Raw genomic sequence first — 57671 nt, forward strand, 5'->3', positions numbered from 1 at the left:
TAAACGTCAACACTTGGCCGTTACATGGTTAGTGGCATTAGGTTCTAACTTCTCTGCGTTGTGGATTCTTGTCGCGAATGGTTGGATGCAAAACCCAGTGGGCGCTGAGTTCAACTTCGAAACCATGCGTATGGAGATGGTGAGCTTTGCCGAAGTGGTGCTTAACCCTGTTGCTCAGGTGAAATTTGTTCACACCGTTGCGTCTGGTTATACAACGGGTGCCATGTTTATCCTCGGCATCAGCTCATACTACCTACTAAAAGGCCGTGACGTCGCATTTGCACGTCGTTCGTTTGCTATTGCGGCTTCGTTCGGTATGGCATCGATCTTGTCCGTTATCGTTCTTGGTGACGAATCAGGTTACGAGCTTGGCGAAGTACAAAAAGTAAAACTTGCGGCGGTAGAAGCAGAGTGGCACACAGAACCTGCACCAGCAGCGTTTACTCTGTTTGGTTTACCGAACCAAGAAACCATGCACACCGACTACGCGATCAAGATCCCTTACGTTATGGGTATCATTGCGACGCGCTCTTTCGACGAGCAAGTCACCGGTCTTCGTGACCTACGTGATCAGCACGTTGATCGTATCCGTAACGGTATGTATGCCTACGAGTTGCTAGAAAAACTTCGTGCTGGCGATCGCTCTGAAGCGAACAAGGCGGCATTTGATGAAGTGAAAGGTGACCTTGGTTACGGCTTGCTGCTTAAGCGTTATACCGACAAAGTGACCGATGCAACGGAAGAGCAAATTCAAGCCGCCGCGGATGACTCCATTCCAACAGTGTGGCCACTATTCTGGTCGTTCCGCATCATGGTTGGCTGTGGCTTCATCATGCTGTTTGTCTTTGGTGCTGCATTCGTTCAAACATGCCGTCAAAAGATCGAGCAAAAACCTTGGATTCTGAAAGCGGCGCTATTTAGCATCCCACTTCCTTGGATTGCGATCGAAGCAGGTTGGTTCGTCGCTGAGTACGGTCGTCAACCTTGGGCGGTGGGTGAAATTCTCCCAACCCACGTTGCCGCTTCGGCACTGACGATTGGCGAACTATGGACCTCTCTATTCGCTATTTTGGCACTGTATACCGTGTTCCTGATTGCAGAGGTGTACCTCATGTTGAAGTTCGCTCGCAAGGGACCAAGTAGCCTCAAAACAGGTCGTTACCACTTCGAACAAAATGGCGAGTCTATTGAAGACAAAGTTAATCGCCAAGTAGAAGCGTAAGGCAAGGAGACAGAAAATGTTTGATTATGAAATCTTACGACTGATTTGGTGGGTTCTGATCGGTGTTCTACTGGTTGGTTTCGCCGTCACCGATGGTTTCGATATGGGGGTGGGTGCGCTCGTTCCTGTTATCGGTAAAAACGACACTGAGCGTCGCATAATGATTAACACCATCGCACCGCACTGGGATGGTAACCAAGTTTGGCTAATCACCGCTGGTGGTGCACTGTTTGCCGCTTGGCCTTTGGTTTATGCAACGTCGTTCTCCGGCTTCTATCTAGCGATGTATGTCACGTTAGCGGCACTTTGGCTACGTCCACTTGGCTTAGACTACCGTTCTAAAATCGAAAACCCAAAATGGCGTAATGCATGGGATGGCGCGATCTGTTTTAGCGGCGCGGTACCGCCAGTGATCTTCGGTGTTGCTTTTGGTAACTTGCTGCAAGGCGTACCATTTGAGTTGAACAACCTGCTCATGTCAGAGTACAAAGGTTCATTCTTTGCACTATTGAATCCATTTGCATTGCTTTGTGGCGTTCTCAGCTTAATGTTGTTTGTTCTCCAAGGTGCAACTTGGCTACAAATGAAGACAACAGAAGCGCTGCATACCCGCGCGCGTAACGTTGCTCAAATTGCGGGCCTTGTGGTTGTAGCATTGTTCGTGATTGGGGGAGTCTGGGTTCAATCTATCGAAGGCTACGTGATTACGAGCACCATCGATACATTTGCAGATTCCAACCCTCTGAATAAAGAGGTTGTGCAACAAGCGGGCGCTTGGATGGCGAACTTTGAAACTTATCCAGCTATGTGGGCTGCGCCAGTATTGGGCGTGTTCATGCCATTGCTTGCGGTGATTGCTTCTCGTTTTGAGCGTGGTGGTTTCGCTTTCCTATTCTCAAGTTTGGCAAACGCCGGTGTGATTTTGACGGCTGGCTTCGCAATGTTCCCATTCGTGATGCCTTCAAGCCTTGTTCCTGCGCACAGCTTGACTATGTGGGATTCAACAGCGAGTGAACTGACCCTTGGTTTGATGACGGCTGTCGCGGCGGTGATGGTACCAGTGATTCTTGGCTACACAACTTGGACTTACTACAAGATGTTTGGTCGTCTAGATAAGAAACACATCGAAGACAACGACGTTTCAGCTTACTAAGGAGTAATAACTATGTGGTATTTCGCATGGATTCTGGGTGTACTATTGGCGTGTGCATTCGGCATTATTAATGCTCTTTGGTTAGAGCACAGTGAAATGATGGATAAAGACAGTGAGTAACTTGGATGCGCGAATCGCTTCGTTGCATGAGCCGTTAGACAAAACAATCTTAAAAGTGATTGCGTTGTTGCTTGGTTTCTTGCACGTGGGATTAGTGATGTGGGACCCAGAAGCATACGCAACTGCGATTGGCGGATTCAATGCGCTAATCGGTCCCGCACTAATCTGGGCGGTTTGCTCCAGCATGGTTTACGGCGTTGGATTTAAGCCGAGGAAATGGGTGTGGCAACTCTTGTTTAGCCCATACTTCTCGCTGTCTATATTGCTGTTTCTCACCGCTTTATACATTTTGTAACCGAAAAGGTTAATAATTGAGCCAGGCATCTTGCCTGGCTTTTTATTTTCCCCACGCAACTCAAAAAAAGTTTCAACTTCGGTACCAATTTATGCCGCTTACGTTATAGTAATTGCCTTTAAACATGAATCAATTGGTAGAATTTTGAACGGAATACGTCAGCCTTTTACTTGGCCAGTGACAGTGTATTACGAAGACACCGATGCAGGTGGAGTGGTCTATCACTCCAATTATCTGAAGTTTTTTGAGCGAGCAAGAACCGAATTATTACGCTCAGTCGGCATTTCGCAGAATGTCTTGCTGGAACAAAACATCGGCTTTGTTGTCCGACACATGGATATCGATTTTATTCAGGGTGCTCGCCTTGACCAACACCTCACCATATTGACTAAAATTGGCGAAATTAAACGCGCCTCGCTGCTTTTCTGTCAGGAATTAGTCAATGATGACGGCAAGTTATTGTGTAAAGCAACAGTTAAGGTAGCATGTATCAACAATGTAAAAATGAAGCCAATTGCAATACCCACTTCTATTATTTCGGAGCTGACAAATAGTGACTGCTGATATTTCTATTCTTGACCTGTTTTTACAAGCAAGCCTACTGGTAAAACTGGTAATGTTGACTTTGCTTGGTATGTCAGTTGTGTCATGGGCCATGATCATCAAACGCAGTAAAGTGCTTTCAAAAGCGGCAAAAGACGCAGAAGAGTTTGAAGATAAATTTTGGTCAGGTATTGATCTCTCTCAGTTGTACCAACAAATCAAAGCTCGAAAAGATGAGCTTTCTGGCACCGAAGAAATTTTCTACGCGGGCTTCACCGAGTTCGCGCGTCTACGCAAAACCAATCCAACATCGCCGGATTTCGTGATGGAAGGGACAGGCCGTGCGATGCGTGTCGCGGTGTCTCGTGAAGTGGACGAGCTGGAAACCAGTTTGCCATTTCTAGCCACTGTGGGTTCCATTACGCCATACATCGGTCTATTTGGTACTGTGTGGGGTATCATGCATGCTTTCATCGCGCTTGGCGAAGTGAAGCAAGCAACATTATCAATGGTGGCTCCGGGTATCGCAGAAGCGCTTATTGCGACAGCAATGGGTCTTTTTGCCGCGATTCCTGCGGTTATGGCTTACAACCGATTTGCTAGCAAAGTGGGCAAATTAGAGCACAACTACTCAACGTTTTCGGAAGAGTTCCATAGCATTCTGCACCGTCAGGCGATGGCAGGTAGTCAGTAATGGCCGGGTATCAACCAAAAAAACGTAAGATGACCGCAGAGATTAACGTCGTGCCCTATATCGACGTTATGTTAGTACTGTTGATCATCTTTATGGCAACAGCCCCGTTTGTTTCTCAGGGCGTTGACGTTGAGTTGCCAAAAACCAGTAACGCTAAAACCATGTCGGATTTAGCGGGTGAAAGTGACAGCAGCTTTATCATCATTGAGGTCGACAGCGAGGGTAACCTAGGTCTGAGTGTTAACAATGATGAAGTTCAGCGTGGACTCTCTTTAGAAGATGTGATTGTACGTGTGAAAGCCGAACTTTCACTAAAGCCAAATTCTCCCGTGGCAGTGGGTGGTGACGCGGCGACACCTTATGCGGAAGTCGTTTTGTTGCTAGATGAGTTGAGTAAGGCAGGCATCGAGAAAGTCGGCCTATTGACGGATATCAAATAGAACCAGACGCGATCATGAGAGAAAAGAAAAGCAAGCGGAATGATTACGTAGTACCGATAGCAGTATCGTCGGCTCTGCACGTTGTTTTAGTTATCGCACTTTTGTGGGGGGCGGACTTTACCATGTCTAAACCACAGCCGAGTGGGCAGATGGTTCAGGCAGTTGTCATTGACCCTAACTTAGTAAAACAGCAAGCCAATCAAATTCGTCAGCAGCGCGAATCGGCAGCAAAAAAAGAGCAAGAAAGATTAGATAAACTGCGTCGTGAAGCAGAGCAACTGGAGAAGAATCGCAAAGCGGAAGAAGAGCAGCTGCGCAAGTTAAAAGCACAACAAGCGCGTGATGCCAAAGCGGCGCGAGAAGCCGAAGAAGTACGTAAACAAAAAGAACAAGAAAAGAGAATCGCTGAAGAAAAAGCGCGCAAAGAGAAAGAGCGTGTTGCAAAGCTTGAAGCTGAGCGAAAAACAAAAGAAGAAGCGATTAAAAAAGCGGAACAAGAACGTTTAGCGAAAGAAGCGGCTATCGCAAAAGCAGAGCAAGAACGTATTGCGAAGGAGAAAGCGGCAAAAGAAGCAGAAGAAAAAGCTCGCCGTGAAAAAGAAGCCGCCGCTAAGGCAGAGCAAGAGCGCATAGCGAAGGAAAAAGCCGCTAAAGAGGCTGCAGAAAAAGCACGTAAGGAAAAAGAACGTTTAGAGCGTCTTGAGCGTGAACGGAAAGAACAAGAAGCGGCACTGAACGATATTTTTGCTGGGCTTGAAACTGAATCTAACCAAAACAGCGCAGCGAGGAGCCAGCATGTTTTGGATGAAAAAAATCGTTATGGTGCTATTTACACGCAACTTATTCAGCAACGCCTTCTTAAGGATGAATATCTGTTGGGAAAGTCGTGTAAGGTGAACATTAAATTGATACCAACAGGTGTCGATGCAATCGTCAATTCGGTGAGTATTTTGGAAGGGGATACCCGAGTCTGTAATGCGGCTAAGAGCGCTATTTTGCAGGTTGGTTCCTTCCCAATGCCAGCGGATGATGCAGTGAGACAAGAGCTGCGTAATATCAATTTAACCGTTGATTTCGAATAAAAGGACTAAGACGTGAAAAAACGCCTTTTGATGGGATTACTAGTGCTGCTAAGCAGCGTCACGAATGTAGCCAATGCGGCTTTGGAATTGATCATCACCGATGGTATCGATTCAGCAAGACCAATTGCGATTGTTCCTTTTAAATGGCAAGGAACAGAAGCGCTGCCTGTTGATATTTCGTCTGTTGTCGCGTCGGATCTTCAACGCAGTGGCAAATTCAGCCCAGTTCCTACCAGCAAGATGCCCCAAACACCTTACAATGAGTCGGAAATTAACTTCGACGCATGGACTAACTTAGGTGTGGATACCTTGCTAACGGGTTCTGTGACACAAAATGAAAAAGGCGAGTACGTCATCAACTACCAGTTGGTGGATGTGGTGCGAGGCCAACTGACTAGTGGCCAAAGCCGAGCGCTGGAAGATGGCCAGTTAGTGCTGTCGAAAGATCACGTATTGTTCAATAAAGTGGCGACGATTACTGCTCCAAGAATGCGTGAGTATGCTCACCGCATCTCCGATCTGATCTACGAGCAGCTCACTGGTGAACGTGGTGCGTTTTTGACTCGCATTGCTTATGTCGTTGTTAATGATCAAGATAAATTCCCATATCAGTTACGAGTGGCAGATTACGACGGTTTTAACGAGCGTTTAGTGCTGCGTTCAAAGCAGCCTCTCATGTCTCCTGCTTGGTCTCCTGATGGTCGTCAGCTTGCTTATGTGAGTTTCCAAAACGGCCAAGCGGAAATCTTTGTACTGAATATTTATACTGGTGAGCATGAGAAGCTAACGTCATTCCCTCGCCACAATGGTGCGCCAAGATTCTCTCCAGATGGCAAGAAATTAGCCATCGTATTGTCAAAAACGGGTTCGCTTCAGATCTACACTCTTGATCTGCAAACGCGTCAGCTAACACAAATAACGAGGGATAGATCAAATAATACGGAGCCATTTTGGCATCCTGATGGCAAATCACTCATCTTTACATCGGATCGGGGTGGTAAACCCCAGATATATAGAGTAAATTTGAGCGACGGGTCGACTAGCCGTCTTACTTGGCAAGGCAGCCAAAACCTAGGTGGGCAGATAACGCCAGATGGACGATTCTTGATTATGGTCAATCGAAGCGATTCAGGTTTTAATTTGGCTAAGCAAGATCTCGAAACCGGCGCCGTTCAGGTATTAACCAAAACGTTGTTGGACGAGTCTCCGAGTATCGCCCCGAATGGAGGTATGGTGATTTATAGCTCCATTTACGATAAAAAAAATGTGTTGTCGATGGTTTCTATCGATGGCCGCTTTAAAGCTAGATTACCGGCAACAAATGGGCGTGTAAGAGCTCCCGCATGGTCTCCGTTTTTGTAGCAACTAAGTTTGATAAACAAAGGAAAATAAGATGCAACTTAATAAGGTTCTTAAAGGGCTTCTAATCGCACTACCAGTGATGGCTGTTACCGCGTGTAGCTCTAGTGATGACGCTGCGTCTAACGCAGGCACCAGCACTGAAACAAACCAAACGACTTCTGGTTCTGCGAACACAACTGACACAACAGTTGTAACGCCAATCGATCAGAATGGTCAGCTTTCTGAGCAAGAACTGAAAGAGCAAGCTCTTCGTGAAACTCAGACAATCTACTTCGCGTTTGACAATGCAACTATCTCTAGCGATTACGAAGAGATGCTAGCAGCTCACGCAGCTTACCTAAGCAAAAATGTAAACCTAAAAGTGACTATCGAAGGTCACGCTGACGAGCGTGGTACTCCTGAGTACAACATCGCACTAGGTGAGCGTCGTGCGCAAGCTGTTGCTAAATACCTACAAGCGCTAGGTGTTCAGGCAGACCAAATTGCTATCGTAAGCTACGGTGAAGAGAAGCCTCTACTACTAGGCCAGACTGAAGAAGTCTACGCGAAAAACCGTCGCGCAGTTCTAGTATACTAATTGAGGAATTGCCTCATGTTCAGTAACACTAAGCGAGCTGTTACGCTTACGTTACTGGCAAGTGCAGCGAACCTAGCGTTCGCTGCACCAGCTCCAGTATCCGATCTCAACAGCGATTCAACGAACACTTCGGTAGCTTCCGCTACGTCTTCCTCTGCTCCGGAAACGGATGTACAGCGTCTTGAACGTTTATTGCAAAACCGTAATCGCGTGCAATTGCAAATGCAGCAGCAAATTGATCAAATGTCGCAAGAAATTGCCGAACTTCGTGGTCAACTTGAGCGCAACAGTTACGATATGCAGCAAATGCTGGAAAGACAAAGAGAACTCTTTATTGAGCTTGATCGTGTCCGCAATGAAATCAAGACGGTAGGAACGCCAACCCAAGCAACCGTCGTGGAAGAAGGCGGTGAGCAGGGCGTGTTTAGCTCTAATGTCGATGAGCAAACGGCCTATCAAAATGCCGTAGACCTAATTTTGAAGAAGCGGGATTACGCTGGCGCAATTGCCGCGTTTAAGCAGTTCCAGAAAGATTTTCCCGATTCCAATTTCGCCCCTAACTCTCATTATTGGTTAGGGCAGCTTTATTTTGCTCAAAAACAAGATAAAGAAGCGGCGACAAGTTTTGCTGCTGTCGTCTCTTATAAGGATTCAAACAAACGTGCTGATGCCCTAGTGAAACTGGGTGACATCGCTGCACGTAATAACAATCCTGAACAGGCGAAAAAATATTATCAGCAAGCGATAGATGAACACCCAGGCAGCGCCTCTGCCAAAGTGGCAAAATCAAAACTGTAAAATAGGGAGCGAAAGCTCCTTATTTTTTGCTTCTCGCCTGTTGGAAACCATGCGTGCGGCTTTTGCATCTTACATAATCTTAAGGTTACAATACGCGGATTAAAGGAAGTTGCGTAGAGCAAGAGCAATGAGCCACATACTAGATAAAATTGACACCGTTTACCCTTTCCCGCCGAAGCCAATTCCCCTGACTCAGGACGAGAAAGCGGCGTATATCGCCAGCATCAAACAGCTACTTAAAGAGAAAGACGCGGTCTTGATCGCCCACTATTACACCGATCCTGAGATCCAAGCGCTGGCTGAAGAAACCGGTGGTTTTGTTGGTGATTCTCTTGAAATGGCCAAATTTGGCAACCGTCATCCAGCAGGTACCCTGATTATTGCGGGTGTACGCTTTATGGGTGAATCGGCAAAAATTCTAACGCCAGAAAAACGCATTCTTATGCCGACACTGGAAGCCGAATGTTCACTGGATCTTGGCTGTCCTGCAGACAAATTCACTGAATTCTGTGATGCCCATCCTGACCACACTGTGGTGGTTTATGCCAACACATCTGCGGCAGTAAAGGCAAGAGCGGATTGGGTTGTGACCTCAAGTATTGCTCTGGAAATTGTTGAGCATTTGGATGCTGAAGATAAACCTATCATTTGGGGGCCAGATCGCCATCTTGGTTCTTACATCGCGAACAAAACGGGCGCAGACATGTTGCTTTGGCAAGGTGAGTGCGTTGTTCATGATGAGTTTTCTGCTGACGCCTTGCGCAAAATGAAAGCTGTGTATCCGGATGCTGCAATCCTTGTTCATCCAGAATCTCCGGCAAGTGTTGTAGAGCTCGCCGATGCGGTGGGATCCACAAGTCAGTTGATCAAAGCGGCAAAAGAGCTGCCACAGCAGAAAATGATCGTTGCAACCGATAAAGGCATTTTCTTTAAAATGCAGCAGTTGGTACCTGAGAAAGAGCTGATAGAAGCGCCAACAGCAGGTGCCGGTGCCACATGTCGCAGCTGTGCACATTGTCCGTGGATGGCAATGAACGGGTTGAAAGCGATTGAAACCGCTTTGCGCGAAGGTGGCGAACAGCACGAGATTTTCGTTGATGAAACTCTTCGTGTTAAGTCATTGATTCCATTAAACCGTATGTTGGACTTTGCGGAAAAGTTAAACATGCAAGTGAAAGGCAATGCTTAAATTTGGGTGTTTGCTCACAAAATTTTGAACCAGCCACCATGGCTGGTTTTTTTGTATCAAATAATTGCTTTATATTCAGCCTCTTGATGAATAAGGACGTCGATTATGTCGGTTTGGTTTCTACTCAAAAAGTGGTTTCAAGCGCATGTATTTAGCTTGAGTAATCGCAATCTGTTCATTTTGTTGGTGTGCTATGTCGCGCTGTGCTGGCTCTTGCTTGCGTGGGCAGGGGAGCGAGCACTCACTGAAAATGTCACGACATTTGTCTATTACCTGATGGTGACGGCGTCGACCGTGGGCTACGGTGATTTATCTCCGGCAACGCCACTGGGCCGTTGGGTTGTGATTCTTGTGGTGATCCCTGGCGGGTTAAGTCTGTTTGCGGCTTTGTTGGGGCGTGTGGCGAGTTCAGTGATTGATTACTGGCGAGCGGGTGTATTGGGAAAAAGGAGAGTGCGCGTGAATAACCATATTCTTTTGCTAGGTTGGAATGGACAAAGAACCGTCCACCTGATTCGTATGTTGCAACATGAAGAGGTGGGTAAGCGACCCATTGTGCTCTGTTCCCGCTCGGATATTGAAAATCCTCTTCCCGGAGAGATTGGCTTTGTGAAGGTCACCAGCTATACCGACGCGTTGGAAATGGCGAACGCAAATGTGGCGGATGCAAGCTGTATTATTGTTGATAATCAGCAAGACGATATCACGCTTTCGGCTGCACTTTACTGTGCCAACATCAACCCTAATGCTCATTTGTTAGCGTATTTTAAGGATGATGCACTAGGACAACTCTTGAGTCAGCACTGCCCTAAAGCGGAGTGCATCCCCGCTGTTGGCGCGGAAATGTTGGCTAAGGCGGCCGTTGACCCTGGCTCAAGCGCGCTTCACCAAGAGTTGCTCGCCTCTACTCGCGGCATGACGCAATACTCTGTTGAGTATCCCAAACATTTAGCGCAAACCAATGTCGACGCGCTATTTTCATTTCTAAAAAAGCATCACCAAGCAACGTTGATTGCGGTGGACGTGGGCCAAGGTATTGAGCTCAATCCGCACCTCGATCGCAAAGTGCCAAGTGGGGCAAAACTGTTTTACATTGCAGATGAACGTATCCATTCATTCGAATGGGAAGCTATAAAGGAAAACTAATGTCTGTTTTATCAGGTCTGTTGGCGGGCTTTACTAATTTTTTACTCTATTTTTCACTCTCGATTGCTTTTGTGCTCGCATTCAAGTTCATCTATGTTCGTTTAACGCCGTACGATGAATGGAAGTTAATCAAAGAGCACAATAATACCGCGGCAGCCATTGCACTCAGCGGCGCGTTTTTGGGCTACTGCATTGCCATTTCAGGTGCAGCAAAAAACGCCATCAGTCTCGTGGATTTCGCTGTTTGGGGTGTCGTGGCAATGTGCGCGCAGGTGATCGCTTTTGCCATCGTTCGCTTTGTTTTGGTGCCTCGAATCACCGAACGCATCGAACGTGATGAGATCCCTGCAGGTATTATTTCTGCGACCGTATCGATTTCCGTTGGCGTGCTAAACGCTGCGTGCATGTCTTACTAGGAGTAGAGATGAAACGCAGCTCGAATGTCAAAAAATCTTCCTTTGAGAAGATCATGCCAGCGATCCCTTATGTTCTATTCGGCGGCTTTTTTGCCTATACCGTTTACGAACCCGAGACAGAAGGGTACATATTCAAAGACGCCGATCATTGTAAGCGCAATAACCCAGAGTTTGGCGCACAGTGTGATCTTGCTTATCAAGAAGCACTCGCCAGAGCGGAGTATAGCGCGCCTAAATACAGCTCGTCGCAAGCTTGTCGTAGTGAGTTTAGTGACGATGAGTGCCATTACAGCTCGGTTTATCATTCGTATATCCCACGTATGAACAGTTTTTTCTACACTTCCGACACCAGTGGTTTAAAGAACAGCAGCAAATCCTTCTTTTCTGAGCCTCTTTATCGCTACAAGCATGGCTACTATTCCGGTTCTGGCGTCTCCTATGGCAGTACGTTGGGCAAAGCGGTGAACATCAATACCAGTTCACTCAAATCAAGCGGAGGAACGATTGGTAAAGTGATGTCACGTGGTGGTTTTGGCCAATCTGTATCGGCTAGTCGAGGCGGATAAGTTGTTTCGTCGTGAGATAGAAGAGCGCGCTCACTGGCGCGCCTTGGCAAAACGGTATGGCTTTGGTTTTCATACCATGTATGGGCAACCTTATTGGGATGAATCGGCTTACTACCAGTTTAATCTTCAGCAAATCGAACAAGATCTCGAAGCCCCGACCGAAGAGATCCATCAAATGTGTCTCTCTATCGTAGATAAAGTGGTTCACAATGAGCAACTCTTAGCCCGTTTTGGCATCCCGCAGCCAATGTGGGAGCAAGTGCGCCTTTCGTGGATGATGAATGAGCCTTCACTCTATTCTCGATTGGACTTTGCCTACGCGGGGAATGGGCCAGCTAAGCTCTATGAAAACAACGCCGACACCCCGACATCGCTATTTGAAACCGCGTTTTGGCAATGGCTGTGGCTAGAGGATGTGGTGAATCAAGGCTGTGTGAGTCGCCGTGCGGATCAATTCAATATACTTCAAGATTTTTTGATTGAACGTTTTCGACAAATTGCCAGCTTTCAACCGGGGCAAACACTGCATTTCAGTTGCTGTAAAGAGACAGAAGAAGATCGGGCCACGGTGCAATACCTTGAAGATTGTGCCAAGGAAGCCGGTCTGCAAACGGCGTTTGTCTTTATTGAAGACATTGGTATCGACAGCCGATCTTATTTTGTCGACGCTGAAAACCGCGTTATTCGCTGGATGTTTAAACTGTACCCTTGGGAAGAGATGTTTTCTGATGAATACAGCCGTTTTCTTTCTGAGGCAAAAGTGAACTGGCTGGAGCCAATGTGGAAGTCCGTATTGTCAAACAAAGCGTTACTGCCTTTGCTATGGCAAGAGTTTGAGGGGCATCCCAACTTGCTACCAGCCTATTTTAGCGATGATCCAAAAGCCAACTTGCTAAAAGATTTCGTTATCAAGCCATTGTTTTCTCGCGAAGGCGCGAATATTGAAATTGTCCGCAATGGTAAAACCCATCACAAGACAGAAGGGCCGTATGGTCAAGGACGTTTCATCGTTCAACAATATTGCCCGTTGCCGAAATTTGGCAACAGCCATACATTGATCGGCAGTTGGTTAGTGAATGATAAAGCAGCTGGTATTTCCATTCGCGAGGATTCCAGCATCATTACTCAAGATCTTGCTCGTTACTTGCCACATGTGATCTTATAAGCATTGGAAAGGCGTAATTTTCCAGCCGAAAACAAAGACCCCAGCTTATTGGCTGGAGTCTTGGCTTTATCAGTTATTGATGGTGTTACTGTTCGTCCGCCAGCATCACGCCACGCTGAGTCAGTCCACACAGCATCATTGGCATGGCATTGAAGATCTCAGCAAATTGATCCAACCCGTCAAAACCTTGCTCGCTTAATGTTGCGATGGTGGTCTCTGGATCGTACAGCATAGTCAGAGACAGCAGCACGCCACCGAGCAAGGCATTTTCTTCGCTGTGTTCAGGCATCAGCGTTTCCCAATCATCACGGGCTAATTGCCAGCCTTGCAACAGGCCTTCGCAGAAATCGCGCGTCGCTTCGTTGACAATCTCTGCTTCATCGAGTGCGCACTCTTCTGGCCATTGCCAAGTGCCCTCAATCAACGCTGGGCGAGCTTGATTCCAAAGATTCACGATGGCATCGATATAGCTTTCGAGTTGTTCACCATCAAGGAAAGGGGCCGTTTCTTCACCACCCCAAAGGAACGGAAGCCACTCGTTTGGAGGAAGAATGTTTGGCGCAGCCGCCATCGAGGTCACGAAACCTTGAGTTTTTGCGTGATTGAGCAGTTTGCCTTCAAGTTCAGGGAGAGCGATTATGTTGTGTAAATTCAAAATAGAATACCGTCTGGTCCAATAAATGCGCGTGATGCGCCATCTTACCAAGCAAAACCTGACCAAGCAAAATGTAGAGACAAAAGGACAGGCCAGGAAATCCTTCACGAGAGCGATCACGATGATGGCACTTTCTTGATCCAGTTAGCGCTAAAGAATAACAGTATGCATTTTGCTGAAAATTGGGTATACACTTAATCGAGACAACAGGGAAAGTATTGATAAATTATGAGAATACGCTCGTCACTTCGGAAAAAAAGCATCTATGCACTGAGTCTCTATTTGTGCTTTTTCATCGCCACAATAGGCAGTGTTGCTTATTTGGTGGTGGAACCTCCGGTGCGCAGCAATATCGAGAGAAATCTCGATCTCAGGACAGAACTGCTTGCCTCTCAAATCAAATCTCCGTTTAATCGCGCCGTGGGCGTGCTTAACAGTCTGGTCGGCGTGGCGCAAAGTCAGCAAAAGGGCGCGAACCAACCACATATCCTCGGAAAAATTATTGCCAGTAGCGACCAAGTTGTCGCAAGTGGGGGCGTATGGCCGGAGCCGCAGCAAATAGACGGCTCCCTGCGCTATGTCAGTTTGTTTTTCAATAAAGGAGAGGATGGCCGCATCGAGCAGATCCACTCTTACAACAATCCTGAATCTAGCGGTTATCACACGGAAAGTTGGTATTTATCGGTCGTCAATTTGCCAGAAAATAGCGTCGCTTGGTCAAACGTATACACCGACCCTTACACGCAAGTTCAGATGATCACTGCCTCTCAGCCTTATTTGATCGATGGTGAGTTTGCAGGCGTGGCAACTGTTGATATCTCACTGGAAACGCTTTTCGATTTCGTTAAAGGTCATACTGATAAGTATCAACTTGGCGTATCAATTTCTGACCCTGGCGGTAAGTTGTTGCTTGAGCATGCCTTTCATCTCACACGCGATCGCTATATCAGTGAAATTGAAGTGGCTGATATTGGTTGGCGTGTCCGTGTTATCAACTCGCAATTGACCGTGTCTGACGAAGTGTTTGGCCAAGTGATGAGCGTAGAGGCCGGTATTCTTCCTTTCCTTCTGATTTGCGTTTTGGTGGGCTATTACACGCTGAATCGTTACGTGATTAAGCCCATCATCTCGATTGCGAAGAAAGTGGATGTGTCTAAAACAGGCGGTATTATCGACATTCGTTATGACAGCGAAGACGAAATCAAACACTTAATCGAAACCATCAACGAGAAAACCGTCTATTTAGAAGCAGAGAAAGTCAAAGCCCAAGCCTCAACAAACGCTAAAACGGCCTTTTTGGCTACGCTCTCCCATGAAATTCGTACCCCGATGAACGGTGTGCTTGGTACGGCACAGATCTTATTAAAAACGCCATTAAACGAAGAACAACGTAAGCATCTCAAAACCCTCTATGACTCCGGTGATCACATGATGACGTTGCTCAACGAAATTCTCGATTACTCGAAAATAGAACAGGGGCATATGGAGTTTGATAACAATCCTTTCCCATTTGACTCCATCATTGGCAGTGTTAATAGCGTTTACTACACCTTATGTGCCGAGAAAGGTTTGCAGTTTAAAGTGTACTCAACGGTGCCAACGGGCCGCTGGTACTGCGCAGACAAAGCACGCTTGCGCCAAGTGTTATTCAATCTGCTCAGTAACGCCGTGAAGTTTACCGCAAGAGGCTTGGTGGAAGTGTATTTTGAAGAGCACACAAGGGATCATGTGAACTATCTATCAATCAAAGTAAAAGACACCGGCATCGGGATCCCAGAGTCGGCGCAAAAACGCATCTTCCGACCTTTTGAACAGGCTGAATCGTCAACCACTCGCCGTTTTGGCGGGACAGGGCTTGGCCTCGCCATCGTCAAACAAATTGCTGAACAAATGGGCGGCAGTGTTGCTGTGTCTAGCCAAGTAGGATTAGGTACCTGTTTTACGATTGAGCTTGCTTTGGAATGCACCTCACCAGGAACAGAGAGCACAGAGCCAAGATACAAGCTCAACTATCAGGGGTTACGAGCACTGATTGTTGAAGATAACCGAACCAACGCCATCATTATCGAAACCTTCTTAAGGAATAAAGGCTTCAGCTGTGAGCGTGTGGAGAATGGAGAGCAGGCGATAGAGCGCGTAGCACAGCACGCGTTTGATCTGATACTGATGGACAACCATATGCCCGTCATGGATGGTATTGAAGCGATTACCGCGATTCGTGCCATGGACTCACCTTGTCGACATACCTTGATTTTCGGCTGTACCGCTGACGTGTTTAAAGAAACCCGAGAGCGCATGTTAGGGGTAGGGGCGGATCATATTATCGCCAAGCCAATAGTAGAAGCAGAACTGGATGACGCTTTATTCCAACACGCGAAACTTTTGTACCAGTTTCGAGCAGAAGATGTGCAAGCACAAGTTGAAGAGCAATCAATAGAATCACTTCTCGTCGGTTTCTATATCGCGATAGAAAACGGGGAACTTACTCAAGCGCACAACGCGATCAGCCAAATTAGAAGCCAGCACAAAGACGCGATCGAGCCTGCATTGGCGCAATCACTCGCCAGAATTGAGCAGCAACTGAGCGAGAATAAACAACCAGATCAAGAAGAAATCAACCTGCTGACCGTTTTGCTGGCAGATTGAGTTACCCAATGTAGTTTAATTACAAAATAAAGCCGCTGAAAAAGCGGCTTTATTCATTTTTGGCGAATTAAACTACATCTTGCGTTTAAATTGGTTATTAATTTACATCTTTTGATTGAAAATGGTGCCAAAAACTGCAAATTATCTGCTCTAATAGCGCGATGAACTGCATGTGTGCTTGTTTGCTGGTTCATGATGTCGTTATTTTTCTAATTTTGCAGTTTTTAATTTTATAGAGGAAGAAAATGAAATCTCGTGCGCCATTTTGTATCCGTCATGCGGCAGCTGATACTTTTGCTATGGTGGTTTTTTGCTTTATCTCAGGGATGATTATCGAGATTCTGATTTCTGGAATGACTTTCCAGCAATCTCTGGCATCAAGAACGTTATCTATTCCGGTTAACATCGCGATCGCGTGGCCTTATGGTGTGTTTCGTGATTGGGTTCTTCGCCAAGGTGCGCGCGTATCGACCAGTGGGCTGATGAAAAACGTATCCGATTTAGTCGCTTATGTGCTTTTTCAATCGCCAGTCTACGCTGGTATTTTGCTTGCGGTAGGCGCATCGACAGAGCAGATCATCACGGCAGTGACCAGCAATGCGATCATCTCTTGCGGTATGGGCGTTCTGTATGGCTACTTCCTAGATATGTGTCGCCGTTGGTTTAAGGTCCCAGGCTACTATCAGCAAGCATAATTGATGGTAGATTGCTCGATTTAGCCAATTACTAGCCAACTAAACTCCTCATGGCGCTTTTTTTTAAAACTGGGCTTGACCAATCCCAAGATAATCATTAAATTAGCGCCTCGTTGGCACGAGTTGCCACACAAAATTTGATTCGGTGAGTTGTCCGAGTGGCTGAAGGAGCACGCCTGGAAAGTGTGTGTACGGCAACGTACCGAGAGTTCGAATCTCTCACTCACCGCCACATTCTAAAAGGTCTGATTTATCAGGCCTTTTTTCATATCTGAAGGTTCTATAAGATAGCTGCAGCCCACACTGGAGCTAATACATGCTATTTAATCATCTCATTCTACTACAAAGTAATTCACCACTCCGTTGTTTGAGTTAGCGTTTTATGTATTAAAAACTCAATGTTTCTGTTGTCCATCTATCTACTAGCGAGAGGAAGTTGTGGTTTGATGGTAGCTAGCTAACTTGCTAGAGTAACGTCAAAGGAGCATCGTTGGGTAGGACTATGGATTTTCAGCTTTTTAAATCGCTCGTTGACGAGATTAAGGTAGGTAAACAGTTACCAGATGCTGTTTATTTTCATCGAGATGCAATGGTCGCCATACCTGGGCCGCTGCAAAAATTCATTCCGGCTGTAGCAAACGCAGTTAAACTTCCTGATGAACAATGGAATCTCATCAAGCTATTCAAAAATGAGTTTCGATTGTCATTGCTTAGTTATCCCGAGTTCTACAGTGACTCATATCCAGCATTAGCGCAGAGTCTTAACGTCGACTTAAGCAAACTAAGCCACAAAGTGACTTGCTATCGCTCTTCAGATAATCCGCCTATTTTGCACCGTAAGGAAACCATGGTGTTACCAAGTAGCGAGTACTATGAACATTTTGTTGCTTTAACGAAAGAAGGAGAAAGAGCCGGATTATACGACAATACTAGAACGATTGGTTTTAGGCGCTCTTGGCTAAATTTGATTCAGAAGAAAGGATTTTGCTTAATCGAAGGCCGTTTACTCAAAGCAAATGGTAACGATGATAATGTTAGTGAAGAGTTGGAATTCGGGATAGATCGCCACAAAACTGCAATTGTCCGCCATGAGTTATCCGGTCCAATGAAATCCTTGGCAAAACAAGGTTACTTAGATGGTCGATTTTCTATATTCGATTATGGATGTGGGCGAGGTGATGACCTTCGGGAGCTAGAGGCACATGGTCTTGATGTTTTAGGGTGGGACCCGGTTTTTCTCCCCGATAACGATAAAGTAAATTCGGACATTGTAAACTTAGGGTTTGTGCTAAACGTCATTGAGGATCAGGACGAGCGGTTAGATGCTCTTTTGAGTGCTTGGGATCTGGCTGATAGAATACTCGTGGTTTCTGTAATGTTGGCCAATGAATCTTACATAGCCCAGTTCCAACCTTATAAAGATGGCGTAATAACCTCTCGCAACACCTTCCAGAAATATTACGCGCAATCTGAGATCAAGGGATACTTAGAGCGTTCTTTGCAGGAGGATATTATCGCTGTTGGTCCCGGTACTTTCTACATATTCAAGGATAAGCTGGAAGAACAACGTTATCTCCAAAGCAAATATCAAAGGCATTATGGATGGAGGCAGCTTACCTCACCTCGAGCACTCGATAGTAAAGATAAGGCCAAGATCTTAATAACGCAGAACGCAGAGCTCTTTGATGCATTTTGGAACGCTTGCTTAGAGCTTGGGCGTATACCGTCAAACGACGAGTTTGAGCGTTCGTTAGAAGTGAAAAGGCTAGTCGGCTCTCATAAAAAAGCTTTCGCATTGCTGCAAGAGGTATTTGATACTCATGAGTTTGCTGCTGCAGAAAAATCGCGGAAAGAGGATCTTCTTGTCTACTTTGCTATGGGGCTTTTTGAGAAGAGGAAACCATACACACAGCAGGCGGAGAGTGTAAAGCGAGACATCAAAGCTTTCTTTGATGACTACCGTACAGCGATAAATTTAGCTACCGAGTTGCTGTTTGCTATAGCGAATACAAAGCTTATTGATGAACAGTGTGTAAAAGCACACCAGCATTTGCCAGCCAGTATTCTCAACCACGGCCATTCTCTGATTTTTCACAAAATGTATATCGACGCATTGCCGTTACTGCTGCGTGTTTATGTAGGTGCAGCTATCCAGATGTACGGTGAGTTGGATGATTCTGTTGACCTCATCAAGATACATATCACATCAGGCAAGCTCACGCTGACACACTACGATGACTTTGAACAATCTGTGCCGTTTTTGGTAGAGCGCACAAAAGTAAAAATGGCAGATCAGGACATTGATTTCTTCGACTATGTTGATGAATCACGCAGACCACCACTTCTCAATAAACATCTGTTGCTTGGCGAACAACATGAACAATATGGAAAACAAAAGAGCTTTGATGTTCGACTATCAAAGCTCTTAGGTACAACGGTAACAAATGAAGTCATTTTGCACCGACAATTGTACGAAGAGCGCTTGCTTCAAGCAGGAAAAACTGTCTCCGGCTTTCGGCTCACCTCTCGCTAAGTTGATATGGAGGAAGGCTTATGCGATAAGTACGCCGGGCAATTTCTTCGGACATACCAATCGCAGTCAGGACATGTGAAGCCACATTTGAGAGCGCATTACACGCAGAGCCTTGAGAAATCAACCAAGGGTAATCACTCATAAATCGCTTCACTTCTTCATCAGTACGGAATGTAACACTCCAAGTTGACGGTACAACATCCAAGCCGCCGTTTCTTGTAAAATCAAATTGCGACATGACTTCGAGGAAATACTCCTCTATAGGGTTTGCTGTTGTTGGATAACATTTTACAGCAGTTGCAAGCCCTACGATCAACGGGGTCGGAGATGTGCCACCTCGCAATCCTGCTTCTTGTCCACCGCCGTGAATAAGTGGGACTAGTTCAGAGTCTCTAGCGTCACGAACGTAAAGCGCACCGATCCCTTTCGGGCCGTAGATTTTATGGCCCGATAAAGAGAGCATATCTATATCCATATCGTCTACATCGATATCACACTTGCAAAAGCTCTGAGCAGCGTCAGTATGAAATGGAATATTGTGCTCAAAAGCTACCGCACCAAACTCTTGTATGGGCTGAATGGTCCCGAGTTCATTGTTGACGTGGTGGATGGAAATAAGAATGGTTTCACTTCGTATTTCTGCGGCAAGAGAAGACGGAGAGATGCGACCATTGCAATCTGGTGTGAGATAAGTCACATCAAAGCCGATTGACTCGAGAAAAGCACAAGTACTGAGAATACACTTGTGTTCTATCTCTGAAGTAATGATATGCCCCTTATTCTCAAGGTGTTTAAAAGCCACACCTTTTAGAGCAAGGTTGTTCGCTTCGCTAGCTCCACTCGTAAAAATTATCTCGCTAGGTAGCGCACCTATTTTCTCTGCAATACACTCTCTGGCTTTTTGGATTTCCTGAGCACAGGCTCTTCCAGCTTGATGGGCCGATGAGGCATTCGCAAACTTTTCGTGTTCCCATGGTTTCATAGAGTCTAAAACACTCTGTGAAACCGGTGTTGATGCTGCATAGTCGAAGTAGGTATTCATAAAGCTTAGAGGTGTTCAAGGTTTAAACTGTACGTTGTTATCTTATACCTCTGAAGGAATATCTTGAAGTAAATTATTGCTTTGATATTGGTAAGTGTATGATTGTATGTATAATATCGACAAATCAACATGTGCATATGTACTGCGATAGCGTTTTCTAGTTTTTTTAATATCATAAGAGTATTTCTTGAACCTTCTGCTGAGCTGTGTCTCACTTTAATTAAAATGCTGTTTAAAAATACAGTATTTTGATGTGTCTCGTCAAAAGTACCTAGACCTGAGCATATTAATGTGTAAGATCGCAATTGGATAAAATCTCCAAATCAGCAAGGTAAGAACATTGAGCATCGAAACAACAACCCTGAAATTCTCCGGACATCAAACCTTTCCTATTCGTTATGGATGGATTTATAAAATAATTCAAGAGGTTGCAAGAGGAGAGTCCCTCTCAAGCAGTTCAAATATTGAAAAGCAAATGCAGTCGATGGGTATGGGCAAAAACATGGTGCTTTCTGTGCGTCATTGGATTCGAGCTTTAAACTTGGTCAATTGTGTAGATAGTACGAAGCAGCTGTACGAGCTGACACCTTTGGCGAAGCACTTGTTTACAAGCGACGAAGGACGGCCTGCTTACGATGAATATCTCGACAAAATAGGTACAACCTGGTTGCTGCACTGGTTACTGCAATCAATGCCTGCAAGCAATGGTGAACTAAATTCATCTCGTTTTTTCTTCAATTATTTCAATGGTATAAAAGTAAAGAAAGATGCTCTGTTAATCGATATTAATGACGCACTTGTAAATCATGCAAAAGAGTTAACAGAAGCAACACTAAGTAAAGATATTGATTGCTTCCTTCAAATGTATGCACATAAATCATTGCAATCAAGCAAGATAAATGAAGACAGTTTTGCATCTCCTTTTACTGAGCTTGAACTATTGAAGCAAGAGGATGCAAAAAGTTATGTCGCAGAGCTTAATAGACGTCCGACACTTCCAGTGGAGGTTTTTACCTTCGCACTTATCGATTTTATGCAGAGAAAGCAACAAGACAGCAATACAAACACGTTGTCATTTGAATCATTACTCAAAGATGTGGGCTCTCCAGGACGAGTTTTCCGGCTGTCTTCTAGCGGACTGAGTGACAAATTAGATCAAGTAGAAGCACTAACGGAAGGGAAAATTGCTTGGACAGATACACAAGGCTTGCGACAGGTTCAGCACTCGTTTTCAGATATCAGTAACATCAATCCAGAGCAGTATTTAAAACGCTATTACAAATCAGAGGAAAAATAAGTCGTGATTTTAAGCAACACATATTCTATCGCTGCACGTCATCAACGTTCGACCCGAATTGACAGTGACTTAAGCGAAGATTTCTTTTCTGGTTTGGTTTACCACGGTACTGCACAGTCGTCATTAGAAACGCTCTTTCGTCAGTACTCGCAAGCTGGTCAAAGTGCTTACACATTAACTGGTGCCTATGGTTCTGGTAAGTCGACGGTTGCGCTGCTTTTGGCGGGGTTGCTTCACCCTGATTCGGGTATTCGTATTTCTGCGATCAATGCTATCAACGAACAGTCTAAGTCTCTGGTTGCAGAGAGTGTAAAATATAACGAAGGTTGGCTACAAATACGCTCAGTCGGAGGAGTTTATGGTCCTGTTGAGTCTTTTTGGAAAGCAACTTTAAAGGCTTTGGAAGAGCATCCTAATACTAGAGACACCGAAACACTGAACAAGTATTTTAAGGCGCGCATCGAAAATGAAAGCGATCTTATCAGTACTTGGAAGTCGCTTTTTGAAGATGTGGCATCGCTTGTTGATGGTGTGCTTATCATTGCGGATGAAATGGGGAAAAGCCTAGAGTACATCAATCGCAGTGGTGGAGATCTGCATCTATTCCAAGATATTGCTGAAGAACTCTCTCGAATTGAAACACCCGTTATTTTTTTGGGTCTTTTGCACCAAGCATTTAGCGAGTATGCAAAAGAGCGAGGCTCAAAATTGCAAGAAGAGTGGGGGAAAATCCAAGGGCGTTATAGCGATATTCTGTATAACGTATCAACAGATGAAACCGTTTCGCTCATCAGTAATTCGATAAAAACAACTAAATCCAAGAGCGAGGAAGATACTCTGGTCCGCAGTGTACTCAGTGCGCTTGATGATAAACAGCAGCGAAAAGATCTGCTAGTGAGTCGTTTAGAGCAATGTATGCCGCTGCATCCTCTAACTGCTCTGTTACTGGGACCAATTGCAAAGCGTCGATTTAGCCAAAATGAGCGAAGCACGTTTAGTTTTCTTAACTCACATGAGCAGTTTAGTTTTCAGCTTTTCTTGCAACAAACGAGTGATGAAAACGCCCGTTACGATCTGAGTTATCTTTGGGATTATCTCGAAGCAAACATGGAGCATGCTATTTTAGGCTCTCCTGATGGTCATGGCTGGGCAACAGCCGCGGAGGCTATTCGAAAAGCTTCTAAGCAAGACTTCTCACCTGAAACTATAAAGTTGTTGAAAGCGATTTCTCTCATCACCCTGTTTGGCAAAGCGGCCAACTTGACTGCAACGAACCAATTGCTTCTCACTGCGACAGCAATCAATCAGCCTGAACAGCTAGACAAGGTGCTCGAGCAGCTAAAAAATGCTTCATGCATAGTTTTTAGAAAGCACCAATCATCTTGGGACGTCTTTGAAGGTTCAGATCTCGATATTGCAGCTTTAGTTGAAGAGAAAATAGAGCAGCTGCAAGATAGCAATGAAGCTCTACAACGTATCAACTATAACTCTCAAGTGATCGCAAAAGGTCATTATCATGAGTTTGGAACGCTTCGTTGGGCTTCACAAAGTGTAGCTCTTCAACTTAGCAGTATCGATATGACGAGCTTGGTCAAATCTCGCAATGGAGAATTCGCTAACTTCTTGCTGCTTCTAAAAGAAGAACCTGAAGAGCAGTTGCGAGAACTGACACGCAACAATAAGTCTTTGATGATCGCTTGTGCCTCAAATGCCGCTGATATCATTAGTTTATCAAATGAAAAGTACGCGTTAGAACTGATTAAAAGCGATAAAACTACGGGTGCGGATCTCGCTCACGACAAAGTCGCGAGAGAAGAGCACAGAGCGAGAACATTTAACGCGCAATCAGCTTTGGAAACTGCCCTGACAACAGCATTTACTAGTGCGCGTTGGGTATATAATGGCGTGGTTTATGACAAAGAGACCATGAGTGAGATTGCAACATTTGCTGCGGACAGTATTTTCAACCAAACGCCCAGAATCCTAAATGAGTTGGTAAATCGAAATAAGTTATCAGGTACCGCAGTCGCGGCACTGAAAAAACTACTCCAAGCGATGCTGGAGAAAGAGTCATGTGAAGACTTAGGGATTTCCGGCTTCCCACCTGAAAAGTCCATGTATATCAGCTGTCTAAAAAATACTGATATACACTCTGCCGAGGGCGAGAAAGGACAGCATTGGTTTATCGACAATCTAGATAAGAACCTCAACGCTGTTTTCGCCGCTGCAGAGGCTCGTTTGAAGGAACGCAAAGGAAAAGAAGTCGTACTCACTGAAATCGCTGAACTTTGGTCTAATGCTCCTTTTGGTTTGACTAAAGGTGTAATTCCAATATTTCTTTTAGCTTTCCTGAAGGCTTTAGGAGACCAAATTGCTTTTTATGAGAAAGATATCGCTGGCGAGTTAGCTTTTATTGCTGAACCAGATCTTGACTATGTGCATAAACTGATTAGAAATCCGAGTGATCTTGCGGTTAAGTACATTGTCCTAGCTAAAGACGAGCAGGATTGGCTTCAACACTTAGCAGTATTTACTTCAACGTTTACTAACCGTAATGTGTCAAACAACATTCTAGCGGTTGCCACACCGTTAGTGACAACAATGCATAATCTGCCGCAGTGGGTAAAAAATGCACACAATATTGTTACTGATGATACCGAGCGTAACAAAACGTATCTGAGAATACGAGATCTTTTTTTACAAGCCAACGATCCTCACGCTCTATTAATCAAGAATTTAAGAAGAGAACTAAGTTCATGTAGTGGTGAAGAGTTCTCGAGTCAAATTGACGTATTAGAGGATTGTTTTAAAGTCCTGAGCCAAAAGCACGAACAAATGCTGGCGACGATCAAAGCAAAAGTAAAAAACATCTTCCCTGAAACGGGCGATGAACTTGCGCAGATGTGTCAATACGTAGAGCAAAACTCAGGTGATTTACGTTTAAAAGCTTTTGCTCGGGAGCTGGCTAAGAGCGATACCGGATTGTTACAGTGGTTGGAAAGCATTATTCAAATTGTAACTGGCCGTAGTAAACAAAATTGGAACGAAGGGGTTCTCCAATCTGCATCGAACAAAATCGGTGATTATGCACAAGATTTTTTAAGTGTGGCTAAATCTCAACATAGTGGAGAACAGCATTCAGGTAATTCCAAGACAAAGCTTGTATCGCTAGTGCTTGAGGGGGATGATGGCAAGCTCACCTCCTTCAGAAGAGAAATTCGAGATATTGAATTGGATACTCTAAAAGGCACTATGGATACCGTAGAGAGCCAACTTGCAAAACTGGATGACTTCCAGAGAATTAGTGTACTACAGAAGCTATTGCGAAAATCGCTCGAAGCTCAAGGCTAAAGAACACAGGTATTATCAATGAGTGAGCAACGTAAAGTAAAACATGTTCTGGGGTTATCAGGAGGGAAGGATAGTGCTGCACTAGCCGTTTACATGGCCCGGAACTACCCCGAACTCGACATCGAGTATTTTTTCACAGATACGGGCAAGGAGCTGCCCGAGGTCTATGAATACCTAGAGCAATTGGAGATTGTTCTAGGTAAGCCTATTTTGCATATCAATGACAAAAAAGGGTTCGATTATTGGTTGGAGCAACATAACAACTACTTACCTGCAGGCCAGCAGCGTTGGTGTACGATTCGTATGAAGCTAGAGCCTTTCGAGAAGTGGATAAAACCTTATCTTGAAGACGGTTATGAAGTTATTTCCTATGTTGGTATTCGAGCTGATGAGCCTTGGCGTGATGGTTATAGGCCCAATGAAAATCAGAAATACCTTACGATCAAAATGCCCTTTGCCGAAGATGGTATAAAAAAGCAGGGTGTTTTAGATATTCTCGACAGTGCAGGGTTAGGGTTACCGAAATACTACGAATGGCGTTCTCGATCTGGATGTACATTTTGCTTCTTCCAAAGAAAAATCGAATGGGTGCGTTTGCGTGAGGAGCATCCAGAAGCGTTCGAAGAAGCTAAATCGTATGAAAAACGCGCAGAGACCAGTGCTAACGGAGAGACCTTTTTCTGGATGGGGCCAAATGAGCCATTAGAAACATTGGAGGATCCTGAGCGCATTAAGCAGATTAAGGAAAATCACGAAAAGGTAAAAGCACGTTTTGAGAAGAAAAAGCAACGTGAGCGCAAGCGCCGCTTAGGTATGCATGCCATGGTAGACGAAAGCATGCTTATTGATACTTTAGATATGGATGCCATGTACGACCTTGAAGAAGGTGGTGGAGCTTGTATTACTTGTTATAAGTAAAAAAACAGGTTCATCGCGGATAAGCGGGAAGCCAAAACAAAAACGGTAGTAAGTGATAGAGTTTTATCGCCAAACAAAACCTACACAAACTACCGTTCTCATGTCGAATCATACTTTCCTATCTTCATTCTGGGAAGACTTTCATATTGTAAAGTCTCATCAGACTGCATCATTGATGAAGCTCACTCTCGAACCGAACTCTACCGCTAAGTGCCCGTGTTGACTTAAAGCTCAAGCCGTACATGAGTATCAGTGGCGCAACGTGAAAGAAGCGACACTGCTTGGAATGCCCGTTGAACTGTCCGTCCAAACTCGACGCATTAAGTGTAGTCACTGCGGTATTAAAACGGAACGATTATCTTGGTTAGAGCCTTATGCTCGTATCACCAATCATCTACGAAGCTATATAGAACAGTTGTTGCCGCTGTTGCCTATTAAGCATATTGCCCAATTGACAGGTGTTCATTGGCACACAATCAAAGAGATAGATAAGCGTCGACTTCAACAAGTAGTACCTCAAGTTAAATGGGGTGAATTAAGGCAACTCGTCATGGATGAGTTCGCGATTTTTAAGGGACATCGTTATGCCACCGTCATTGCTGACGCTAAAAGCCATCAGGTTATCTGGATTGGACTGGGCCGAAGCCGTAAGGATATTCGACCGTTCTTCGAGCAGTTAGGTGAGCATGGCAAAAACATCGAAGCGGTAGCAATGGATATGAATACGGCTTTTGACCTTGAAGTCCAAGAGCATTGCCCAAATGCCCGTATCGTTTACGACTTGTTCCACGTTGTTGCTAAATTCGGTCGCGAAGTGATGGATAGAGTCAGAGTCGACCAAGCCAATAAGCTAAAACAAGATAAAAAAGCAAGGCAATGGGTCAAGCGTTCTCGCTGGGTGTTATTGAAAAATAGGGATAATTTAAATACACAACAGGAAAGCTATCTCACTGAAATATTGAATATGAATCAGGATCTAATGACAACCTACTTACTGGGTGCGCAATTAAAGGAACTGTGGCGCTGCGGATCAGAACTTCAGGCTAAAAACCTATGGCAGGTATGGTGGGAGCAAGTGAATGAGAGTGGGATTAAGCCGCTAAAAGAGTTCGCTCGAAAGCTCCGTCCATACCTTCATGGGATTACTGCTTCAGCAAGCTACCCACTGAACACCTGTACGCTTGAAGGGATAAATAACAAGATAAAGTTAATCAAGCGGATGGGATATGGCTATCGAGATACAGATTACTTCTTCTTAAAGATTAAAGCGGCTTTCCCCGGAAAGCCGCGATGAACCAAAAAACAGCCTAAATAACAAGGCTGTTTAATTGGATTAGATTGGACTTAATGACCATTAATTGGAGGTTAAGTCTTTGATTAAATTCCTAACAACCAGAGATGAGATGTTGAAGCTCCTTTGATCAACAAAATCTGGAGACCAAGAATAATTAGTATCTATCGCACCATCTACTGTTGTTGTTAGCCACTTCTCTAAGCGTTCAACAATAGGCTTTAAGTGATGTTGGGTTGGAGTTGACTTTGCATTCTGAGTCACTTTTGGCTGTGCGGCTAATTTTACATCAGTATTAATCAAGTGCGAGTACGCTGCTAGTTTGCTGTCAGTATCTTCTGCAATAGATGCATTGTTATCCGACTTCAATAAAGTTAAATTTCCAATCGAGTGAATTTTTGTCGATGAAATGAATAGTGCTTCCCAATGGCTAATGCTATCGATTTTTTCTGAATTCTGAGGGCATATATGTTCTATACTTTGTGTGTTTTCATTCATCCATATGTTTGGAGTTAAGTACTCGGGCCCTTTAATATCTTCAATCAGTAATCCGGGTACATCGGGGTCTAGGACTTTTTTGTGGGTGTTAAGAATTAAAATGAACCTTAAAACGGATGAACCTTGTTTATTGTATCTACAGTTCGAGGAAAAAGACTCCAGAAAGCTTTTTGCTATTGGCAGCTTTCCGAATTTTTGTTTTGCTTCAGCATATAGCTCTTTCCTAAGGGTAGAAACTACAACTGCTACATTCAACGCTTTGTCATCAGTTTTTCTAAAAGAGAAGTTATGTTTATATAGCTTTTTATAAAAATTATCTGGATGTTTATCTAATCCAACTCTATACAAGGTAAATATAGATGTTACTGCCTTCACTATTTTCTGGAATTCACAAACTCTGTCTTTAAACTCTCCTTCACTTTCTGCTAACCTAGCCTTGTGAAAAAATCTGATTAATAAAGGGTGGTGAAGGTCATGATTCGAGTCGCTTAGATACATTAGAGACGTAATACAATCATCTGATAATGTTATTTTACCAATATCACTAGATGAGTTTTTTAGATAGTATTCTGAATATGTACCATTTACACTGTTAACTTCTTTTAACTTGGATTTATTGATAATAAAAAGTTCTACATACTCTATGGTGCTTTGAATTATAGATACGAACTCATCTGTTTTCTCAGTTTTAGTTTGATCTCTAGTAAACTCATCAAAGCAATTCTTAAGCCAAGTCCGTTGTAGACTTAATGAGCTAGGGTCTAAATCTCCATGCATCAACATGCAGAATTTATGGAAAAACTGTTTTGTTTTTCTTTCTTTTATTTTTAGGTTTTTATTAAACCAATCGTTAATATTTTTATATGTATTGCTAGTGTTGGATTTTATATAGTTTTCATTGCTGTTTTTGTACTGTGATGAAATGCTAGGTTTCAGCATTTGTAGTGCCGTCAGTTGCACCCCCGTCGAGTTTAGGGATTGAAACATATCTAGTGCTGCGTTTTCAGTAGGTGAAGAAATTACAGTGAACGCACAGTAGTTTAACAAGTAATGTAGTATGGCTATATTGTTTATTATTGGTTTTATGACTCGAGCTCGGCATTCATTTTTATCAATATAGTCTTTAATATCGATGCCTTGTTCATTACAATCTTCAATGAAGTCATCATTAAATAGGTCTTCAATATTATGAGTTTCATCAAGACAAAAGTAGTCGTCATCTTCAAATGCTGTTTTAATTGCGTTGTCAATAGCAGTAACAACACTTGAAAGAGAAGTCCCTTTACTACCTGATTCTATATCCACTAATGTGTTAGTGGATTTTTCTGTTTCAATTGCTTTGATAGCATCATACAGATATTTGGATATAGGAGATAAGTAACGAGATCTTTCTGGGCTATCTCCCCATAAATCTGAATCTCGTCTGATTAACACTGGTCTAGTTACGGATGTGGCAGGGATATTTTTAGAGAATCTTTTTAGGAGCCATTTCTTTTGTATTTCTCTCTTAAGGTGTTTTTTAAGTCTATTTTCAGTTGTGTTGTCTTCTAAGTTCAGTATGGCCTTTTCGAAGTAAAAATAGTAACGAACGAATAATATGAGAAGGGTTGATGTTCTTTGTTGGCCATCAATTATCTCCCTCAAGTTAGCAACGTATTGATTGTTTCCAACGCTTGGATAGAAGTCTTCATCTTCCCTTGCCGTTCGATTCCATTGTATAATGCAGCCTAAAAACTTTGATTTTTCCTCTTTCTTTATTTCAGGTAAGTCGGTTTTAAGAAGTGATTTAACACCAGACAAAATATCAGCGAATAGTTGTTGAACATTCTCATTGCTCCATGAGTATTCTCGTTGATAATCAGGGATTACAAAGTCAGGCGCATTCCCATTCTCTTCGCCATAAAAATATTGGCTAATATAATTTGCTTCACCTGTATAAACCGAATTTGACATCTATTTTTTATTCCTTAATTTTAACACTTCACTCTTCCTTCCAGGGGTATACATCTCGACTTCGTCTTTCGCATATAGTCTTAGATAAGAGTATAAATTCACTTGAAGATCTTTAACCTGCTGTCGATATGGTGCGGGATCATCTTCAAGTGCTTCATGAAGCAGACGCGAGATTTGGCCAAAGCCTAAATCCCTATCACTTTTGTTTTCTCTGATTTGCTGTATTAGCCATTTATAGGCTTTACTTTTTTTAAACAGAGTAGCGGCTAACTCGAAATCTTCTCTGACATTCTCTATCTGTGCGAAGGGTAGCGAAGGATTCACTTCATATTCTTTGACAAAATTCCCAGGAGCACTTAAGGGGAAATCTGACACAAAGAGATCATTTGATTGTGAGATTATATTTTCGGGCCAATCCATTTGAATTCCTGGCTCATCGATTTGTTCTATTTCGGAGATGTATTTTTCCATAGCATCAATCGTTTCTGCTGTTAGCTTATAAGCTGAATCCACAATCTTACTGATAAAGGATTTCGAATCCTCACACGCATTTATCTTTGTGCAAGCTTCTAGATTGCTGACATCAACAAGTGCTAGACCTTTTCCTGTAAGGTTGGCACTGCCATTAAAGATGATGTCTTCATCTATCTGATAAATCTTGGCATGAAGATTGGTAAGGGCTCTAACGGTGTAGCCATTGTTTATGCAATCACGTAACGCATTTAAATCGCTAGAGCCTTTAATAAAATCAAGTGGTGAGAAACGACCTACTAACTGTACTATTGGCTTGTTCTCAGAAATTAGATAACTCAACCAGCGAGTTGCTGGTTGAGTCATAAACGCAGAGATAACAGTCAAGGTATTGCAATTAGGAAGAATCGCTTCTAACTCCGATTTAAGTTCAGCATTAGAAATCAAGCTCGACATTAGAAATCATCCATACTGTCATCTGACGGTTCTTCCAAGAACTCGCTAATCACCAGACCCCATTCTCGTCTTATTGTGTTTAAGTATGCTAAGCGGCGGTCATCGGTAGTTTCGTTCATTACCCGAGCGAAACCTGCAATTGTTGTTTGCATGACTTCAAGCTCATCAGGACCAAGTTTGCTTACCAGCTTTTTGTAAAACACATGGTTTGTATTGAACAGCACGAGGGTAAGGCCCTTACTCGTTGATACATCAAAGAACGCTTCTGAATCACGTGCAACATCTTCAATTAAGAAACGGTTGCCTGTCAGGATAAGGCGCTCAGCTTTTTCTTCCGCTTCTTCCTCGGTCATACCACCTGCTGCTTTCAGATGGTCTATAACGTCTTTTTTGTTTAACTCTTTGGGAGGCTCATCTTTTGACTTGTGGCCATGGCTGTCACGATGTGCAGAGCCTTGCGTAGCTTTAGAAGCAGCGCCTTCTGAAGCAGTTTTGGGCTGTTCGCCTTTTACTGCTTTACCTTCAACGTTGATCGTTTCTAATTTTTTAGTCAAGTCTGTTACATGTTTCTTTATAGCACTGACGACCTTGAGAACTTGGAGTAGTGAGTCTGAGTTTTCTTCGAGATCACGCAGGTATTCTTGTTCAGAGTCGAAGCCCGCTTGAATGGATAGATTCTTTATCTCATACGGGATCAGTTTTACTGCATCTTGCTTATTGTTCGTAACACCAAAGACTGCGTCCAATGTTGGTGGAAAAGATATTTCGATACCGATAAAGCGACCTTTGCTCTCTCTCAATGCTGAAGTGAGGAAAGAATCTCTCAACACAAGTTCTCTATTTGCACGAACAATGGATACGCCCACGTTCTTACCACAGTGCTTACCCCAGGGAGTTCCTCCTAGACGCCCTACGGTTTCTTTGAGAATTCTGTTGGCGATGTTCTTTTTGACCATTGAGGTCGTTATCGTGACATCATCTCGCTTTGGTTCACCGTTTTCATCAATGTACTCAACGGATATGACCTCTTCGTCCATTTTTTCAAAAAAAGCTTCGCCTTTATAACTTCCTGGAAGTTCAGGCAAAGAAGTATTCTTTTTGAGATACATTGGGTCATTGGCTTTAAATGTTTCACGTTCGTAAACATCAAGCCGATCTTCACCTGACTTTCTATAGGTAATGCTTTCGATTTTGATATTCTCGTCACTGATGAAGTTGCGGTACATTCTGCCCACTAAGTGTTCACAATGGCGATATATTGACTTGCCCGTTTTCCAGCTGAGTCGATCGAGCTTTGACCAGATAATCAGTGTTCCTGATTCTGGCCTTTTCGTGAAAAATGCTTTTTCATATGTTGAAGGTATTGGACTAGCGACCGGAAGTGGAACCTCTTCTAACTGGCCGCTCTTCATCTCATCTACGTCTAGATAGGTGTAATGGGGCTCGCTACCGTTTTGCCAACTCCAGACTTCGACACGCCGACATTGGGAGATAGAAGAGTTTGGTAAACCCATGCCAAATTTACCCATGCCTTTTGTATCTTTCCGATGAGTTCCTCCTCCAAACTGCATTGCAATTCGGAGTGTTTCGGGGCTCATGCCGATACCATTATCCCAAAGAGAAATTTCGGAAACTGAATAGTTTCTTCTTGTGGAAGATTGCTCTTCTATAAAACCAACTTCAACACGACTCGCTGTCGCCTGCAAACTGTTATCTATTAACTCGGCTAGGGCATAAGCGGTGTTGTTATAACCGTTGTCTCTTAAAGACTCAATGACTGTTTCAGCACTTAAAAATCTGTTACTCATTACTTTGTTTCCTTCTCTGCCCACATATCGTTCCAATAGCCGAATGCGAGGCTGATACTCTGAAATTCGGGGATGTCATCCATAACGGTATAGATATTGCACTCCTTGTTACCGCCGCTTTTGTAACCACGCATTGCGCGTCCTGCCATTTGCAGATACTGCACAAGTGAGTTCATAGGCTTAGCAATAACTGTGACATTTGTTTTAGGGGCATCAAAACCCGCAGTTAATACATTAAAATTAACAAGAACTTGTAACTCCCCATTTTTATATTGAGCAATTTTTGCTCTTCTAGTTTCAGAGGTGTCGTTTTTGCTATCAATAGAAGCCGCTTTGATTCCTTTATAGGAAAGTGCTGTAGCGAGGTTTATGCCGTGCTCGACCGTGCACGCAAATACAATAACTTGAGAGTTTTGATGGCACTCGCTAACGATGGTGTCTATGATTTTGCGATTTCGTTCTGGATTATTGGCTAAGGTAGTCATGGTCTCAATACCACCCGCGTCTCTCAGTTCGTAAGCTGCAATTTTTGAATGGTCGTAATTGAGTGACTTAAAGTTCGCTTTAGCAAGATAGCCCTGTTCTACCAAGTAATCTATAGGGGATAGATAACCTGGAATCTTCATCGATATCTTGTTGTTGTAGAAAAATTTCGCCAGCCTTTCATCTTCCAAAGACAAGCCCTCAGCAGAATAACTCCGCCCTGGAGTGGCTGTTAGACCGATTAAGTCGGCATGAAATGTATTAGCAGTGATAAAGTCTTGTACGACTTCTTGAAACTTCGGTGCTACAGCCTTGTGTGCCTCGTCAAAAATGACCAAGGTAACCTTTTCTGCAAGTTCTCTGTATAGAAGTTGCAACTGTCTTGAATCATTTTTCCGTAAGCTTAAAAACTTGTGTAAGCCAGCAACAACAAACCCTGAGTCGATTCCGCTTAAGCTTTCGTTAGAGCTTGAATAAAAGCCGTACAAGGATGTAGGACGATTGCCAATAGATTTCCAGGCTTTAGAAAATTCCTCATATGCTTGAGAGCATAGTTCCTCACGATCCGCTAACCACAGAACTACATTGGTAGGAGACTCTCTTAAATGCTCGCAAGCAATGTTCATCGCAGTACGTGTCTTGCCAGCCCCTGTGGGGAGATGAATCAAAACGCGCTCTTTCTTGTTGTTGAGACTCTCGAAAACTTGTCGACTGATGTCTTGTTGGTAGGGATAAAGGCCATAAGCAGGTTCGAGATATGAAATACTTTCAAACTCAGTTTTTTGTTCTAATTGGCTTTTGTAGAGTTCAGCTAAACCTATTACGGATGCGAAGTCCTCAAGGTTTTCTTCTGACCAACTCGTTATGGCGTCGTAATGCCGAGGAGTGACCTCTTTTGGTTGAAGACCGAAACTCGGGAAAAGTTTGACAAGTTGTTGTGAACTTAGGCGTTCAATTAGTTTGTTTCGCAGACAACTGTCAAAAACAAAGTCAACTTGCTTAACACTTGCAACAACTCTTGCTAAATGCATTTTGTTAAATGATTTTGTTTCTAAGTTACTGTCCGAATCATCAAGCTCAAGAGCAAAATTTATAGAGCTTCTAGGTAGGAAATCTAATAGCTCATCTTCTGAAAAGTTGGAGAGTATTTCGGTAAGCATTCTTCATTCTATGTAGGCATTAGCGCGGAGTGACAGTTCATTCAGCTGCTTGCTCAATTAGTTGATATTTCGGTAAATATAGTACCGTAATGCATCAATACGTACAATATTTGTAAGGTCACAATTGCATAAGATTTGGCAACATCGTGAAACTGCATGTCTAGAATGAGATTTAGTGCAACAAACTCCTTCTTCCTATAGATTGGCCCATTGGCAGGTGATGAAACGCAATAACTTTACCAAAGCCAGTGAACATATCCAGTCGACAAAAGTAGCAGATTTCCGGTCAATGAATCTCTGGATTTGGTTCGGATGGCCTTAAATAAGAGACCATCCTTTTTGTATACAGCCACTTCACTAAATATCGAGCCGCAAGTTTTCTTGAATTTCATCTATTAGTGTTTTTGGTACATCCCATTCCTCAGCAAGCTGACGCCAAGTTGATACGTGCTCAATCGTTGTATCAATAATATCGTCGATCTTTCTCTTGTTAAAAATAGGGCTTAGTTTCTCTAAGCTATAGAAATCACTTCGTGTAAAGTTATCTCTTTTGCCATTCAAGCTCATCCAATGGCTGTTCACCCATTTACTACCTGGTTTATAGCTATAGGCTAAATCATAAGCGGGAGCGAGAGACCATCTGTCTTTTTTCAGCCTGTCTTTTTTCAACATAAAGGCAAAGTTCTTTGAGTGGTCGTCATGATTTCGAGCAATGATATTGAACGTCATGCGTTTGAATAGCTGCTCAGCGTCAACAGCGGAAAGCTTCAATTGTCTGGCAATGCCAAATAACTCTGCGTAAGAGAATGACCCCGGCTTTTTATAATCAATGTGGGCCAAGCCGTTTAGCGTTTGTACGTGTACCTTGCTATTTTTAATTCGATCAAACCGCTGTGTAATAAAGTGCCGTCGATTGCCTTCATGGAGTAAGCGGCATGGCATCATATCGACACCGCATTTGTTCGCCATTAAATGATAAACAAACTCCATTGCGCCATAACCTAATGGGTCACCGAAGGTTTCTTGATTTTTGTTATGCTCACTAACACCGTCAAACTTCATCAAATAATGAGTAAACCCACTTGGCACGTTGGTCTGGCCGGAGCGGACTTGAGTAAAATCTTCATTAAATGCCAAGACGGCTTTCGGCCTTGCGCCCCCCGCACTCATACCAACAGATAATAAAGACATCATTGCTTCTCTATCGTCTTGGCCATTTTGTTTGAGCTCTACTTCAAAATTACCTCGTGAATCTAAGATTTCTTGTGCAATTGAAACGAGCGATTGGATTTCTACCTGTTGTGAAGCATTTAAACTTCGTAACTTTGTCGCTGGCGCATATTCAAGAGCGCCCATGCCTCGCTTTCCCGTATATTGGAGGCGTTGCAGTGGGGTAATGTCACTTGGTGAACGGCCCTGACTTGCAACCCATGCGTTGAGAACCGCGTTACCAAAATCATCTGGTAAGGAGTCAGCAATTAAACCGGGTAGTCCTTTAAAGGTATTGAAATCCAGTTCGGGAAAGCGATAGATGCGATTCGATAATGGCATTTTGATTGGAGACAGCTCGACCCCCTTTTTTACGAAGCCTGGATCATATTCAAATGATCCAAGTCCCTTTTCAGTGTCAAAACTCACAGCGCCAACGAGATCGCTTTGGTAAGTTATTGTAATGACTTCCATTACCATTCTGGTGTCTCCACATCTTTATTGCTGCGCTGTCCAGAGGCTCTCTGCCTCTTCTTTCCTTGCAGTTTTGCCAGCTGTAAGGGAGAAACTTCTTGTTTAGGGATAAAGAGATCAATTTGTTCTGTAAGGTCTAAGGCCATTAATATCGCAATCATGATATCGAGCTGCACTTTTCCTTTTTCTGCATTCAACACCGTTTTGCGGGCAATGCCAGCAATTTCTGCAACTTCAGATTGTGTTAGGTCTCGATTTAGTCGAGCTTGCTTCAACCTATCGCCGATCTCTTCTGCTAATGCTGCGGATGTTACATGTTTCACTATAAAGTCCTATTTTGGTTTCATTATTGGTGTTTTGTCGCGTAATGTTCTTAATTTAGGACCTTATGTTGATGTTGTCAATGAGTGCTGTTAGTGTTCCATTTTGGTGATATTAAGTGATTTTAAGTTTGTTAAAGTAACCATTTGGGGACTTTGTGATATTTGTAGAGAATCCCTTCTCGAGGGGAGTAATGGAAGCCGTGTTGAAAGGATTGCCAGAAGCTCTACGGCTCCAACAAGAATTGAAAAAGCGGTATGGCTATCATGCGCTATCTATCAGAGGCAGCACTGAACAAGCTTACAGGGTTTGATATGCCTGAAACGAAGTTGAACGCCTAATTATCGCAAGGGTGCCGTTTTGAATTGTGGGTACACGTTAAAAGTGACAAGTGATTGTTAAGGTGGTGCTAGTCAATCTTTCTATCGGCTTTTAAGCCTTCATTACTATTCGATATAAACTTGCGGCAATAAATTTCTCTTGGTTATAAAAAGGATTCATAACACATGGTATAATCTGCGGCTATAACATGCTGTGGTCAAAGAGATTTGTAGAATGTTCCGCTTTGGTGCGTTTCACCTCTTAACCCAGTATCAGAAAAATAGTGAACAAACAAAGAATAGAAGGAACGAAGATGAAATGTCCAAAATGCAGTTCTGATTTTGAACAGCTTCAAACACCGCTAGGTGATGTAGAAAGATGCACGGAGTGTAAAGGGCTGTGGATTGACGCTTATGAAGTTGAAGCGATGAAACCTCTTGCCGATGTTATCGATTCAGGTGATGAAGAGATCGGCAAAGCATTTAACGTGATTGACCGTATCAATTGCCCGGTTTGTCCCAACAACCAGTTACTGCGCTTAGTTGATCCTAAACAGCCTCACATTTGGTTTGAAAGCTGCCCTACGTGTAAAGGCCGTTTCTATGATGCGGGTGAGTTTAAAGATTTAGCCACTCTCGATCTTTCTGACTTTTTCAAAAAGTTTGGCTTAGTTGAACGCTTGTAGACGCCACATCACATAATGAGGCGGGTTCCTATCGCTTGGTATAGTGAGCTAAGGGGTCGGAATTCGCTGATATTGAAGCAATGGCGTTAGAAGAGTTGGCGACTAATGTCAGATCACGTTCTTATTATCCCATCACGGAGCAACCAACATGGAATTAATTGTCCCTTCACCAGAGTTTGAGCTTTCCTTTGCATATTTTTACGACGATTTTGCACAGAATGATCGTGAAAATGCGGACTATTATCTTGAGGGCAAAACGGATTTTTCAACGTATGTTCAGCGGTTGCATGATGAAGCAATGGGGGTCAATCTACGCGAAGGCTATGTACCATGCAGCCACTTTTGGCTGGTGGATGCTCAAAAAACGGTTCTTGGTGCTATTCGAGTTCGTCACAACATCAATAATGAATTTCTTGCGATGGAAGCAGGCCACATTGGCTACGATATCGCGCCTTCACATCGAGGAAAAGGGAATGGTAAATTGATGCTTAAGTTGGCATTACCGAAAGCGGCAGAGCTTGGCATTGAGCGGGCATTAATCACCGCTGATGAAGATAACCTTGCGTCGCGAGGTGTGATAGAAGCCAACGGTGGAAAGTTTGAGAACATTGTTATGGGCAAGGTGTTTCCCAATGCCTTGGCTCGGTATTGGGTTGATTGTAAGTAAATCGCGCACTTTCATTCCAACAAAGAGATGGCCACCAAGGAGGTTCATTTGAATCATCGTGTTGTGTTTACCGGTGGGCCGGGGGCGGGCAAAACCTCCGTGATCGAGTATCTCAATCACTTAGGTTATCCCAGTGCACCCGAAGTGGGGCGAAAAGTCATCCAAGCACAAATGCAATCTCAAGGTAGTGCTTTACCTTGGCTCGACAAAGTGGCCTTTCGCGACCAAATGGTGGCTGAAGAAATCAAAAACTATGACGACTTTGGGCACGCAGTAACGACTTTTTATGATAGAAGCATTATTGACTGCTACGGCTACAGTAAGCTTGAAAACTTACCGATTACGACGCTTTTATCCACGAAATGTTGTGAGTTAAGTTATGAGCGTAAGGTGTTTATTTTCCCGCCATGGGAATCGATCTATAAAAATGATCGAGAGCGAAAGCAAGATTTTAACGAAGCTGTTGCTACATATCGCGAAATGGTGAGTGCCTACACGCAGTTTGGTTACGATTTGCTGGAAGTGCCGATGGTCTCCGTTCGAGAGCGAGCGGAATTTATTTTAAACAACCTCAAACCCTAATCTTTAGTATGGCGCTATGCCTTGGGAGAAAAGATGAAGTTTTATCGCGCAGAGGAGTATCAGGCTTCTTGTGAACAACGCTATGAAAAATACAAAAGTGAGATTGAAGCGCTACTCCCTGATGCCGTTGTCGAGCATGTGGGAGCGTCTTCCATTCCTTTGGCGGTTTCTAAAGGCGACTTGGATATCTATGTGGGTGTGGATAGCGAAGATTTAGAAAACGCGGTAAAAACACTCAAAGGTTTGGGCTTTGAGGAAAAGCAAGATACGTTAAGAACACCTGAGCTATGCATGTTGGAAAGCACCGCCAATGATGATGTGGCATTCCAAGTGGTTGCCAATGGTTCTGAGTTTGAGTGCTTTTTGGCGTTTCGAGATAAGCTGCGTGCAAACCCTGAGTTGGTTCAACAATACAATGCGCTGAAAATGTCTTGTACTGGTTGGTCTCAAGACGAATATCGTCTGAAAAAATCAGCGTTTGTTGAACATGTTTTGGCACAGTAAACAACGTGTGTCCGAAAATGGATGAGCTCATCGCTCTCATCAAAGAAGACCGAATGAGAACAGAGGCGTTAGGCCAGGTCGCCGAGTTGTCATTGCCTCAGTGCTATATTGCTGCAGGTTTTGTGCGAAATTTGGTTTGGGATTCATTACACGGTTTCGTCACTCCCTTGAATGACGTTGATGTGATCTACTTTGATCCCATAGAGTCAAACCCCGATGCTTATTTGCAATATGAAGCGCATTTAAAAGCGCGTATGCCGCAGTTCAATTGGCAGGTTCGCAATCAAGCCAAAATGCATCTTCGTAACGGTGATGAGCCTTATCAAAGCGCGGTAGATGCCATGCGTTATTGGCCAGAGAAAGAAACGGCGGTGGCCGTTCGGCAAGTGGCGGCAGATCACTATGAATGTGTGTCGGCATTTGGGCTTGAATCTCTATTTCGTGGGCATATCACGCACAATCCAAAGCGTTGTTTGGCAACGTTTGAACACCGCGTTATTTCAAAAGGATGGGTGTCCCGCTGGCCTCAATTAGTGGTGGTGTCGTAATAACACTTTGCCATTTGGGCTTGCCCTTTTCGTGATGCGGCTAGCCGCTCTGAATCTGCATCACTCATTTTTATCAATTCATGGAGTGAAGAAAACAATGGAAGCAAAAGAGGTCGTTTTAGCCTATTGGCAGGCGATGAAAAGTAATGATTTTGCCAAAGCCAGTGAATGGTTAAGTTTGGACTTTGAGGGCTTTTGGCCGCAATCTGGTGAGCTAATTGTTGGCAGAGAGAATTTTATCGCGATTAACACCGATTACCCGGCCAATGGTGTTTGGACATTCGACATTCATTCCGTTGTTTGTGAAGGGGCTACGGTTGTGACAGACGTTGTGATTACCGATGGCGTTCAAAAAGCGCGAGCCATCACTTTTCATACGGTTGAAAATGGGCTTATCTGCAAGCAAAAGGAATTTTGGCCTGAGCCAATGCCAGCGCAAGCGTGGCGTTCAAAATGGGTCAAGATCGTTCAAGAGTCGTGTGATTAAGTGATTTTTGGCTATCTAGAACCACAAAAGAATAAACGAAACAAAAGGGAAAAAGTTTTGCAAGAGTTTCAAGTTTACCTGTTTGATATGGATGGCACCTTAGTGAATTCGGAACCATTGAAAGGGCAAGCGTTGGCCCTAGCTTGCCAAGATTACGGCTCAGTGGTGGATTTTAATATCTATAAAGAGGTGATGGGAGAGAGCTGGCCTGTGGTCACTGGCCATTTTTTCAAACACGCGAATATTTCCCCTGAGCTCGCCGAGTTCAATACACACTTTCGGGCTCACTACGAGAGATTGCTGTCGGAAAACCTCGAGTTGAATCGCGGCGCGAAAGCGTACATTGAACATTTGAATGCGAGTGGAAAACAGTGTGCCGTGGTCAGTTCAGCAGCGACGTGGATGGTGGAAAACATACTGAATGCGCTAGAGCTGAAGGAGGCGTTTAAGGTTGTGATCACACAAGAACACGTCACAAAACACAAACCCGATCCAGAAGCCTTTAATCTGGCGTTGTCAAAACTGGGTGTGACGCCAGAACAGGCAATTATATTTGAAGATTCTCATGCTGGCGTCTTGGCTGGCCGAGCGAGCGGTTGTAACGTGGTGGCCATCAGGCATGAATTTAATGGCAAAAATGATTTGAGTGGCGCGGTTGCTTGTATCGAGAGTTTTGAAGCGCTTTTGGTGTAACGCAAAGCGCAAACTCATTCAGGCCATGAGAATAGGTATAGGGAGAGAAGCTGTTGAAGGCTATCGAAGCGTTTTTAGTGAGTTCTTTTACAAAAGATGGAACGGGAGGAAATCCTGCAGGTGTTGTGCTGCATGCAGAGGCTTTGTCAAATGAAGAGAAATTAAAAATTGCGCAAGCGGTTGGGTATTCTGAAACCGCATTCGTTTCTCGAGACGATGAAGTGGATTTTGAAGTCTCATTTTTTACGGTGACCGATGAAGTGGACTTCTGCGGGCATGCCACCTTGGCGGTCTTCTCCGTTTTATATCAAGAAAACATCGTCAATGCAGGGCGATATGTTCAACGAACTAAGGCGGGGCTGCTCGGCGTTACCATAGAAACTAATGGTCAAATTACGATGGAACAAGCATTGCCAGAATACCGCGGAGAGCTCAGCTATGAAGCGATATCCACGTTAATTGGCATTGCACCAGAGGTTATTAGAAGCACTCAACTGCCCGTGGAGGTGGTGTCAACGGGGTTGCCAGACATTATTGTACCACTGCCCAATGGCTACTTAGACAGCATTGAAATCAATGAAGAATTAACCCGCCACTTTTGCAAAGAGCATGAGGTCGTTGGTATTCATGCATTTGAACTGTATGAACAAAACGCAGATATGACCGCAAGTTGTCGCAATTTCGCTCCTTTGTTTGGCATTGCTGAGGAATCTGCAACGGGCAGTGCCAGTGGGGCATTAGCCTGCTATTTAACCAAGCATCTTCGTTCTGCTGATACTCATCATTTTGTCTTTGAACAAGGCCGGGCGATGCACTGCATTTCTAGGATCACCGCTTCCACAGAGTCGGACAAGCAAGGCATCACTAAGGTACGAGTCGGCGGTTTTGCTCGCACCATAGGAAGGCAGAGTATCAATATTTAACAATAAGTGGTTTGGCTGAGGCGCCTTTCTCCTTAAGTGAAACAACGCCTAGTGCTTTAAAAACTCAACCTGGTGACAGATTGAGTTTTTACATTTTATCGGCCAAGTATTCGTTGACCGTTACACTTTAAAGAAGGCAACTTCTTGTTTGAGATGATCAGAAAGCGCGTTCAAATTCTGGCTGGCCACCTGGTTATTCTCCATTGATCGAATAGACTCCTTCGACATGCAGGATATCTGTTCCATGGCCACGACAAGCTCACGGACCACTTCCACTTGTTCATCCGTTGCGATGACAACCTCACGCACTCGATTGAGAGAATCTTGAGACTGCTGCTCAATGCTCACCAGCAGTTGGCTCGCTTGTGCGGTGTTTTTCTGACAACTCTCTACCTTAGGCTGCGTGTTTTCCATTGCAGTCACACTGGCAACGGTTTGAGCTTGCACTTCTTTGAGCATCGCCTCGATCTGCGTTGTTGCTTCACCTGTACGTTTGGCTAGGCTTCGCACTTCATCGGCTACGACGGCAAAGCCGCGTCCAGATTCACCCGCTCGCGCCGCTTCTATCGCAGCATTCAGCGCGAGCAAGTTGGTTTGCTCTGAGATACTGCTGATCATATTGACGATTCCGCCAATATCGCGCGTTTTGGCCTCTAGCTGTTTGACCTGAGCAACCGTTTCATTGACGGCGGCGGTCACAGACAGCATTTGCTCCGCCACTGCCGCCACAAGCACACGGCCATCACGAGCATTATCAGAGGTATTGACTGAGTTTTGCTCAGTAAGGCTCACCACTTTGGCAATGTCGTCAATTCTGGCATGCATGCTTTCTAATTTCGTGGCCATGTTTTGTGTCAGCGACGCTTGTTGCTGAGCGGAGTCAAAGACTGAACTAGAACCGCTTGAAACGGCTTCCACTTGCATAGCCAGTTGCTCTGATGCGTTTCGGATATTGTGCACGATAGAGCTGAGTTTATCGGACATCAACGAAAGTGAGTGCAGAATACTGCCTTTATCACTGCTCTGATGTTGTTGAGTTAACTCGCCATTGGCCATCAACTGAATCGCATGTTGGGCCACATAGGGTTCACTTCCCAAGGAAAGTCGAAAACTGCGCTCAATAATGAAACCAACCATTGCCGAAATCAGCACGGCGATACCACTTAACACCAGCATTAAGCTCTGAAATCCGTTGGCCTCCGCACGAGCGATGGGCGTCAGTTGTTGGTTGAGCGACTCTTGATAATCAATAAACTCATTGATCACTTTTAACCAGTTGGCAAAGCTTGGACGAACTTGTTCAAGTAGCAAAGGGGTAACGTCTTCGCCGCTCTTTTTCTTCGCAATCACTTCTCTCACAAGAGGCAGCGTTTTTGCTTGTATATCATCAATGCGCTGTAAAATAGCTTGCTCTTGCGCTGAAAAGGGAATGCCATCAGCCATCATGCTTTGTATGTTTTGTTCTGATTGTTGATAGAATTTTTCTAATCGACGGATTTCATCTTCAAAACGAGCAAGCTCTTGTGAGGTTCGGGCCATTGAAACATCGCGAATCGCGATCGCTCGATCATGGACACTGCCGCGAAAGTTGATCGCGTATCGTTGTTTTACCGAGTTAATGTCCGTCACCTCAGCAAGGCTTTTGTCGATAAAGTTAACTTTTTGAATACCGACGATGGTCAGTAACGCCATAAGTGCCACTAACGTACCAAAACCGAGCGCCAAACGCGTCCTTACTTTTAACTGTGCAAGGTATTGCATTCCATACTCCTGATAGCAAACGTAACCGTTGAGGCAATATCGCCATCAACGCTTATTTTTTAGTTTTTGTGGAAAGAGTGAGACCGCTTTTTTCGGGCAAAAATGACAAACAAAGAATGAAACGGTGAACGATCACCAACATTGATAAAGTCAGTGCCTGGACATTGTGGCCTCGCGCGACATTTTCGCAGAGGGAGAAGGGGGATTTCCAATTGCTTGTTGTGATTAGGTTAATAGGTGAAAACTATTGTAATAGTAAGTTTGGCGATGCAAGAGCATGTCATAGATACAGTTGCGAAGTTTCACTCATGTTTTGTATTTCTGTCTGTAGATGAGTGATATTAGCGACCGCTGACATGTCTTGCACTTGATATGTCAATCGTTGCCATGACTAGCCAATCAAATTTCCCCCTCTTTAAGCACAATTTTTACAGCGTTTTTTTTGCCGATGAAAGGAGTATAGTTGGCGTTAAACCAATGTTTTATCAAACTATATTATTCAATTTTTGTTCGGTTTGTAGTCAGAAATGGCTCAAAAATCAATAGGTAAAACAGGGTTGGTAATAACAAAGCAAATAGCTCAATGTTTGCTGTAAGCAGTAATAAAAAGGCAAGTGCGAGAGAACTGGCCGACGAAGGAGAACACCATGATCAAGATAGCTTTTTTTAGCGCGAAATCTTATGACGAAGCCTCGTTTAATAAAGTGAATGGCAACAAAGAGTATGAGTTTCACTACCATGATTTTCGCTTGCGGCTAAAAACCAGCAAAATGGCTCAAGGTTGTGATGTGGTCTGTGCTTTCGTCAATGACGATCTCTCTGCCCCTGTTCTTGAGCAGTTAGCGCTTGGTGGCACAAAGCTGATTGCGATGCGCTGTGCCGGGTTTGATAAAGTCGATCTGCGTGCGGCCAAAGAACTGGGTTTGCAAGTGGTGCGAGTGCCAGCGTACTCTCCGGAGGCGGTAGCGGAACACGCGGTTGGTATGATGATGTGTTTGAATCGTCGCTTGCATAAAGCCTATCAGCGAACTCGCGATGCCAACTTCTCACTTGAGGGGTTAGTTGGCTTTAATTTCTACGGCAAGACCGTTGGAGTTATTGGCACCGGGAAAATCGGCCTAGCGACGATGCGGATTCTAAAAGGATTGGGGATGGACATTCTTTGCTACGATCCTTATGAAAATCCACTGGCCATCGAAATGGGCGCGCGCTACACCACTCTCCAAGAGATTTACCAAAGTGCCGATGTGATTTCGCTGCATTGTCCGATGAGCAAAGAAAACTTCCATTTGCTCAATGAACACTCGTTTGAACAGATGAAAGGTGGCGTAATGATCATCAACACGAGCCGCGGTGAACTGCTTGATTCAGCAGCGGCCATTGAAGCGCTGAAAAAAGGCAAAATAGGCGCGTTGGGCCTTGATGTTTATGACAACGAGAAAGATCTATTTTTCCAAGACAAATCGAATGATGTGATTGTCGATGACGTGTTCCGCCGTTTGTCTGCGTGCCACAACGTTTTGTTTACTGGCCATCAGGCCTTTTTAACACATGAAGCGTTGAACAATATTGCGTCGGTGACGCTTAACAATGTCGAGGCTTTCTTTGCTGGTAACACATCTGGGAATGAGCTAGTGCAATAACGGCCAACTGATGGGGTGTGTGAAGCAGTGCCATTCTTATTGAGCGGCACTGCTTTGATTGTTTTTTTTCGTGTTACGCTTTGTTACAACTGGCCCCATTGCCAAGGTTGGTTGTTACTGATTAACTACTCGTCCCTAAGCAATAAAGGTTTATTTTTTTAATGGACGACCCCAGTCGACGAAACACCCCTCTGAATTCCACTAAAGTGGAGTTTCCCCTATGTTAGAACTTTTCCTGCAACCCGAAACGTGGGTTATTTTTGCCACTCTCTTTGCGTTGGAAATTGTACTTGGCGTTGACAACGTCGTATTTATTTCTGTTTTATGTGAACGCTTACCAGTAGAACAACGAAAATTCGCCCGCAATATGGGTATCACTCTTGCTGTACTTGCACGCATAGTGTTGGTTTTTTCGATCTCTTGGGTGATGTCTCTAACGCAGCCGATCTTGTCATTTCAAGGTATCGAATTCACTGGCCGTGATGTGATCATGATTGCTGGTGGCGCATTCTTACTGGCTAAAAGTGCCAAAGAGTTGTGGTCTTGGTTAACGCAGCATGAGCATGAGCATGCACATTCCACCCATGTCAGAACGGGTTTGGCTGTGGTATTGCTACAGATTGTCGCGGTGGATGCTGTTTTCTCGATGGACTCAGTTATCACGGCGGTTGGCCTAACCAATGAAGTGCCTATCATGGTAGCCGCCATTTTAGCCTCGGCAGTGGTGATGGTGCTAACGGCGGAAAAAATCAACCATGTGGTGACTAAGTACCCAGGTTTCAAAACCTTGGCGTTGCTTTTCTTGATCCTATTGGGAGGATTGCTCATGGCCGAAGGCTTCGCTATTCACGTGAATAAAGGCTATGTCTACTTCGCGATGGCTTTTGGTTTGATATTAGAGCTTTGCCATATTCAGTTGAAGAAAAAGCAAAAGGTGAGTATTCGTCGTATTCGTCCGTTAAATGTGTCTATTCAAGGCGATCTTATCCGAGGGTAAACGCTAAAACTAGGCTATGAAGTAAGGCTCCGAAAGGGGCCTTATTACATTGAGAAAGCCTTATAAAAATATCGATAAAACCGCCGAGTCAGTGCCCCTCCGTCAATCTCGCGAACGCTTTAGGATGGATCCCCGCCTGCGCGAGGATGACAAGCAAAAGACGAAAGAGACAAGCAAACAAGAGAATGTTTGGGAGGGAGTTGAATACTTTTGTCTCCAGAAAGCTGCCGCAAGACAGACGCGAACAGCGTTCAAATTCGTTTCCATTATAGAGCCACACCGACCATTGCCGTCATTCTCGCGAACGCGGGAATCCATTTACCCGCGCGCACCGAGCAGTGCGTTGGGATAAGTACTCACAGCGGAAAACATTCCAAATGCAGAGAGAGCAAGGTGAATGCAGTCGTACCATCAACTCGCAGTGAACGCTTTAGGATGGATCCCCGCCTGCGCGAGGATGACAAGCAAAAGACGAAAGAGACAAGCAGGAAAACCCTTTAGAACACGGAAATCTCTAGTCCGCAGACCACACATTGCGAATATCTGGCCAACCCCAGTTGGTGAGTGCAACGTCATGAAGCACCCCGTGAAAGCGTAGGGTCTGACGATGATGAAACAAAGGAGTAAGCCAACACTCACTAATGAGCAGTGATGCAATCGGCTCTAACTGTTGCAGATACTCGTGCAGTGGTACCTGCTCTCTCAGCAGAGTTAACTGATTGAGCAACCAAGTTTTATCGTTTTCAGTCATGCAGGCATGAAGAATCGGATTACTAAACAGCATGGCAAAGGCCGAAGGGTGTCGATTGTCGTCCAGATTAAGACTGGTGAGCACTAAATCTTCATCCCATTGCTGATCTAAACTGCGTTGATGCAATTCTTGATAGGTATAGCAACGAATAGCCACTTCAATGCCAATCTTGGCTAGCAGCCTAGCAATGGCATTCGCACAAATGTTCAACGCAGTGTAATTGTACACCGCGAGCGTGATTCGCCGAGGCAACGAAACGACGCTGGCCGGTGTTTTGAGTACAGCACGCCAATGTGGCAGCAAATTGGCGGCGTGGACAACGCCAAACATATTGTTGTGAAGTCGGATCTCCTCCTCAATGGCAGACGGGCTGAGCATCTGCATCAAGTAGTGGCGCTGAGCATAATCAAGAGGCTGGGGAGCTCGCTGATTAAAAAGCAGCATCAAACATCCATCTTCTACTCGGCTATGTTGTTGTTCGGAATCATGGTGCTGTCGTTGTTTGGTATTCTTTGTGACGCTGAAACGGCAGGGCATTGGTGGCGATTCTGGATGGTTGGTTTCAATCAACGTCGCGCTTAAGCGCTCTTCATCTACCCGCCAGATGGTCACTTTTTCCGTCAATGCGCGGCACGCATAAAACTGATTAAACGCTTTTAAGCAGAGCTTATTCTCATTGTGCTCCGTTACTTCAAAGGCGCCACTGCCCACAACGGGTATGCGACGCTCGCGAAGGCCAGCAACGTTGTTGAGTTGGCTAACAGGCTGTATCGCGTATTTCACGCCTGTAATAAGCCCTGCAAAACCAAGATCGGGTCGATCAAGGGAGAACACCACCTTAAAAGGGGTTGGCGCTTTGATGTCGACAACATGAGCCAGCTCTTGTTGATGGCTCGGCAAGCGGGACAGTTTGGCAAATAAACTCACAATGCTCGCAGCATCAATAGCGGCGCCGTTGTGAAACGTCAACCCAGGCCGCAGATGGAAAGTCCATTGCAACAAACTCGCATCATAGTGCCAATGGTGCGCCAGTTCTGGTTGAATTTGGCCATGGGTATCAACGGACACCAAACAACAATAGATCTGGCGAATTAAGAAACGCTCGCTGCTGCGCTGTGGAAGATGGGGCAGCAATGGCTCAAACATACGTTTGTAAGTGAGCTGAATGTGCAGCCGGCCTTCTTGCAGTGTCGCGCCTGATGTACGTTTCAATAACTTGGCGAAGGCAATGTCATCATTATCAAGAATAGCGAGGGCTTTTTCGTACTTTCCGATGCGAACCCGTTTTGCCGCCAGCTCTTCTTTCAACGCAATGAGCTCAAAATTCAATACCAGCGATGAACGATGATGACGTCCTGGTTTGGGCGTCCAACTCAGCCAGCCCACTTGGTGCAGCTTTACCAAAAGATTACGCGCATGACGAGTGCTGGTAAAAAGACGATCAGCCAGCTCTGATAGGGTGGTTTTTATTTCATCGCCCACACCTAATGGGGTCAGTCGCGCGTAATAACGCAGTAAGTTGAGATCGGACACACATACCTCGGTGAGCATCATGGAGAGTGACCATTGTAATGAATATTGGTATGGCTAATGGTGAAAACCTTCCGCTCGGTTTGTTCCTCTTTTGCGGGTTTTGAAGCCGTTGAGCGCGTGGCGGGGCAAGAAAAAATGATAAAGCGGAGCGAACGACAACGCATTGCTCAGTTTTTCTCATCATCTTTGCAAGGCAGAATGAAAGGGTAGAGACAACGCAGGAGGGCGATGTATGTACCTAACTCAGAAAACGGAAAAGTACCCCATGGCGGAGTATTACCAGCAAAGGTTACAACAGAGTCATAGTCGTATTGAGCGTTTGGCACTGCTGGCCTTAATGGAGTTGATGTTTGCCCGTTCAGAACCAGAGCAGTCAAGTAAGGATAAACACTAACTCCGCAAGAATAAACGCAGCACTCTTCACTGCTCCTGATGGTTCAAATAGCTTTCCCCCGAAGTCTATGGTTGAGTGCTGCTTTTGCCCAATAAACAACTCCCCCAACCGAAGTTGAGGGAGCGTATCTGAGGCTTACCAGATTAAACGTCCAACGAGACCACCGGGAAATCGATGTCTGTCTCCGCAATGTGGTTTGCGTAGTTGGTAAAGGTGTTCAGTGCGACTTGCGCCAATACTTCAAACAACAGTTCGTTATCGAGCCCCTTCGCTTGTAAACCGGCTAACTGCTCATTTGAGATCACGCCGCGTTGTGTCACCGCCAGTGCTGCAAACTCAACAATCGCTTGATCAACGCCGTTATCGGCTTCTACTTTACGTGCTGCCACGATTTCTTCTTTGGTTAAACCCGTGCTTGACGCAATCAGCGTGTGAGCGGATAGGCAGTATTGACAAGCATTGGCTTGACCGACGGCTAAAGCAACTAATTCACGTTGGCGGGCGGTCAATTTGCCTTTGCCCAGTGAATCACCAAACGCCAGAATTGAGTTCAATACTGTTGGTGAGTGAGCAATGGTGGCGTAGAGGTTTGGTACCATACCGAGTTTCTTTTCGATCGCTGATAGTGTGATTTCGGCTGCGCCTTGTGGGTTAACGAGTTTTTGGATACGAGACATAATGCTTTTCCTTTTTGTGTGTGCTGATTTGTTGAAGAGATATTGACATAAGAAGTAAGACGATTTATCACTAAAAGTCTTATTGGATATACCAAGAGTCTTTTTATGGATGCACTATCGGCACTCGTTCAACACGCCGCACCTAAAGCGAACTTGTTTTTTAGTGGCAATCTTTGTGGCAGCTCGGAAAGCGCAAGCCACGGGCAAGGCGGCCAATTGCACTTATTGAAAAGTGGAGAGCTGAATGTGTATGAGTCGCACGGGCGAAAACATGTGTTAACTGAACCGACACTCATTTTCTACCCAAAGGGACGCAGGCATTCTATTCAGTCACGCACGTTACAAGGCTGCGATCTGGTGTGTGCAACAGTAAGCTTTCAAGATTCCCCTTTATTGAGAGCAATGCCCGAAGTAGTGGTGATTCCGTTAAGTGAATTGACGCATCTTGAATCCGTGCTGAGCTTGCTGTTTGACGAGGCGTTTTCACAGCGCTACGGTTACGTCGCCAGTATCGCGCATTTGTTGGATCTGCTGTTGATTTTGCTGATCCGCCATTTGGTGGCAGAAAACATTTGTCAGGCAGGGGTATTGGCGGCATTGGCTCATCCAAGATTGGCATCATCACTTGAGGTGATGCATAACCAAATGGATCACCCATGGACGATAGAGAGCCTTGCGCGAGAGGCGGGCATGTCGCGCGCCCGTTTTGCGGCCGTTTTCCAGCAGACGTTAGGACAACCCCCGCTAACCTACCTGACGGAAGTTCGTTTACTCAAAGCGCAACAGTTGTTGCTTTCAGGGCAAGCGATAAAGTCGGTCGCGCTGGAGGTGGGCTACAGTGGCAGTGTTGCTTTTACTCGCGCATTTAGCCGATGTTTTGATATCACACCGGCTAAATGGTTAGCGCTTCAGCAAGCACAAGCTCACACGAGCCCTACTGAATAAACGGCATTCGGGAAATAGAAAAGAGACGAAAAGGCTCTTCATGCCACTTCGGGAATCGCTTTTGGCGGCTCTTCCAAATCGGGCTCTTTTTGCACGGTGGGGACTTGACCTTCACCCACGGCGCTGAGGTAACAGCCACTGAGTTTGATGGCGAGATACATATCCGCGCGCAGCAAAATGCCACCTTCACTGGTGCTGATGCCCGTCAATTCGCACCACTGACGAAGGCGTCGTTTACGGCCGGCTAGAATCAAGCGAATTCCCCGTTTTTTCAGCGTCTCATGCACATCCGCGAGTGTTGCCATCACACTTAAATCTAGGTGAGTGAAGCTAGAAACGGCATCCACCACCACACAACCCACGTCTTTGGTGTGTTCTGCGTGTTCAAGTAAGCGGCGCTTGAAATACGGTGCGTTGAAGTAGGTAAGTGGCGAGTTAAAACGGTAGATCACCATGCCTGGGATCGGAGTGGCTTTACCTGTGCCGTCGACGGTGCGAATAGTGCCTTCTTCATCCAAACCAAGCAATTGATCGCTTGGGCGCATAACGATGCGCAAGAACTGGAACAGCCCCAACAACACCGCCAAGGTGATACCCGGTATTACGCCAATCACCAGCACAGAAACAAAAGTGATGGAGGCGAGATAGAAGGCGTCTTTGTCACGTTTCCGTAAGATCCAAATGCCTTTAAGATCAAGCAGCGACAGCGAGGCGATAATCAAGACCACGCCCAGTGAGGCGATAGGAATAAACTGCAATGGCTGGTAGATAAACACGGCGATCACCGCAATGGTGATGGCAGCAATAATGGATACCAGTTGGGATTTTCCTCCGTTGGCATCGTTGACTGCCGTGCGGGAATCGGCGCCGCTGATGGCAAACCCCTGTGAAAAGGCTGAGGCAATATTGGCAAACCCTAAAGCACGGAACTCTTTGTCGGCATCAATATCGTAGCCATTTTTGGCCGCGAAGCTGCGAGCGGTGAGCATCATACTGACAAAGCTCACCATGGCCAAGTTGAGCGCTGGTACCACCAGTTCACGGGTGACGCCCAGTTCAAATTCGGGCGTTTGAAAGTTAGGAAACCCGCCTTGTGTCAGCCCAACAACCGACACCCCGGCTTCTTGCAAACGCAAAAGCCAAACGGAGGAGGTGGTGATGAGGATCGCAAACATCGCCGCAGGCCAACTAGGACGAAATCGCTTGGTGACCAGATAGACAGCCACAGTGGCTACGCTGAGCGCAAGTGTCGGCCAGTGCAAATCTGCCAATCGTTGTGGGGCTTCCCATAAACGCTCGAGTAGATAGCGCTGCTCATATTTCCAGCCTACCACCTTGGCAAACTGGCCAACGATGATGGTGAGTGCCACACCATTGAGTAGCCCCAAGAGGATCGGACGCGAAAGAAAGTCCGCCAAAATGCCCAATTTCAAACGGCTTGCCAGTACGCACCACATTCCGGTCATCGCGGTCATGGTCATCACCAGTTGCCAGTGTTTGGTCGCGTCACCGGCGGCAAGCGGGGTTACCACGGCAGCAATCACCGCACAGGTTGCGGCGTCAGGCCCGACGATCAATTGTCTTGATGTACCCATTAAGGCGTAAACCAACATTGGCAATACACACGAATAGAGACCGACAATCGCAGATACCCCCGTTAATTGGGCGTAGGCAATAGCAACAGGCAGCGCGACGGCCACCACAGAAAAGGCGGCGCGAACGTCATCGGCGAGCCACTCTTTTTGATAGTGTTTTAGTTGGACGAGTCCAGGGAACCACTGCGATAGGATTATTTTGGCCAACAGATCTACCCATAAATGCGGTTAAGTTACTGTAAAGTATACAGCGTTATTTTGTAACATTCGTGAGTTATTTATCGATAACGGAGAGTAAATTCTCTTCCAATGGGAATTTTCGCTGATATCTTGGCAGCATTGACTCATTTCCTAACAAGCCTCCTTGGTGAATATACAGCAGCGTTTTATCTTTATTCTCCTCTAACCAAGATAGCAAGCAGCGCCACATGAGCGGGTCGTATAGGAGGTCAAACTCAATATCGGTGTGATTGAGTAGCGACAACCAGGTTTGGTAGTCCTCTTTATACAGCTTGCCGAAATGGTGCTTGTTGGGTGGGGTAAGGATCTGGGGATGGTCTGTTTCGCCTAATTGCTCAAATTGGCTGGTGAGGTAGCTGTCGCCTCCAACACACGCACAGGTCAAAACATCAATGCCATGAGGTTTAAGGTATTTGTGCAGATAAAGTGCGGTGGTGCCGGTTCCTGACGGGAGCGCGACGACAAATTGTTTCGACGGTTCAAAGCGTGACCAAGTCAGCAGTTCCAAAGCCAGCTGTTTGATGCCTTCTTCTGCCAGTTCAAAGCGCCCACCTTCTGGAACGACATAGCAGGCATCTGATGGTTGTCTTACTTGTTCGATGTATTGCTGAGGATGCATGCCGGGGGCGTGCTGAGAAACCTCGATGATCTCCACGCCGAGCTCTAATGCACCACGATAGTTACCCTGTGGGCGTGAGCGTAGCCATTCTGGTAAGTGGTCGACATAAAACTCGAGTTTCCAACCTTTGATGCGTGCCAACGCGGCCAAAGAAAAGAGAGAGTTTGCTTGCGCGGAGCCATAACTGATCAGAGTGGTGATATTGGGCAAATTGGCGTTCAATAAGCTCATGAATTTTCTTGCCTTATTCCCGCTAAAGTGGGAATGCAACAAGTCGTCACGTTTTAGGTAAAAGGTATGACCGGCGTAACAATGTTGAGTAATGGGGCTGTTATCGAGTTTCATTACGTGTGATGTTATTGACTTAAAAGAAAATAAATATAAATGATAAATTGGAAGGTCGTGTCGCTGCGATTTTAAGCGTTGAGAGAAAAAGTCTCAACACTAAGACGCAACAGCTAGCGATACTTCAGTTCTTAAAAATACTACGTCAAGGCTGGAGCTTTAGAAAACGTGCATTCGAGTTCAGATCAAAACATTCTACGGCTAATTCGTATAATTCCGTTGTGCATCATTACAGGCTTTATGTTGATCTTGGTGGCGGTGATCGTCAATGGCAATAAAAGCCGCACTACGCAATTGATTGAAACACTGCGCAGCGATTTCACCGACAATCAAAAAGCCAATGTTGCACGACAAGTTGAAAGTGTTTATCAGCAGTTAGAGTATGAGCGCGGCCAAACGATTCATGTTCTTAAAGCCTCAGTAAAAGCCCGCACCTTAGAAGCTTATCAAATCATCGAAAGTATATACAAAGCCAATCAACATCTTTCAGAGAAGGAAGTGACTCAACTGGTGATGGAAGCACTGCGTGATGTTCGATTCAACGATGGGCGCGGCTATTATTTTATCTACAAGATGGATGGCACAACGGTCATGCATCCTCTTCGTCCAGATCTAGAACAAACCTCCACATGGGAATTGCAAGACACACAAGGCGGCTATATTGCCCGAGATATTGTGCGCAACATTCGCAGTTCCACTGATGGGGGCGCGTTTTCTCGCTGGTGGTTTCAAAAACCGGGCTTTGGCACGCAAGAGTTTGAGAAAATTGGCTATGCCAAACACTTTGCCCCTTACGATTGGTTTATTGGTACCGGGGAATACACGGTTGATGTGGAAGCGTATATCCAAAAACGGATGCTGAAGTGGCTCTCGGAGTTTCGCTTTGATAGCAACGGCTACATTTTTGTGTTGAATATGGAAGGTGAGACCATCGCTCATATTGACCGTAGCAAGCTGAGTGTGAATCAACCGTACTTATTGCAGCTTTTCCTTGAAGCGCTAGAGAAGACCGGAGATGAAAACGCCGCGTTTGTTCGTTATGAAAGTGCCTATGTGCCGAAAGCCGTGACCAGCGGAGAGAAAATCAGTTACGTCAAAAAGCTGCCGGAATGGGGTTGGGTGATCGGTGGTGGGGTTTATCTGTCGGAGATCGAAAAATTCATTGATAAGCAAGGGCGTGATTTGCGTGACCGCTACCGCTCTGAGCTGTTTAAAATTCTCACGCTTTGTCTGTTATTGGCGTTTGTTTTGGCGTCGTTATCACTGGCAGTCAGTCACTACATTGGCCGTCGTTTTAATCAATATCAAAAACGCATTCGCACCGATTTTAAAAAACTGGAACAGAGCCAAGAGCAGTTGGCCTACCAAGCGAAGCACGATTCTCTCACCAAACTACCAAACCGCTCCTTGCTGGAAGTACAAATTGTGTCAGGCATTCAACGTTGCCGAGTGAGTGGTAAGCAACTGGCGGTGATGTTTGTTGATTTGGATAACTTTAAGAAGGTGAATGATCAACATGGTCACAAAGTGGGTGATGAGCTGCTGCTCAGAGTGGGCGAGAAGTTCAGCCAACTGCTGCGACCGGGTGACAGCGTAGCCCGTTTTGGCGGAGATGAGTTTGTCTTCTGTTTTGCAGAGCTAAGCAGTAAGGAAGAGGCCGAGATGCTGGCAGAAAGCGTTCGACGTTCATTGACCGACCATTTCATTTTGCATGGCGCTTTGGTGTCAACATCGTGCAGCGTTGGTGTGGCGATGTATCCTCAAGATGGTGACAGCGCCGATCAATTAATTGCCAATGCAGACATTGTGTTGTTCCGTTCGAAAGCTCAGCACAAAGGGCAAGTGATGTTCTATGATCAGAGCATTAACGAGCAGGTCCAATACGATTTCCTTTTGGAAGATGAGCTGAAATACGCTATCGAACGCGATGAGCTAGAGGTGTATTACCAGCCGCAAGTGAACCCAAGAACCGGTCAGATTGAAGGCGTTGAGGCGCTGTGTCGATGGACCAATGGCTACCTCGGTGCGGTGTCTCCGATGAAATTCATACAGATCGCCGAAATCTCTGGGCAGATCTTCGCGATTGGTGATTTTGTGCTGCGCAAAGCGTGTTCGGACATGAAGTGGTTAGCGCAAACCACGGGGCGAACCATGCCCGTTTCGATCAATATCTCCCCGAAACAATTACTGCAAAAAGGTTTTGTTAATGGTGTGTATTGCGTAACTCGCGAGTTGGATATTGATTGCTGCTTGATCACCTTAGAGATTACTGAAAACGTGTTTATCGAAGAGTTGGAAGAGGTTAAACCTATCATGGAAGAGCTACGCCAACTCGGCTTCCATATCTCGTTGGATGACTTTGGTACCGGTTTCTCATCGCTCAGTTATTTGAATGCGCTACCCATCAGTGAAATTAAGATTGATCGCTCGTTTGTCAGCAATATGCTCAGTCGATCGCAGAGTGAAAGTTTGGTCAAGACCATCGTGGCGATTGGTCATTCCAACCGAATTATTGTGGTGGCGGAAGGGGTCGAGACGGTTGACCAGCAAATCCGCTTACATCAACTGGGTTGTGACCGTCTACAGGGGTATTTGTTCTCTAAACCCGTGTCACTAAAAGATCTGGTAAACGTCGTTGAAGCCAGCAGAACCGCTAGCGTTTAAGGCGTGACATCAACATACAAAAAGCCAAGGTCGAGACCTTGGCTTTTGAACACTTAGAGGCGCTTTGTGATCACAGACGCCTCTTTTTATTGGCTTTAGCGAGCTCGTGAAGGTTGGTTTCTGCCACCTGCGCGTGGTGAGTTTTTTCCACCTGAGCTTTTCCCACCTGGATTTGCACCAGAGCGCTGTGGATGTTTGCCACCAGTCGCTGAGCCTGAACGCGATGGCGCCGAGTTTGACTGGCCGCCACGTGTTGGTTTTTTGCCTGAACCTGCGTTAGCTTTATCACCTGGGAAACCCGGTTGCGTGCTGGTGTGTTTGGTGGCAAAACGGTTGGCGCCATGACGACCAGACTTGCGACGCTGTGCTGGCGTGCGAGCATCCACATCTTCCGCAGGCACCAAACAGCCCGGTTTATCACCAATCAAATACTTCTTACCCATGGTGATCAGTGCTTCACGGATCAACGGCCAGTTGGCTGGATCGTGGTAACGCAGCAGCGCTTTGTGCAGTCGACGCTGGCGATCCCCTTTGGCTACCGGCACATCTTCACGTTGCTTATACTTAACGCGCTTCAATGGGTTAGTCTCAGAGTAGTACATCGATGTTGCATTACACATTGGCGATGGGTAGAAGTTCTGTACCTGATCACACTCGTAATTGTTTTTCTTCAGCCACAATGCCAAGTTCAACATGTCTTCATCGGTCGTACCCGGGTGCGCAGAGATGAAGTACGGGATCAAATACTGCTTCTTGCCCGCTTCTTGGCTGTACTTATCGAACATTTCTTTGAAGCGATCGTAAGTGCCCATACCCGGCTTCATCATTAGGTCGAGAGGGCCCTTTTCGGTGTGCTCAGGGGCAATTTTCAAGTAACCACCAACGTGGTGCGTGACCAGCTCTTTCACGTATTCAGGAGATTCAATCGCGAGATCATAACGAACGCCAGAGGCGATCATCACTTTCTTCACCCCTTTAACTTGACGCGCTGCGCGGTAGAGGTCGATGGTGTGTTTATGATCGGTATTGAGCTTATGACAGATCCCCGGGAAGACACACGATGGGCGACGACAGTTCGCTTCGGCTTTCGGGTCACTACAACCGAGGCGATACATGTTGGCTGTTGGGCCACCTAAGTCAGAAATAGTGCCCGTAAAGCCGGGGACTTTATCTCGGATCTCTTCGAGCTCAGTTAAGATCGACTCTTGTGAACGGTTTTGGATGATGCGCCCTTCGTGCTCGGTGATTGAGCAGAATGAACAGCCACCAAAACAGCCACGCATGATGTTGACTGAGGTTTTGATCATGTCGTAGGCAGGAATCTTCGCCTTACCATATTTCGGGTGCGGAACGCGCGCATATGGCAAACCGAACACATAATCCATCTCTTCGGTGGTCAGCGGGATCGGCGCTTGGTTTACCCAAAGCTCACGATTACCGTGACGCTGGATCAGTGCGCGGCCAGAATAAGGGTTGGTTTCCAAGTGAAGGATACGGCTGGCGTGCGCATAAAGAATACGGTCGTTTTGCAGCTTCTCGAAACTTGGCAAACGCACCGCCGTGGTCGCAGCGTCGTGACGCGAAGGACGAATAGTAATCGGCTGTGCTTTGGGCTCTTCCGATTTGGTTTCGCACTGTGTTTCCACTTCATAAGGGTTTGGCGGAATAAAGGCTTCTTTACGTGGCTTCTCGATGCGCGAGGAATCGATGATGGTGTAGCCTTCTGGCTCTGCCGCAAGGTTAACCGCGGTGCCACGAATGTTGGTCATTTGAGCGATCTCTTCGCCTTCAGCCAAACGATGCGCCACTTCCACCAATGCACGCTCCGCGTTACCAAACAACAAAATGTCCGCTTTGGCATCAAGCAAAACAGAGCGACGCACTTTGTCGGACCAGTAATCGTAGTGAGCAACACGGCGTAGGCTTGCTTCGATGCCGCCTAAAACGATAGGTACGTCTTTATAGGCTTCACGACAACGCTGCGAGTAAACAAGTGTGGCGCGATCTGGGCGCTTGCCACCTTCATTATTTGGCGTGTAGGCGTCATCGTGACGTAATTTGCGATCTG

At 45.2% G+C, this 57671-nt stretch carries 49 protein-coding genes, 1 tRNA gene and 1 pseudogene (2 of these 51 cut by a window edge); 37 read left to right on the forward strand and 14 right to left on the reverse strand.

Annotation, left to right across the window (positions count from 1 at the left end):
• The 16 genes from cydA to CIK04_RS21800 all read left to right on the forward strand — a co-directional run.
• Positions 1–1222: the 3' portion of a cytochrome ubiquinol oxidase subunit I gene (gene cydA / locus CIK04_RS21725; RefSeq protein ID WP_097352950.1), read on the forward strand. It extends 365 nt beyond the left edge of the window; only the last 1222 of its 1587 coding nucleotides appear in the window; its start codon lies beyond the left edge, outside the window; the stop codon is at positions 1220–1222.
• A gap of 16 nt (positions 1223–1238) precedes the next feature.
• Complete coding sequence (gene cydB, locus CIK04_RS21730; protein ID WP_039539285.1) at positions 1239–2375, forward strand: cytochrome d ubiquinol oxidase subunit II; 1137 nt, start codon at positions 1239–1241, stop codon at positions 2373–2375.
• Between the two features lie 12 nt (positions 2376–2387).
• Positions 2388–2495, forward strand: coding sequence for a cytochrome bd-I oxidase subunit CydX (gene cydX / locus CIK04_RS21735; RefSeq protein ID WP_000270284.1), 108 nt, complete (start codon positions 2388–2390; stop codon positions 2493–2495).
• Entirely contained in the window at positions 2488–2790 is a 303-nt protein-coding gene (gene ybgE, locus CIK04_RS21740) for a cyd operon protein YbgE (protein WP_017421971.1), read from the forward strand. Before cydX ends, ybgE begins: the two co-directional genes overlap by 8 nt.
• A 144-nt stretch (positions 2791–2934) precedes the next feature.
• On the forward strand, positions 2935–3354 hold the full coding sequence (ybgC, locus tag CIK04_RS21745) for a tol-pal system-associated acyl-CoA thioesterase (protein ID WP_038939777.1): 420 nt from the start codon (positions 2935–2937) through the stop codon (positions 3352–3354).
• Positions 3344–4027 carry a protein TolQ gene (gene tolQ / locus CIK04_RS21750; protein ID WP_011080044.1) on the forward strand — a complete coding sequence of 228 codons (684 nt, stop codon included), beginning with the start codon at positions 3344–3346 and terminating at the stop codon, positions 4025–4027. The genes ybgC and tolQ overlap by 11 nt, the downstream gene beginning before the upstream one ends.
• Positions 4027–4467 (forward strand): ExbD/TolR family protein, encoded by a 441-nt coding sequence (locus CIK04_RS21755; protein ID WP_011080045.1) that lies wholly within the window; start codon positions 4027–4029, stop codon positions 4465–4467. The genes tolQ and CIK04_RS21755 overlap by 1 nt, the downstream gene beginning before the upstream one ends.
• 14 nt (positions 4468–4481) lie before the next feature.
• A complete protein-coding gene (gene tolA / locus CIK04_RS21760) occupies positions 4482–5549 on the forward strand; it encodes a cell envelope integrity protein TolA (protein WP_097352951.1) in 1068 nt (355 codons plus the stop codon).
• Positions 5550–5561: 12 nt separating this feature from the next.
• Complete coding sequence (gene tolB / locus CIK04_RS21765) at positions 5562–6911, forward strand: Tol-Pal system beta propeller repeat protein TolB (protein ID WP_097352952.1); 1350 nt, start codon at positions 5562–5564, stop codon at positions 6909–6911.
• Positions 6912–6942: 31 nt separating this feature from the next.
• The gene (pal, locus tag CIK04_RS21770; protein WP_011080048.1) at positions 6943–7488 is read left to right on the forward strand and encodes a peptidoglycan-associated lipoprotein Pal; all 546 of its coding nucleotides are present in this window, start codon (positions 6943–6945) and stop codon (positions 7486–7488) included.
• A 15-nt stretch (positions 7489–7503) separates the two neighbouring features.
• Complete coding sequence (gene ybgF / locus CIK04_RS21775) at positions 7504–8286, forward strand: tol-pal system protein YbgF (RefSeq protein ID WP_038939773.1); 783 nt, start codon at positions 7504–7506, stop codon at positions 8284–8286.
• A gap of 127 nt (positions 8287–8413) precedes the next feature.
• Positions 8414–9475, forward strand: coding sequence for a quinolinate synthase NadA (nadA, locus tag CIK04_RS21780; protein WP_045590492.1), 1062 nt, complete (start codon positions 8414–8416; stop codon positions 9473–9475).
• A 105-nt stretch (positions 9476–9580) separates the two neighbouring features.
• Positions 9581–10621, forward strand: a complete 1041-nt coding sequence (locus tag CIK04_RS21785; protein WP_039539274.1) for a potassium channel protein — start codon at positions 9581–9583, stop codon at positions 10619–10621.
• The gene (locus tag CIK04_RS21790; protein ID WP_013571424.1) at positions 10621–11037 is read left to right on the forward strand and encodes a DUF350 domain-containing protein; all 417 of its coding nucleotides are present in this window, start codon (positions 10621–10623) and stop codon (positions 11035–11037) included. Before CIK04_RS21785 ends, CIK04_RS21790 begins: the two co-directional genes overlap by 1 nt.
• Before the next feature lie 8 nt (positions 11038–11045).
• Complete coding sequence (locus CIK04_RS21795) at positions 11046–11603, forward strand: DUF1190 domain-containing protein (protein ID WP_097352953.1); 558 nt, start codon at positions 11046–11048, stop codon at positions 11601–11603.
• A 1-nt stretch (position 11604) separates the two neighbouring features.
• Positions 11605–12768 (forward strand): glutathionylspermidine synthase family protein, encoded by a 1164-nt coding sequence (locus CIK04_RS21800; RefSeq protein WP_176463398.1) that lies wholly within the window; start codon positions 11605–11607, stop codon positions 12766–12768.
• 85 nt (positions 12769–12853) lie between these two features.
• On the opposite strand, the gene CIK04_RS21805 is transcribed toward CIK04_RS21800, so the two are convergent.
• On the reverse strand, positions 12854–13423 hold the full coding sequence (locus CIK04_RS21805) for a UPF0149 family protein (RefSeq protein WP_011080055.1): 570 nt from the start codon (positions 13421–13423) through the stop codon (positions 12854–12856).
• A gap of 228 nt (positions 13424–13651) precedes the next feature.
• On the opposite strand from CIK04_RS21805, the gene CIK04_RS21810 reads away from it, so the two are divergent.
• The 4 genes from CIK04_RS21810 to CIK04_RS21825 all read left to right on the forward strand — a co-directional run bounded on the left by CIK04_RS21810 (position 13652) and on the right by CIK04_RS21825 (position 19297).
• On the forward strand, positions 13652–16069 hold the full coding sequence (locus CIK04_RS21810) for a hybrid sensor histidine kinase/response regulator (RefSeq protein ID WP_097352955.1): 2418 nt from the start codon (positions 13652–13654) through the stop codon (positions 16067–16069).
• Positions 16070–16314: 245 nt separating this feature from the next.
• On the forward strand, positions 16315–16764 hold the full coding sequence (locus tag CIK04_RS21815; protein ID WP_011080057.1) for an L-alanine exporter AlaE: 450 nt from the start codon (positions 16315–16317) through the stop codon (positions 16762–16764).
• Between the two features lie 144 nt (positions 16765–16908).
• Positions 16909–16996: transfer RNA gene (locus tag CIK04_RS21820), tRNA-Ser, on the forward strand.
• A 270-nt stretch (positions 16997–17266) separates the two neighbouring features.
• Positions 17267–19297, forward strand: a complete 2031-nt coding sequence (locus tag CIK04_RS21825; protein ID WP_097352956.1) for a DNA phosphorothioation-associated putative methyltransferase — start codon at positions 17267–17269, stop codon at positions 19295–19297.
• Here CIK04_RS21825 and CIK04_RS21830 read toward each other — a convergent pair.
• On the reverse strand, positions 19284–20339 hold the full coding sequence (locus CIK04_RS21830; RefSeq protein ID WP_097352957.1) for a cysteine desulfurase family protein: 1056 nt from the start codon (positions 20337–20339) through the stop codon (positions 19284–19286). The two genes, CIK04_RS21825 and CIK04_RS21830, sit on opposite strands and share 14 nt — an antisense overlap.
• A gap of 340 nt (positions 20340–20679) precedes the next feature.
• Here CIK04_RS21830 and CIK04_RS21835 point away from each other — a divergent pair, with 340 nt between their 5' ends.
• The 4 genes and pseudogenes from CIK04_RS21835 to CIK04_RS21850 all read left to right on the forward strand — a co-directional run bounded on the left by CIK04_RS21835 (position 20680) and on the right by CIK04_RS21850 (position 27199).
• Positions 20680–21636, forward strand: coding sequence for a DUF4007 family protein (locus CIK04_RS21835; protein ID WP_097352958.1), 957 nt, complete (start codon positions 20680–20682; stop codon positions 21634–21636).
• A gap of 3 nt (positions 21637–21639) precedes the next feature.
• Complete coding sequence (locus tag CIK04_RS21840) at positions 21640–24987, forward strand: hypothetical protein (RefSeq protein ID WP_097352959.1); 3348 nt, start codon at positions 21640–21642, stop codon at positions 24985–24987.
• Between the two features lie 18 nt (positions 24988–25005).
• Positions 25006–25905, forward strand: a complete 900-nt coding sequence (locus CIK04_RS21845; protein ID WP_097352960.1) for a phosphoadenosine phosphosulfate reductase family protein — start codon at positions 25006–25008, stop codon at positions 25903–25905.
• A gap of 100 nt (positions 25906–26005) precedes the next feature.
• Positions 26006–27199, forward strand: a pseudogene (locus CIK04_RS21850) (ISL3 family transposase).
• 60 nt (positions 27200–27259) lie between these two features.
• Here the strand turns inward: CIK04_RS21850 and CIK04_RS21855 are convergent.
• The 6 genes from CIK04_RS21855 to CIK04_RS21880 form a co-directional block, all read right to left on the reverse strand.
• Positions 27260–29647 (reverse strand): DUF262 domain-containing protein, encoded by a 2388-nt coding sequence (locus CIK04_RS21855; RefSeq protein ID WP_097352961.1) that lies wholly within the window; start codon positions 29645–29647, stop codon positions 27260–27262.
• Positions 29648–30574: a phospholipase D-like domain-containing protein gene (locus tag CIK04_RS21860; protein WP_097352962.1), complete on the reverse strand. Its 927-nt coding sequence runs from the start codon at positions 30572–30574 to the stop codon at positions 29648–29650.
• The gene (locus CIK04_RS21865) at positions 30574–32382 is read right to left on the reverse strand and encodes an ATP-binding protein (protein ID WP_097352963.1); all 1809 of its coding nucleotides are present in this window, start codon (positions 32380–32382) and stop codon (positions 30574–30576) included. Before CIK04_RS21865 ends, CIK04_RS21860 begins: the two co-directional genes overlap by 1 nt.
• Positions 32382–34025, reverse strand: a complete 1644-nt coding sequence (locus CIK04_RS21870; protein ID WP_097352964.1) for a DEAD/DEAH box helicase — start codon at positions 34023–34025, stop codon at positions 32382–32384. The genes CIK04_RS21865 and CIK04_RS21870 overlap by 1 nt, the downstream gene beginning before the upstream one ends.
• Before the next feature lie 357 nt (positions 34026–34382).
• Positions 34383–35714: a type II toxin-antitoxin system HipA family toxin gene (locus CIK04_RS21875; RefSeq protein WP_097352965.1), complete on the reverse strand. Its 1332-nt coding sequence runs from the start codon at positions 35712–35714 to the stop codon at positions 34383–34385.
• Entirely contained in the window at positions 35708–36031 is a 324-nt protein-coding gene (locus tag CIK04_RS21880) for a helix-turn-helix transcriptional regulator (protein WP_097352966.1), read from the reverse strand. Before CIK04_RS21880 ends, CIK04_RS21875 begins: the two co-directional genes overlap by 7 nt.
• Before the next feature lie 632 nt (positions 36032–36663).
• Here CIK04_RS21880 and CIK04_RS21885 point away from each other — a divergent pair.
• The 8 genes from CIK04_RS21885 (at position 36664) to CIK04_RS21920 (ending at position 41439) form a co-directional block, all read left to right on the forward strand.
• Positions 36664–37035: a zf-TFIIB domain-containing protein gene (locus CIK04_RS21885; protein WP_011080068.1), complete on the forward strand. Its 372-nt coding sequence runs from the start codon at positions 36664–36666 to the stop codon at positions 37033–37035.
• 148 nt (positions 37036–37183) lie between these two features.
• Positions 37184–37702, forward strand: coding sequence for a GNAT family N-acetyltransferase (locus CIK04_RS21890; RefSeq protein ID WP_097352967.1), 519 nt, complete (start codon positions 37184–37186; stop codon positions 37700–37702).
• Positions 37703–37750: 48 nt separating this feature from the next.
• The gene (locus tag CIK04_RS21895) at positions 37751–38284 is read left to right on the forward strand and encodes an AAA family ATPase (RefSeq protein WP_172665243.1); all 534 of its coding nucleotides are present in this window, start codon (positions 37751–37753) and stop codon (positions 38282–38284) included.
• A gap of 33 nt (positions 38285–38317) precedes the next feature.
• On the forward strand, positions 38318–38788 hold the full coding sequence (locus CIK04_RS21900; RefSeq protein ID WP_097352968.1) for a GrpB family protein: 471 nt from the start codon (positions 38318–38320) through the stop codon (positions 38786–38788).
• 17 nt (positions 38789–38805) lie between these two features.
• Complete coding sequence (locus tag CIK04_RS21905; protein WP_325205730.1) at positions 38806–39336, forward strand: nucleotidyltransferase family protein; 531 nt, start codon at positions 38806–38808, stop codon at positions 39334–39336.
• Between the two features lie 97 nt (positions 39337–39433).
• Positions 39434–39823, forward strand: a complete 390-nt coding sequence (locus CIK04_RS21910; RefSeq protein ID WP_176463399.1) for a nuclear transport factor 2 family protein — start codon at positions 39434–39436, stop codon at positions 39821–39823.
• Between the two features lie 57 nt (positions 39824–39880).
• Positions 39881–40516 (forward strand): HAD family phosphatase, encoded by a 636-nt coding sequence (locus CIK04_RS21915; protein ID WP_026050630.1) that lies wholly within the window; start codon positions 39881–39883, stop codon positions 40514–40516.
• A gap of 53 nt (positions 40517–40569) precedes the next feature.
• A complete protein-coding gene (locus tag CIK04_RS21920) occupies positions 40570–41439 on the forward strand; it encodes a PhzF family phenazine biosynthesis protein (protein WP_039469292.1) in 870 nt (289 codons plus the stop codon).
• A gap of 120 nt (positions 41440–41559) precedes the next feature.
• Here CIK04_RS21920 and CIK04_RS21925 read toward each other — a convergent pair whose 3' ends face one another.
• Positions 41560–43200, reverse strand: a complete 1641-nt coding sequence (locus CIK04_RS21925) for a methyl-accepting chemotaxis protein (protein ID WP_097352972.1) — start codon at positions 43198–43200, stop codon at positions 41560–41562.
• Between the two features lie 647 nt (positions 43201–43847).
• On the opposite strand from CIK04_RS21925, the gene CIK04_RS21930 reads away from it, so the two are divergent.
• Both CIK04_RS21930 and CIK04_RS21935 read left to right on the forward strand, forming a co-directional pair.
• Positions 43848–44843, forward strand: coding sequence for a 2-hydroxyacid dehydrogenase (locus CIK04_RS21930; RefSeq protein ID WP_097352973.1), 996 nt, complete (start codon positions 43848–43850; stop codon positions 44841–44843).
• Positions 44844–45063: 220 nt separating this feature from the next.
• Positions 45064–45840 carry a TerC family protein gene (locus tag CIK04_RS21935; RefSeq protein WP_097352974.1) on the forward strand — a complete coding sequence of 259 codons (777 nt, stop codon included), beginning with the start codon at positions 45064–45066 and terminating at the stop codon, positions 45838–45840.
• A gap of 514 nt (positions 45841–46354) precedes the next feature.
• On the opposite strand, the gene CIK04_RS21945 is transcribed toward CIK04_RS21935, so the two are convergent.
• Positions 46355–48124: an SgrR family transcriptional regulator gene (locus tag CIK04_RS21945; RefSeq protein ID WP_176463400.1), complete on the reverse strand. Its 1770-nt coding sequence runs from the start codon at positions 48122–48124 to the stop codon at positions 46355–46357.
• 232 nt (positions 48125–48356) lie between these two features.
• Between CIK04_RS21945 and CIK04_RS32805 the strand changes: the two genes are divergently transcribed.
• Positions 48357–48518, forward strand: a complete 162-nt coding sequence (locus CIK04_RS32805; RefSeq protein ID WP_017421936.1) for a hypothetical protein — start codon at positions 48357–48359, stop codon at positions 48516–48518.
• Between the two features lie 143 nt (positions 48519–48661).
• Here CIK04_RS32805 and CIK04_RS21950 read toward each other — a convergent pair whose 3' ends face one another.
• Positions 48662–49195, reverse strand: coding sequence for a carboxymuconolactone decarboxylase family protein (locus CIK04_RS21950; protein ID WP_026130710.1), 534 nt, complete (start codon positions 49193–49195; stop codon positions 48662–48664).
• A gap of 105 nt (positions 49196–49300) precedes the next feature.
• Here CIK04_RS21950 and CIK04_RS21955 point away from each other — a divergent pair, with 105 nt between their 5' ends.
• Entirely contained in the window at positions 49301–50140 is an 840-nt protein-coding gene (locus CIK04_RS21955) for a cupin domain-containing protein (RefSeq protein ID WP_097352976.1), read from the forward strand.
• Between the two features lie 38 nt (positions 50141–50178).
• Here CIK04_RS21955 and CIK04_RS21960 read toward each other — a convergent pair whose 3' ends face one another.
• A complete protein-coding gene (locus CIK04_RS21960; protein WP_038939744.1) occupies positions 50179–51942 on the reverse strand; it encodes a SulP family inorganic anion transporter in 1764 nt (587 codons plus the stop codon).
• 67 nt (positions 51943–52009) lie between these two features.
• Positions 52010–52939 carry a pyridoxal-phosphate dependent enzyme gene (locus CIK04_RS21965; RefSeq protein ID WP_097352977.1) on the reverse strand — a complete coding sequence of 310 codons (930 nt, stop codon included), beginning with the start codon at positions 52937–52939 and terminating at the stop codon, positions 52010–52012.
• 219 nt (positions 52940–53158) lie between these two features.
• Here CIK04_RS21965 and CIK04_RS21970 point away from each other — a divergent pair, with 219 nt between their 5' ends.
• On the forward strand, positions 53159–55603 hold the full coding sequence (locus CIK04_RS21970) for a cache domain-containing protein (RefSeq protein ID WP_325205731.1): 2445 nt from the start codon (positions 53159–53161) through the stop codon (positions 55601–55603).
• Positions 55604–55698: 95 nt separating this feature from the next.
• On the opposite strand, the gene CIK04_RS21975 is transcribed toward CIK04_RS21970, so the two are convergent.
• Positions 55699–57671, reverse strand: the 3' portion of a protein-coding gene (locus CIK04_RS21975; protein ID WP_017421931.1) for a YgiQ family radical SAM protein. The gene runs 334 nt beyond the window's last position; 1973 of the gene's 2307 nt are visible here — the last part of the coding sequence; its start codon lies beyond the right edge, outside the window; it ends in the stop codon at positions 55699–55701.

Source organism: Vibrio sp. 03_296 (assembly GCF_002265885.1).

What these genes read in the sequence shown, in the direction of transcription:
- cydB (WP_039539285.1), top strand. Translation starts at nt 1,239, where the DNA reads ATGTTTGATTATGAAATCTTACGACTGATTTGGTGGGTTCTGATCGGT.
- cydX (WP_000270284.1), top strand. Translation starts at nt 2,388, where the DNA reads ATGTGGTATTTCGCATGGATTCTGGGTGTACTATTGGCGTGTGCATTC.
- CIK04_RS21755 (WP_011080045.1), top strand. Translation starts at nt 4,027, where the DNA reads ATGGCCGGGTATCAACCAAAAAAACGTAAGATGACCGCAGAGATTAAC.
- tolA (WP_097352951.1), top strand. Translation starts at nt 4,482, where the DNA reads ATGAGAGAAAAGAAAAGCAAGCGGAATGATTACGTAGTACCGATAGCA.
- pal (WP_011080048.1), top strand. Translation starts at nt 6,943, where the DNA reads ATGCAACTTAATAAGGTTCTTAAAGGGCTTCTAATCGCACTACCAGTG.
- ybgF (WP_038939773.1), top strand. Translation starts at nt 7,504, where the DNA reads ATGTTCAGTAACACTAAGCGAGCTGTTACGCTTACGTTACTGGCAAGT.
- nadA (WP_045590492.1), top strand. Translation starts at nt 8,414, where the DNA reads ATGAGCCACATACTAGATAAAATTGACACCGTTTACCCTTTCCCGCCG.
- CIK04_RS21785 (WP_039539274.1), top strand. Translation starts at nt 9,581, where the DNA reads ATGTCGGTTTGGTTTCTACTCAAAAAGTGGTTTCAAGCGCATGTATTT.
- CIK04_RS21790 (WP_013571424.1), top strand. Translation starts at nt 10,621, where the DNA reads ATGTCTGTTTTATCAGGTCTGTTGGCGGGCTTTACTAATTTTTTACTC.
- CIK04_RS21795 (WP_097352953.1), top strand. Translation starts at nt 11,046, where the DNA reads ATGAAACGCAGCTCGAATGTCAAAAAATCTTCCTTTGAGAAGATCATG.
- CIK04_RS21810 (WP_097352955.1), top strand. Translation starts at nt 13,652, where the DNA reads ATGAGAATACGCTCGTCACTTCGGAAAAAAAGCATCTATGCACTGAGT.
- CIK04_RS21815 (WP_011080057.1), top strand. Translation starts at nt 16,315, where the DNA reads ATGAAATCTCGTGCGCCATTTTGTATCCGTCATGCGGCAGCTGATACT.
- CIK04_RS21825 (WP_097352956.1), top strand. Translation starts at nt 17,267, where the DNA reads ATGGATTTTCAGCTTTTTAAATCGCTCGTTGACGAGATTAAGGTAGGT.
- CIK04_RS21830 (WP_097352957.1), bottom strand. Translation starts at nt 20,339, where the DNA reads ATGAATACCTACTTCGACTATGCAGCATCAACACCGGTTTCACAGAGT.
- CIK04_RS21845 (WP_097352960.1), top strand. Translation starts at nt 25,006, where the DNA reads ATGAGTGAGCAACGTAAAGTAAAACATGTTCTGGGGTTATCAGGAGGG.
- CIK04_RS21855 (WP_097352961.1), bottom strand. Translation starts at nt 29,647, where the DNA reads ATGTCAAATTCGGTTTATACAGGTGAAGCAAATTATATTAGCCAATAT.
- CIK04_RS21860 (WP_097352962.1), bottom strand. Translation starts at nt 30,574, where the DNA reads ATGTCGAGCTTGATTTCTAATGCTGAACTTAAATCGGAGTTAGAAGCG.
- CIK04_RS21865 (WP_097352963.1), bottom strand. Translation starts at nt 32,382, where the DNA reads ATGAGTAACAGATTTTTAAGTGCTGAAACAGTCATTGAGTCTTTAAGA.
- CIK04_RS21870 (WP_097352964.1), bottom strand. Translation starts at nt 34,025, where the DNA reads ATGCTTACCGAAATACTCTCCAACTTTTCAGAAGATGAGCTATTAGAT.
- CIK04_RS21875 (WP_097352965.1), bottom strand. Translation starts at nt 35,714, where the DNA reads ATGGTAATGGAAGTCATTACAATAACTTACCAAAGCGATCTCGTTGGC.
- CIK04_RS21885 (WP_011080068.1), top strand. Translation starts at nt 36,664, where the DNA reads ATGAAATGTCCAAAATGCAGTTCTGATTTTGAACAGCTTCAAACACCG.
- CIK04_RS21890 (WP_097352967.1), top strand. Translation starts at nt 37,184, where the DNA reads ATGGAATTAATTGTCCCTTCACCAGAGTTTGAGCTTTCCTTTGCATAT.
- CIK04_RS21900 (WP_097352968.1), top strand. Translation starts at nt 38,318, where the DNA reads ATGAAGTTTTATCGCGCAGAGGAGTATCAGGCTTCTTGTGAACAACGC.
- CIK04_RS21905 (WP_325205730.1), top strand. Translation starts at nt 38,806, where the DNA reads ATGGATGAGCTCATCGCTCTCATCAAAGAAGACCGAATGAGAACAGAG.
- CIK04_RS21910 (WP_176463399.1), top strand. Translation starts at nt 39,434, where the DNA reads ATGGAAGCAAAAGAGGTCGTTTTAGCCTATTGGCAGGCGATGAAAAGT.
- CIK04_RS21925 (WP_097352972.1), bottom strand. Translation starts at nt 43,200, where the DNA reads ATGCAATACCTTGCACAGTTAAAAGTAAGGACGCGTTTGGCGCTCGGT.
- CIK04_RS21930 (WP_097352973.1), top strand. Translation starts at nt 43,848, where the DNA reads ATGATCAAGATAGCTTTTTTTAGCGCGAAATCTTATGACGAAGCCTCG.
- CIK04_RS21935 (WP_097352974.1), top strand. Translation starts at nt 45,064, where the DNA reads ATGTTAGAACTTTTCCTGCAACCCGAAACGTGGGTTATTTTTGCCACT.
- CIK04_RS32805 (WP_017421936.1), top strand. Translation starts at nt 48,357, where the DNA reads ATGTACCTAACTCAGAAAACGGAAAAGTACCCCATGGCGGAGTATTAC.
- CIK04_RS21950 (WP_026130710.1), bottom strand. Translation starts at nt 49,195, where the DNA reads ATGTCTCGTATCCAAAAACTCGTTAACCCACAAGGCGCAGCCGAAATC.
- CIK04_RS21955 (WP_097352976.1), top strand. Translation starts at nt 49,301, where the DNA reads ATGGATGCACTATCGGCACTCGTTCAACACGCCGCACCTAAAGCGAAC.
- CIK04_RS21965 (WP_097352977.1), bottom strand. Translation starts at nt 52,939, where the DNA reads ATGAAACTCGATAACAGCCCCATTACTCAACATTGTTACGCCGGTCAT.